Annotated in this window: 52 protein-coding genes and 2 tRNA genes (2 of these 54 only partly in view); 23 read left to right on the plus strand and 31 right to left on the minus strand. The window is 71.9% G+C overall.

Going from position 1 to position 56,063, the window contains the following annotated elements:
* On the plus strand, positions 1–401 hold the end of the coding sequence (locus AC5PYY_RS08825; RefSeq protein WP_493899349.1) for an nSTAND1 domain-containing NTPase. 4,771 nt of this gene lie to the left of the window's left edge; only the last 401 of its 5,172 coding nucleotides appear in the window; its start codon lies off the left edge, out of view; the stop codon is at positions 399–401.
* A 332-nt stretch (positions 402–733) separates the two neighbouring features.
* Here AC5PYY_RS08825 and AC5PYY_RS08830 read toward each other — a convergent pair whose 3' ends face one another.
* Positions 734–913: a hypothetical protein gene (locus AC5PYY_RS08830; RefSeq protein WP_493896451.1), complete on the minus strand. Its 180-nt coding sequence runs from the start codon at positions 911–913 to the stop codon at positions 734–736.
* 25 nt (positions 914–938) lie between these two features.
* Positions 939–1,163 (minus strand): hypothetical protein, encoded by a 225-nt coding sequence (locus AC5PYY_RS08835; protein WP_493896452.1) that lies wholly within the window; start codon positions 1,161–1,163, stop codon positions 939–941.
* Positions 1,164–1,870: 707 nt separating this feature from the next.
* Between AC5PYY_RS08835 and AC5PYY_RS08840 the strand changes: the two genes are divergently transcribed.
* Positions 1,871–3,181, plus strand: coding sequence for a hemolysin family protein (locus AC5PYY_RS08840; RefSeq protein WP_493896453.1), 1,311 nt, complete (start codon positions 1,871–1,873; stop codon positions 3,179–3,181).
* Positions 3,182–3,294: 113 nt separating this feature from the next.
* Here AC5PYY_RS08840 and AC5PYY_RS08845 read toward each other — a convergent pair whose 3' ends face one another.
* From AC5PYY_RS08845 to AC5PYY_RS08885, 9 genes are all read right to left on the minus strand, one after another.
* Complete coding sequence (locus tag AC5PYY_RS08845; RefSeq protein WP_493899350.1) at positions 3,295–3,984, minus strand: aspartate/glutamate racemase family protein; 690 nt, start codon at positions 3,982–3,984, stop codon at positions 3,295–3,297.
* Between the two features lie 89 nt (positions 3,985–4,073).
* Positions 4,074–4,940, minus strand: a complete 867-nt coding sequence (locus AC5PYY_RS08850; RefSeq protein WP_493896454.1) for a hypothetical protein — start codon at positions 4,938–4,940, stop codon at positions 4,074–4,076.
* A complete protein-coding gene (locus tag AC5PYY_RS08855) occupies positions 4,937–5,467 on the minus strand; it encodes a SigE family RNA polymerase sigma factor (protein ID WP_493896455.1) in 531 nt (176 codons plus the stop codon). Before AC5PYY_RS08855 ends, AC5PYY_RS08850 begins: the two co-directional genes overlap by 4 nt.
* 461 nt (positions 5,468–5,928) lie before the next feature.
* Positions 5,929–7,665 carry a glycoside hydrolase family 13 protein gene (locus AC5PYY_RS08860; RefSeq protein ID WP_493896456.1) on the minus strand — a complete coding sequence of 579 codons (1,737 nt, stop codon included), beginning with the start codon at positions 7,663–7,665 and terminating at the stop codon, positions 5,929–5,931.
* Positions 7,666–7,892: 227 nt separating this feature from the next.
* Complete coding sequence (locus AC5PYY_RS08865) at positions 7,893–8,315, minus strand: globin (protein WP_493896457.1); 423 nt, start codon at positions 8,313–8,315, stop codon at positions 7,893–7,895.
* Positions 8,316–8,344: 29 nt separating this feature from the next.
* Entirely contained in the window at positions 8,345–10,624 is a 2,280-nt protein-coding gene (locus AC5PYY_RS08870) for a hypothetical protein (protein WP_493896458.1), read from the minus strand.
* Between the two features lie 21 nt (positions 10,625–10,645).
* Positions 10,646–12,520, minus strand: coding sequence for a hypothetical protein (locus AC5PYY_RS08875; RefSeq protein WP_493896459.1), 1,875 nt, complete (start codon positions 12,518–12,520; stop codon positions 10,646–10,648).
* The gene (locus tag AC5PYY_RS08880; protein WP_493896460.1) at positions 12,517–13,017 is read right to left on the minus strand and encodes a SigE family RNA polymerase sigma factor; all 501 of its coding nucleotides are present in this window, start codon (positions 13,015–13,017) and stop codon (positions 12,517–12,519) included. The genes AC5PYY_RS08875 and AC5PYY_RS08880 overlap by 4 nt, the downstream gene beginning before the upstream one ends.
* A gap of 90 nt (positions 13,018–13,107) precedes the next feature.
* A complete protein-coding gene (locus AC5PYY_RS08885) occupies positions 13,108–14,013 on the minus strand; it encodes a mechanosensitive ion channel family protein (protein ID WP_493896461.1) in 906 nt (301 codons plus the stop codon).
* A gap of 121 nt (positions 14,014–14,134) precedes the next feature.
* Here AC5PYY_RS08885 and malQ point away from each other — a divergent pair, with 121 nt between their 5' ends.
* Positions 14,135–16,258 (plus strand): 4-alpha-glucanotransferase, encoded by a 2,124-nt coding sequence (gene malQ / locus AC5PYY_RS08890; RefSeq protein ID WP_493896462.1) that lies wholly within the window; start codon positions 14,135–14,137, stop codon positions 16,256–16,258.
* A gap of 171 nt (positions 16,259–16,429) precedes the next feature.
* On the opposite strand, the gene AC5PYY_RS08895 is transcribed toward malQ, so the two are convergent.
* Both AC5PYY_RS08895 and pepN read right to left on the minus strand, forming a co-directional pair.
* Positions 16,430–17,518: a type IV toxin-antitoxin system AbiEi family antitoxin domain-containing protein gene (locus AC5PYY_RS08895; protein WP_493896463.1), complete on the minus strand. Its 1,089-nt coding sequence runs from the start codon at positions 17,516–17,518 to the stop codon at positions 16,430–16,432.
* A gap of 170 nt (positions 17,519–17,688) precedes the next feature.
* Entirely contained in the window at positions 17,689–20,283 is a 2,595-nt protein-coding gene (gene pepN / locus AC5PYY_RS08900) for an aminopeptidase N (protein ID WP_493896464.1), read from the minus strand.
* 73 nt (positions 20,284–20,356) lie between these two features.
* Between pepN and AC5PYY_RS08905 the strand changes: the two genes are divergently transcribed.
* On the plus strand, positions 20,357–21,016 hold the full coding sequence (locus AC5PYY_RS08905; protein ID WP_493896465.1) for a mycothiol-dependent nitroreductase Rv2466c family protein: 660 nt from the start codon (positions 20,357–20,359) through the stop codon (positions 21,014–21,016).
* Positions 21,017–21,042: 26 nt separating this feature from the next.
* Positions 21,043–21,510 (plus strand): ribose-5-phosphate isomerase, encoded by a 468-nt coding sequence (locus AC5PYY_RS08910; RefSeq protein WP_493896466.1) that lies wholly within the window; start codon positions 21,043–21,045, stop codon positions 21,508–21,510.
* Positions 21,511–21,585: 75 nt separating this feature from the next.
* Here AC5PYY_RS08910 and AC5PYY_RS08915 read toward each other — a convergent pair whose 3' ends face one another.
* Positions 21,586–21,792, minus strand: a complete 207-nt coding sequence (locus tag AC5PYY_RS08915; protein WP_493896467.1) for an antitoxin — start codon at positions 21,790–21,792, stop codon at positions 21,586–21,588.
* A gap of 147 nt (positions 21,793–21,939) precedes the next feature.
* Positions 21,940–22,572, minus strand: coding sequence for an SIMPL domain-containing protein (locus tag AC5PYY_RS08920; RefSeq protein WP_493896468.1), 633 nt, complete (start codon positions 22,570–22,572; stop codon positions 21,940–21,942).
* A gap of 37 nt (positions 22,573–22,609) precedes the next feature.
* Between AC5PYY_RS08920 and AC5PYY_RS08925 the strand changes: the two genes are divergently transcribed.
* Both AC5PYY_RS08925 and AC5PYY_RS08930 read left to right on the plus strand, forming a co-directional pair.
* A complete protein-coding gene (locus tag AC5PYY_RS08925; protein WP_493896469.1) occupies positions 22,610–23,653 on the plus strand; it encodes a DNA polymerase IV in 1,044 nt (347 codons plus the stop codon).
* Between the two features lie 22 nt (positions 23,654–23,675).
* Entirely contained in the window at positions 23,676–24,227 is a 552-nt protein-coding gene (locus tag AC5PYY_RS08930; RefSeq protein ID WP_493896470.1) for an NADPH-dependent FMN reductase, read from the plus strand.
* Positions 24,228–24,244: 17 nt separating this feature from the next.
* Here AC5PYY_RS08930 and AC5PYY_RS08935 read toward each other — a convergent pair.
* Positions 24,245–24,318: transfer RNA gene (locus AC5PYY_RS08935), tRNA-Gly, on the minus strand.
* 104 nt (positions 24,319–24,422) lie between these two features.
* On the opposite strand from AC5PYY_RS08935, the gene AC5PYY_RS08940 reads away from it, so the two are divergent.
* A tRNA-Pro gene (locus AC5PYY_RS08940) sits at positions 24,423–24,499 on the plus strand.
* A 93-nt stretch (positions 24,500–24,592) separates the two neighbouring features.
* Positions 24,593–26,005, plus strand: a complete 1,413-nt coding sequence (gene tig, locus AC5PYY_RS08945; RefSeq protein WP_493896471.1) for a trigger factor — start codon at positions 24,593–24,595, stop codon at positions 26,003–26,005.
* A gap of 138 nt (positions 26,006–26,143) precedes the next feature.
* On the opposite strand, the gene AC5PYY_RS08950 is transcribed toward tig, so the two are convergent.
* On the minus strand, positions 26,144–27,079 hold the full coding sequence (locus AC5PYY_RS08950) for a DMT family transporter (RefSeq protein ID WP_493896472.1): 936 nt from the start codon (positions 27,077–27,079) through the stop codon (positions 26,144–26,146).
* Between the two features lie 388 nt (positions 27,080–27,467).
* On the opposite strand from AC5PYY_RS08950, the gene AC5PYY_RS08955 reads away from it, so the two are divergent.
* From AC5PYY_RS08955 to clpX, 3 genes are all read left to right on the plus strand, one after another.
* Entirely contained in the window at positions 27,468–28,076 is a 609-nt protein-coding gene (locus AC5PYY_RS08955) for an ATP-dependent Clp protease proteolytic subunit (RefSeq protein ID WP_493896473.1), read from the plus strand.
* Positions 28,077–28,096: 20 nt separating this feature from the next.
* On the plus strand, positions 28,097–28,771 hold the full coding sequence (locus AC5PYY_RS08960) for an ATP-dependent Clp protease proteolytic subunit (protein ID WP_493896474.1): 675 nt from the start codon (positions 28,097–28,099) through the stop codon (positions 28,769–28,771).
* A gap of 287 nt (positions 28,772–29,058) precedes the next feature.
* The gene (gene clpX / locus AC5PYY_RS08965) at positions 29,059–30,342 is read left to right on the plus strand and encodes an ATP-dependent Clp protease ATP-binding subunit ClpX (protein WP_493896475.1); all 1,284 of its coding nucleotides are present in this window, start codon (positions 29,059–29,061) and stop codon (positions 30,340–30,342) included.
* A gap of 147 nt (positions 30,343–30,489) precedes the next feature.
* Here clpX and AC5PYY_RS08970 read toward each other — a convergent pair whose 3' ends face one another.
* From AC5PYY_RS08970 to valS, 8 genes are read right to left on the minus strand one after another with little or no spacing between them, the layout of a single operon-like run.
* Positions 30,490–30,849 (minus strand): DUF202 domain-containing protein, encoded by a 360-nt coding sequence (locus AC5PYY_RS08970; RefSeq protein WP_493896476.1) that lies wholly within the window; start codon positions 30,847–30,849, stop codon positions 30,490–30,492.
* On the minus strand, positions 30,846–31,244 hold the full coding sequence (locus AC5PYY_RS08975; RefSeq protein WP_493896477.1) for a YidH family protein: 399 nt from the start codon (positions 31,242–31,244) through the stop codon (positions 30,846–30,848). The genes AC5PYY_RS08970 and AC5PYY_RS08975 overlap by 4 nt, the downstream gene beginning before the upstream one ends.
* Positions 31,241–31,795: a hypothetical protein gene (locus AC5PYY_RS08980; protein WP_493896478.1), complete on the minus strand. Its 555-nt coding sequence runs from the start codon at positions 31,793–31,795 to the stop codon at positions 31,241–31,243. The genes AC5PYY_RS08975 and AC5PYY_RS08980 overlap by 4 nt, the downstream gene beginning before the upstream one ends.
* A 1-nt stretch (position 31,796) precedes the next feature.
* Positions 31,797–33,161: a DUF58 domain-containing protein gene (locus AC5PYY_RS08985; protein WP_493896479.1), complete on the minus strand. Its 1,365-nt coding sequence runs from the start codon at positions 33,159–33,161 to the stop codon at positions 31,797–31,799.
* A gap of 9 nt (positions 33,162–33,170) precedes the next feature.
* On the minus strand, positions 33,171–34,208 hold the full coding sequence (locus tag AC5PYY_RS08990) for an AAA family ATPase (RefSeq protein WP_493896480.1): 1,038 nt from the start codon (positions 34,206–34,208) through the stop codon (positions 33,171–33,173).
* Positions 34,205–34,741 (minus strand): hypothetical protein, encoded by a 537-nt coding sequence (locus AC5PYY_RS08995; protein WP_493896481.1) that lies wholly within the window; start codon positions 34,739–34,741, stop codon positions 34,205–34,207. Before AC5PYY_RS08995 ends, AC5PYY_RS08990 begins: the two co-directional genes overlap by 4 nt.
* Entirely contained in the window at positions 34,738–35,505 is a 768-nt protein-coding gene (locus AC5PYY_RS09000; protein WP_493896482.1) for a DUF4129 domain-containing protein, read from the minus strand. Before AC5PYY_RS09000 ends, AC5PYY_RS08995 begins: the two co-directional genes overlap by 4 nt.
* Positions 35,506–35,515: 10 nt before the next feature.
* Complete coding sequence (gene valS, locus AC5PYY_RS09005; RefSeq protein WP_493896483.1) at positions 35,516–38,203, minus strand: valine--tRNA ligase; 2,688 nt, start codon at positions 38,201–38,203, stop codon at positions 35,516–35,518.
* 169 nt (positions 38,204–38,372) lie between these two features.
* On the opposite strand from valS, the gene AC5PYY_RS09010 reads away from it, so the two are divergent.
* On the plus strand, positions 38,373–40,064 hold the full coding sequence (locus AC5PYY_RS09010) for an alanine/glycine:cation symporter family protein (RefSeq protein ID WP_493896484.1): 1,692 nt from the start codon (positions 38,373–38,375) through the stop codon (positions 40,062–40,064).
* A gap of 236 nt (positions 40,065–40,300) precedes the next feature.
* Here AC5PYY_RS09010 and AC5PYY_RS09015 read toward each other — a convergent pair whose 3' ends face one another.
* Positions 40,301–41,239: a DUF559 domain-containing protein gene (locus AC5PYY_RS09015; protein WP_493896485.1), complete on the minus strand. Its 939-nt coding sequence runs from the start codon at positions 41,237–41,239 to the stop codon at positions 40,301–40,303.
* A 495-nt stretch (positions 41,240–41,734) separates the two neighbouring features.
* Here AC5PYY_RS09015 and ileS point away from each other — a divergent pair, with 495 nt between their 5' ends.
* Complete coding sequence (gene ileS, locus AC5PYY_RS09020; protein ID WP_493896486.1) at positions 41,735–45,112, plus strand: isoleucine--tRNA ligase; 3,378 nt, start codon at positions 41,735–41,737, stop codon at positions 45,110–45,112.
* A complete protein-coding gene (locus tag AC5PYY_RS09025; RefSeq protein WP_493896487.1) occupies positions 45,109–46,608 on the plus strand; it encodes a bifunctional folylpolyglutamate synthase/dihydrofolate synthase in 1,500 nt (499 codons plus the stop codon). Before ileS ends, AC5PYY_RS09025 begins: the two co-directional genes overlap by 4 nt.
* A 64-nt stretch (positions 46,609–46,672) precedes the next feature.
* Here the strand turns inward: AC5PYY_RS09025 and AC5PYY_RS09030 are convergent, their stop codons facing one another.
* The 5 genes from AC5PYY_RS09030 to AC5PYY_RS09050 all read right to left on the minus strand — a co-directional run bounded on the left by AC5PYY_RS09030 (position 46,673) and on the right by AC5PYY_RS09050 (position 50,867).
* Entirely contained in the window at positions 46,673–47,659 is a 987-nt protein-coding gene (locus AC5PYY_RS09030; RefSeq protein WP_493899351.1) for a ferredoxin family protein, read from the minus strand.
* 2 nt (positions 47,660–47,661) lie between these two features.
* A complete protein-coding gene (locus tag AC5PYY_RS09035; protein WP_493896488.1) occupies positions 47,662–48,921 on the minus strand; it encodes a cupin domain-containing protein in 1,260 nt (419 codons plus the stop codon).
* 1 nt (position 48,922) lies between these two features.
* Positions 48,923–49,186, minus strand: coding sequence for a hypothetical protein (locus AC5PYY_RS09040; protein WP_493896489.1), 264 nt, complete (start codon positions 49,184–49,186; stop codon positions 48,923–48,925).
* A gap of 176 nt (positions 49,187–49,362) precedes the next feature.
* Positions 49,363–50,238 (minus strand): DUF305 domain-containing protein, encoded by an 876-nt coding sequence (locus tag AC5PYY_RS09045; protein ID WP_493896490.1) that lies wholly within the window; start codon positions 50,236–50,238, stop codon positions 49,363–49,365.
* On the minus strand, positions 50,235–50,867 hold the full coding sequence (locus AC5PYY_RS09050) for a thioredoxin-like domain-containing protein (RefSeq protein WP_493896491.1): 633 nt from the start codon (positions 50,865–50,867) through the stop codon (positions 50,235–50,237). Before AC5PYY_RS09050 ends, AC5PYY_RS09045 begins: the two co-directional genes overlap by 4 nt.
* Before the next feature lie 109 nt (positions 50,868–50,976).
* Between AC5PYY_RS09050 and AC5PYY_RS09055 the strand changes: the two genes are divergently transcribed.
* From AC5PYY_RS09055 to AC5PYY_RS09090, 8 genes are all read left to right on the plus strand, one after another.
* Positions 50,977–51,390 (plus strand): DUF4233 domain-containing protein, encoded by a 414-nt coding sequence (locus AC5PYY_RS09055; RefSeq protein WP_493896492.1) that lies wholly within the window; start codon positions 50,977–50,979, stop codon positions 51,388–51,390.
* 1 nt (position 51,391) lies between these two features.
* A complete protein-coding gene (locus AC5PYY_RS09060; RefSeq protein ID WP_493896493.1) occupies positions 51,392–52,222 on the plus strand; it encodes an undecaprenyl-diphosphate phosphatase in 831 nt (276 codons plus the stop codon).
* Between the two features lie 34 nt (positions 52,223–52,256).
* On the plus strand, positions 52,257–52,691 hold the full coding sequence (ndk, locus tag AC5PYY_RS09065; RefSeq protein WP_493896494.1) for a nucleoside-diphosphate kinase: 435 nt from the start codon (positions 52,257–52,259) through the stop codon (positions 52,689–52,691).
* 87 nt (positions 52,692–52,778) lie between these two features.
* Positions 52,779–52,985 (plus strand): hypothetical protein, encoded by a 207-nt coding sequence (locus AC5PYY_RS09070; protein WP_493896495.1) that lies wholly within the window; start codon positions 52,779–52,781, stop codon positions 52,983–52,985.
* Between the two features lie 99 nt (positions 52,986–53,084).
* On the plus strand, positions 53,085–54,752 hold the full coding sequence (locus AC5PYY_RS09075; RefSeq protein ID WP_493896496.1) for a S8/S53 family peptidase: 1,668 nt from the start codon (positions 53,085–53,087) through the stop codon (positions 54,750–54,752).
* On the plus strand, positions 54,752–55,357 hold the full coding sequence (locus tag AC5PYY_RS09080) for an RNA polymerase sigma factor (protein ID WP_493899352.1): 606 nt from the start codon (positions 54,752–54,754) through the stop codon (positions 55,355–55,357). The genes AC5PYY_RS09075 and AC5PYY_RS09080 overlap by 1 nt, the downstream gene beginning before the upstream one ends.
* Positions 55,354–55,836 carry a carboxypeptidase regulatory-like domain-containing protein gene (locus tag AC5PYY_RS09085; protein WP_493896497.1) on the plus strand — a complete coding sequence of 161 codons (483 nt, stop codon included), beginning with the start codon at positions 55,354–55,356 and terminating at the stop codon, positions 55,834–55,836. The genes AC5PYY_RS09080 and AC5PYY_RS09085 overlap by 4 nt, the downstream gene beginning before the upstream one ends.
* 1 nt (position 55,837) lies before the next feature.
* Positions 55,838–56,063: the 5' portion of a CHAT domain-containing protein gene (locus tag AC5PYY_RS09090; RefSeq protein WP_493896498.1), read on the plus strand. 2,372 nt of this gene lie beyond the right edge of the window; the window shows 226 of its 2,598 coding nt (coding positions 1–226); the start codon lies at positions 55,838–55,840; its stop codon lies beyond the right edge, outside the window.

Raw genomic sequence — 56,063 nt, forward strand, 5'->3', positions numbered from 1 at the left:
CGGCTGGGGAGGTGGCTCTCGCAGACCTGGACGACGGCTCTGTGAAGCGGCTCGAGGACCTCGAGGGCTGGCTGTCGGACGTCGCCCTGTCTCCTGATGGCTCACTCGCGGCGGTGACGATGTACGAAGGGGGCATCCAGCTCATCGACGTGGATTCTGGCGATCAGGTCGGTGCCACTCTCGTCCCGCCCGACATCCCGCTGGGTCAGGCCCCGCCCGGGGTGCGGTGGGACGACGACGGCAAGAGCGTGTGGTACTCCGGTGGCGGCGCGCCGATCCGGATCCACGCCGACCCGTCAGGCTGGCCCGAGCTGGCCTGCAGCATCGTGCACCGGGAGCTGACCGCCGAGGAGTGGGCCCGCTTCGTCGACCCGGACTCGGACCCAGAGCCCCTCTGCTGAGCCGACCGGCCGCACGATTTGCCGTGACTGGCCGCGCGGTATGCGGTGACTGGCCGCGCGGTATGCGGTGACTGGCCGCGCGGTATGCGGTGACTGGCCGCGCGGTATGCGGTGACTGGCCGCGCGGTATGCCGTCGTTCTGCGCAGAACGCGAGTCCGGTGCGCGCATACCGTGCGTCCGGTGCGCGCATACCGTGCGTCCGGTGCGCGCACACCGTGCGTCCGGTGCGCCGGTGGCATGGTGAAGGCCCGCGCCTCCCCGGATGCAACCCCAGGGGGAGGGGCGGGCCTTCAGCTGTCGGCCGGTCACGGGCGACCGCGGTGATCGCTGGTCAGGCCAGCGGCCGCAAGGGGTGGCCAGGACGGGCGATCCGGTCCCGCAGCGCCGCCCACCAGCCGGCAGGCGGGTCTGGGACGGTGCGCCCCCGGTCGCGAGCGGCCAGGCGGGCTGCCAGGTCGCGCTCACGCTCTCGGGCGATGGCGCGTGCCTGCATCACGTTCAGGTTGCTCATGTGACTCTCCTCCTCTCGCCACTCGTCAATGGACCATCGGGCGTTTGTGGCTCCCGCCCGGACGGACGGGAGCGGGACGGGTCGGTGCGGTGCCGCTGCCGAGCTGCACCGCCAGGCCGAGCAGCGGCAGCATCCCGGTGGCGACCTCCGGTCGTCCCAGTGCCGAGCCGACGATCGCCGGCCCGAAGATCAGTACCGGGGCGATGGCCCTGACCACCGTCCCGGGACTCGACGTGGTGCGAAATCCCATGTCTCCTCCTTCGGGAAGGCTCCTGGTGAGGAGCCGTGGTGTCACCGTCCTCCCCGGCCGTTGCAGTTTCGTTGCACTGCAGGTCAGCAGAGGTATGAGCGGTGAATGGATATCCCCGTTGCAGGGGCTCGCGTCCCGGGAGTCGGCCAGGTCTAGCCCCGATCTCGACGGTCGCCGGACGCAGGCGTGATGACGCCGCGACCTGTGGACTCGATCCAGGAGGCCTCGGCCCCGTGAGGGGTCGCGAAGATCACCTGGTCAGGTCGGGACCGTGATGAGAGTGGGGCACACCGACGAGGCGTCGGCACCGTGCCACCAGAGGGGGCACGTGCTGCAGGGCGAGCGCCTGTGGCGCATCGCCGCTCGACGTCAGTCGCTGACGACCTAGAGGCCGATCTCGGCTTCCAGGACCGCGATCGGTCCTTCGCCCCCGGTGGGAGGAGGCATCGCCGACGGAGTCGGAGCATCGAGTGAATGGTGACGCTCTCCGTCGATCGTCAGCAGGAAGAACTCCGGGGCCATCTCGATCTCCTCCCTTCGGCGTGCGGGGACGCCGGATGCGTCCCGAGGTCTCCACCGTCCCAGCCGCCGACGGGCCACCGCAACAGCTTTTTGCCGGGTGTGGTGCGGATGAGCAGTCCCCGCAGGTGACCTGGGTAGTTCGCGCGGCGATCTCCCGGCGCGACCAGGCCGCATACCCTGACCTCATGGACGCCGCCCTGCTCACCAACGTCGCCCTGGTCCTGCTCTTCGTGCTCATCGGCGGCGTCTTCGCGGCGACGGAGATGGCGATCGTGTCGCTGCGACCCTCGCAGGTCGACGACATCGAGCGCTCCGGCCCGCGCGGTGCGAAGATCGCCGAGCTGGTGCGCGACCCCAACACCTTCCTCTCCGCGGTCCAGGTCGGGGTCACCGTCGCCGGGTTCTTCTCCTCGGCGTTCGGAGGAGCGACCATCTCCCCGTCGGTCTCGGCGTGGCTGCAGGGACTCGGTATGCCGGAGTCCGTCGCCGACCCCGTCGCCCTGGTCGCGATGACGCTGGTCATCGCCTACCTGTCCCTCGTGCTCGGCGAGCTGGCGCCCAAACGGCTGGCGATGCAGCGCTCAGCCGGCTTCACCCGGGCGCTCGCGCCGCCGCTCGGCTTGTTCGCGACCCTGCTGCGGCCGGTCATCTGGTTCCTCTCCGCCTCGACCAACCTCGTGGTGCGCCTGATCGGAGGAGACCCCGACGCGACCAGCGAGGAGATGACGATCGAGGAGCTGCGGCGCACGGTGGAGGACAACCGCGACCTGCGCCCCTACAGCCGCGAGATCCTCTCCGACGTCTTCCGGGCCAGCGAGCGCACCCTCGGTGACGTGCTGCGACCCCGGCCGGACGTGGAGTTCCTCCAGGCCGAGGCCAGCATCGCTGCGGTGGTGGAGCCGGTCCGTGCGAGCGGGCACAGCCGCTACCCGGTCACCGGGGAGAGCGTCGACGACATCGTCGGGTTCGTCCACATCCGCGACCTGCTCACGCTGACCGAGACCGAGCGGGAGCAGCGCACCGTGGCCGAGCTGGCACGGGAGATCCTCGCGCTTCCCGTCACCAAGCCGGTGCTCGCCACGCTGTCAACGATGCGCTCGGAGCAGCAGCACCTGGCGCTCGTGGTCGACGAGCACGGCGGCACCGAGGGGATCGTGACCATCGAGGACCTCGTGGAGGAGGTCGTCGGTGAGATCTATGACGAGTACGACACCCACCCCGACCCCGAGGACTCGCTCGTGCACGCCGGCGGCCGGGCGGTGGTCTCCGGGAGCCTCATCGTCGAGGAGCTCGAGGACGCGCTCGAGCTGCAGCTGCCCCGCGGGGGCTACGAGACGGTGGGCGGGCTGGTGCTGGACCGGCTGGGTCGCCTGGCCGAGGAGGGCGACGCGGTCGTGGTGAATGGCATCCGCCTCACCGTGGTCGGGCTCGACGGGCTGCGGATCACCGAGGTCGAGGTGGTGCGCGAGCGCGGCCCGGAGCCCGCTGAGAGCTGACGTCGCCGTTCAGGGGCGGGCGAGACTGCATACCGGTGCGGGTGCTGGCGACACAGGCGTGCGCGGGAGAACGCCTGTGTCACAGCCACACGCACCAGGGGGTGGCGTGAGGTCTAGGCCAGCGCCGCTTCGAGCGCCGCCTCGACGTGCAACCGGGTGGTCGGGAAGAGCGGCACGTCGACGTGCTCGGGGCCGATGAGCAGCTCGATCTCGGTGCAGCCCAGCACGATCCCCTGCGCGCCGCGCTCGGTCAGCCCTGCGATGACGTCCTGGTAGGCCGCGCGCGACTCCTCCCGCACGACCCCCTGGCACAGCTCGTCGTAGATCACCCGGTGCACCACCGCGTGGCCCGGCTCGTCGGGGACGAGCACCTCGATGCCGTGGCTCGCGAGCCGGTCGCGATAGAACGCCTGCTCCATCGTGAAGGCCGTGCCGAGCAGTCCCACCCTGGTCATGCCGGCGCGCTGCACCGCGGCGGCCGTGGCGTCGGCCAGGTGCAGCAGGGGTATGCCGATCGCCGCCTGCACCTGGTCGGCCACCTTGTGCATGGTGTTGGTGCAGATGAGGAGCAGGTCGGCCCCGGCCGCCTCGAGGCCCGCCGCCCGGGCGGCGAGGAAGTCGCCCGCCTCGTCCCACGCGCCGGTGACCTGCAGCTGCTCGACCTCGGCGAAGTCGACCGAGGCGAGGACCAGCCGCGCCGAGTGCAGGCCGCCGAGCCGCTCCCGGACGCCCTCGTTGAGCAGCCGGTAGTACTCCGCGCTCGACTCCCAGCTCATCCCGCCGAGCAGGCCGATCGTCCGCATCTGAGTCGTCTGAGGCGCCATGGCGTGAGCCTATGCACCGGGTGTGCCAGCCTCGCGCACCGGCGCGGGCGACGGCATACCGCGGCGGTTCAGCGCTCCTCGACCGGGACCTCGATCTCGTAGGACCCGACCACCGTGACGCCGTCCGAGTCGTAGAGCGGCACCTCGAGCGGCTCCGTCTCCCGCTCGCCCCAGGCCTCCCACTCGGCGACGGTGCGCGGCTGCTCGCCGGTGCGCTCCTTGAGGGCGGCGCGGTCGAGATAGCCCGTGACGAGGTCGTCGCCCCGGACCTCGAGCAGGTCCGGCTGCCCGAACGGGCTCGCCTTGCCGTAGGTCTGGCCCCGGGCGTTGACCCCGAGCGGGATGCGGTCTATCTCGACCGGCTCGACGAGCATCTCCCACGGCGCGTCGTCGCTGACCTGCACCAGGAAGGGCTGATCCGCGTCCTCGACGGGCAGGTAGTAGCTCAGCGGGTAGGTCCGGTAGGCGGCCTCCTCGAGCTCGCCGAGCTCTCGGCACCAGGCCTCGATGCCCACGTCGGCCCAGAGCACGTTGGCGTCCTCGGAGCACTCCACGAGCAGGCGGTAGGCCTCCGTGCCCGCCGGCCGCTCGACCGCCGAGAGGTCGACCTCCTGCACGCCGGCGCCCTCGATCACCTCGCCCTCGGCGAGCGGTGTGGACCCCAGGATCGTGCCGGGGGAGCGGTTGCTGAACTCCACGCCCGGAGCCGTGGTCTCCGTGCTGCCAGCAGGTCCGAAGGCCTCCTCATCCCCTACGACCTGGGTGAGACCCCATCCGGCCAGGACGATCGCGAGGGCCCCCGCCGCGCTAGCGGTGGCGAGCCGGCGGCGGCGTCGCACCACCCGCCCCTCGATCTGGCCCAGGCGGTCGCCCGCCTCGGGGAGCTGCGGAGGCAGCGCCTTGAGCTGCTGGCTGATCTGCTCGGTGGTCGTCATCGCACCGTCTCCTCTCGCTCGATGGCTGAGCGCAGGGTCGCCAGGCCCTTGGCGGTCTGACTCTTCACGGTGCCCTCCGAGGACCCCATGATCCGCGCGGTCTCGGCGACCGAGAGGTCGTCGAAGTGGCGCAGCACGACGCACTGTCGTTGCCGCACGGGCAGGGAGCGCAGGGCTCGGGCGAGATCCAGCTGCTCGGGTATGCCGTGCTGCGGGTCACCCGCAGCGGCGTCCCCGTGCGCGGGGTCGCCCGAGCGTGCTGCTGCGCTGCTCAGATCGTCGGTCGGTCGCTCGCCGCGCCACCTCCGGGACCACCAGCTGGCGTTGGTCCGCACCATGATCCTGCGGACGTAGGCCTCGGGCTGCTCGTCCTGGATGCGCCGCCAGTGCGGCCAGGCCCGGGACAGCGCCGTCTGCAGCAGGTCCTCGGCGGTGTGCGGGTCGCCGGTCAGCATCCACGCGGTGCGCAGCAGGGCCGGTGACCGCGTGGTCACGAACTCGCGGAAACCCAGGGGTTCACGCGTCATCGCCCATCCTTTCGCTCGGGGGCTCTGACAGGTGAACCGGCTGGCCCCCCGGATCGGTTGCCTCGGCCGGAGCACAACGTGCCCCACGGTTGCGGGGACCCTCACGGTGCTGGAGAACTCCTCCATCACTCGCAGGCCCCCACGGAAGTCGGAGGGGCCCACGGTTCTCGGACACCCCCACGCATGTCGCGCTGCCCCACGGTTCTTGGACACCCCCACGGCTGCGGTCGTGGGGGTGTCCGGTATGCCTGGGGCTGTCCTGCAACCGTGGGGCCAAGCGGGAGATCTGTCCGTCAGGAGGCGTGGGGCTGACGCGTGACCGCGGGGCTGACGCGTGACCGTGGGGCTGACGCGTGACCGTGGGGCTGACGTACGGGCGTGGGACCGGCGCGTGGCCGTGGGGCTGGCACGCCAGCGTGGGGCCCTCAGGGCTGGGCGAGCCCGGAGCCTCGGTCAGCGGGTCAGCCGAGCCAGACGGTGGTGTCCTGGGTGAGGAGTTGCCGCCCCTGGTCGTCCCGGTGGAGCCGGCCGCTGCAGACGAGCACCTCCGCCTCCTCGGATGCCGGCAGCACGACCGGGTCCGCACCGAAGTTGGTGACGACCGTGATGGGCCGGTCTTCCTCGTCTCCCCGCGCGTTCCGGAAGGCGACGACGTCGGGACCGAGCGGCATACCGCCGAGCTCGGTGACCCACTCCAGACCCCCGACACCGAGGTCGTGCTCGCGGCGCAACCGGAGCAGCGTGCGGTAGAGCTCGAGGGTCGAGCCCGCAACACCCTGCTGCCGATCCGCAGCCAGCGAGCCGTAGAGGAGCGGCTGGGGCAGCCACGGCTCGGCGTCCGCGCGCGTGCCGAAGCCGAAGAACGGCTCATCAGCCACCCACGGCATCGGGATGCGGCAGCCGTCGCGCCCCGTCTCCTCGCCCTGGGTGCGGTGGAAGGCCGGGTCCTGCCGCACCGCGTCGGGCACGGCGGTGTGCTCGGGCAGGCCGAGCTCCTCGCCGTTGTAGAGGTAGGCCGAGCCGGGCAGTCCGAGCATCATCGCCGTGGCGGCGCGGGCGCGGCGCAGACCGAGGACGGCGTTGGGCTGCGGGTCATCCGCGGCGATGCCGTTGGGGCGGGGCTGCCCCACCGGCAGGCCCAGCCGGGAGGCGTGCCGCACGACGTCGTGGTTGGACAGCACCCAGGTGGTGGGGGCACCGACCGCGTCGGCCGCCTCCAGCGACGTCTCGATGATGTCCCGCTGCTCCGCGGCGCGCCACGGAGCCTGCAGGTAGTGGAAGTTGAACGCCTGGTGCATCTCGTCCGGGCGCACGTAGTCCATCGTGCGCTCCTGCGTCGGCAGCCAGGCCTCGGCGCACAGGATCTTGTCCTGCGCCGGGTCGCCCTCGGGGTTGGAGGAGTCGAGCACCTCGCGCCAGCCGCGGTAGACCTCGTGCACTCCCGGCTGGTCCCACATCGGGCCCAGGTTGGCGTGCGCCATCGGCTCGCCGCCGTCAGCCATGACGGCCCGCTCCTCCCAGTCCGGGAGCTCAGGGTCCTTGACGAGGGAGTGCGCGACGTCGACGCGGAAGCCGTCGACCCCGCGGTCCAGCCAGAAGCGCAGGATGTCCTTGAACTCCTCGACCACCTCGGGGTTGTCCCAGTTGAGGTCCGGCTGCTTGGTGTCGAAGAGGTGGAGGTACCACTGGCCGGGGGTGCCGTCGGGCTCGGTCACGCGGGTCCAGGCGATGCCGCCGAAGATGCTCTTCCAGTTGTTCGGCGGCTCGCTGCCGTCGCCCCGGCCGTCGCGGAAGATGTAGCGCTCGCGCGCGGGGCTGCCCGGCTCGGCCGCCAGGGCCTCCTCGAACCACGCGTGCTCGTCGCTGGTGTGGTTCGGCACGAGGTCGATGACGACCCGGATGCCGGTGGCGTGCGCCTGCTCGATGAGCGTGTCCGCCGCAGCCAGGTCGCCGAAGACCGGGTCGATGTCGCGGTAGTCCGCGACGTCATACCCCGCATCGGCCATGGGGGAGCGGTAGAACGGGCTGATCCAGATCGCGTCGACCCCGAGGTCGGCGAGGTAGGGCAGCCGGGAGGTGATGCCGGCGAGGTCGCCCACGCCGTCGCCGTCGTGATCGGCGAAGCTGCGCGGGTAGACCTGGTAGATGACGGCGTGGCGCCACCAGGGCGCGTCGTGAGACTCGGGTGCATGGGTCACGAGGGGCAACGGTATGCCGCCGCTCCCCGGTGCGCCGAAATCGCCGCCTCCACCTGGGACCGGACGTACGCTGGGCGCGCATATCGCGCGGCCGGTCAGCGCATTTCGCGCGGCCAGTCGGCGCATTTCGTGCGGCCAGTCGGCGCATATCGCGCGGCCAGTCGGCGCATTTCGCGCGGCCAGTCGGCGCATTTCGCGCGGCCGGTCAGGGCATTTCGCGCGGCCAGTCAGTCCTCGGCGAGGGTGTTGACCATGGCCTGGGCGGCGTGCGCCATGTAGCCGCGCATCTGCTGCTCGTCGAGCGCGTCCATCCGGTCGGCGACGGTGTCGATCGCGGCGTTCATGTGGTGCAGCCAGCGGTCCCGCTGGGCAGGAGTGACGCGAAAAGGCATGTGCCGCATACGAAGTCGCGGATGACCACGCTGTTCGGAGTAGGTCGTGGGGCCACCCCAGTACTGCTCCAGGAACATCCGCAGCCGGACCTCGGCAGGCTCCAGGTCCTCCTCGGGATAGAGGTCGCGCAGCGGCGGGTCCTGCGCGACGCCCTCGTAGAAGGCGTGCACGAGGTCGACGAAGGTCTGGTGCCCGCCCACCCGTTCGTAGACGGTGGTCGGCGCCGCGGCATCGGGGTCGGTCTGCTGCTCGGTCACCTGCCCATCGTGCCAAACGCGGGTGGACCTCAGCGGTGGAGGACCTCGATCTCGAACTCCTCGTAGTCCTCCACCCAGATCGTGAGCTCATCCGGCGCCGGGTACTGGGCGTAGGAGAGGTAGGTCCGGCTCGTCACCGCCTGGTCGGTCCAGCTCGACCACCAGCCGTTCGTCGCCCACAGCTGGTCGGCGGGCTGGCCGTCGACGAGGAACCGGATCCTGCCGATCCCCTCGGTCGTGATGCGGGCCCCGACCTCCCCGGGCGGCAGGTCGACGGTGACGCGGCCCTCGTCGTCGAGGTCGTCCGGTCCGACGACCTCGATCGTCTCGTCGAACGGGCCGGTGTCCCGGAACGGATCGGTCGGTGGGGGAGACGTCCCCGCAGGCCAGGAATCGTCAGGCACCTCGGCGGCCGCGAAGTCGAAGTCTTCGTAGGGGACCTTCTCGTAGGCCACGAGGACGGCGGAGGGCTGGCCACTCGTCGCCGGGGCGGAGGCGACCAGCGGCTCGTCGCCGGGCGGCGTCCCGTCGTTCCACGGCTGGCGCAGCGCCTCGGCGAGCGTGGCGCCGTCAGGCACCCCCCAGACCGGCACGAGCCGCTCGCCCCGGCCCATCAGACCCTCGGACCAGAAAGGGGCCCAGGTGTCGGTCGGTGCCACGAGCAGCACCCAGATGACGTCGGGCCCCACATCGCGCGCGGACTCCAGCTCGCGGAGGTGGCCGTCCTGCGGCAGCTCCCAGGCGCCGGCCAGACGGCGGCCCACGACGAGCTCGGGCACCTCGGCCGCGTCGGCACCGACCGCAGCCACGGCCGCGGTGTCCACGGGACTCGGCGCGGCGTCGGTCACGGCGATCTGGAGGTGGTCGCGGTTGCCGTCGGCGAAGACCTCCACCACCGAGGTGCGCTGCTGCCCCGCCTCGGGCAGCACGCTCTCGGGGATGGCGAAGGTCCGCTCGCTGCCGGGGCCGTAGACCAGCCACTGACCCTGCCGGACGTCCGGGTGCTGATCCTCCCAGGCGGGATTGCCGCCGCCCCAGGGTGCGGCCACATCTCCGTCGTCGGTGACCGGGACACCGTCGACGAGGACGGTCACGGCTCCGGTGCGTCCGGCCCAGACCCGGATGGTGCTCGTGGCGCTCAGCGTGGCCGCGCCGATCAACCGCTCACCCTGGAAGAACGTGTCGAGGGCAGGGGCCTCCTGCTCGATCAGCACGGCGTCGTCGGGTACGACGGGAGCATCGAGGCGACTCCCCTGCGGCAGCGGCGTCCGCACAGCGTTCTCTCGCTCGATGTAGAGGCCGATGACGGCCTCACCCTGCGGCGGAAGATCGCCGGTGACCTCGATCTCCGCCGTCCCGCGCGGCGGCAGGGTGACGATGTGCGACGCGGTGACCGCCGGCCGACCCTCACGGCCCGCGCACGGAAGCGTGATCTGCCGCCCGTCGACGGCGGCGCTCGCCTCCGGTCGCTGCAGGTTGGCATCTTCGGCCGGGGGCATGTCGCACCACAGCACGGCGAAGGTCGCCGCGGCGTCCGTGCGGCTCAGGTCGAGCTCGGTCGGTGCGCCGGCGTCGAGCTGCGCGCTCTCGACGAGCCGCAGCCCCATCGGGTTGTTCGGCGGGTCGCCGTCGGGCCGCAGCTCCCAACCCGCGTCGGTGAGGTCGACGCCGGCCGGTCCTTCGCCGATGCTCACCTGCTCGGCCGCGGGCTCGTCGTGCTGACCCGTGCTCACGGCATACCAGCCCAGGACGAGCACCAGGGCCGCCGTGGCGGCGGCCCACCACCATCGACGTCCGCCGGCCGACGCCCGAGAGGGTGACGGCGCGGCCGCCAGCTCAGGCATGAGCTCGTCGTGGAGCCGCGCTCCGGTGAGCGCGTGCTGGTCGGCGACGGCGGCGATCGCGACCTCGACACCAGGCTCCGAGGGTATGAGGCGTGCCACCTTCTCCGGCGGTCGCCGGACCGCGCGCCCGATCTCGGCGTCGCTCGCCGCAGCGACGACGCGCAGGGCGAGCGCCGCGCGCGCCCGGGCGGGCAGCGCCCGCAGGACGTCGCCGGCGTCGCGGGCGGTGACCGGCACGGTGTCGCGGTTGCGGCGGGGCCGGGAGCGCAGGAAGTGCCGCACGAGATCCTCGCGGAGCCGGGCCTCTCGGGTGTGTGACGAGGCACGACTCAAGGTCAGCACCACGAGCCGGGTCGCGGCGCCGGTGTCACTGGTGAGTGCGGCCGCGAGGCGGTGCAGCCCGGCGCCGTGGGCTGCGATGAGCTCCTCGGCGCCGGAACGATGGTCCGCCGGCGTCCCTGCCATGTCCATAGTCTCGCAAAGGAGTCAGCGGTCCGCCGGGGCGAGCACCTCGAGCGTCAGGCTGCCGCCGTCGTAGCCTTCGACCCGGATCTGCAGCTCGTCGCCGGGCTCGACCCGGCGTTCGAGGAAGGCCGCCACGAGCTGGGTCGTCTCCTGGTCGCTCCACGCGGTCCACCAGCCGTCGTCGCGACGCACGGACATCAGGCGCGAGGTCGTGTCGAGGGAGGAGCCGTCCGCACCGTCCGCGGTGACGCGCAGCCGCCCCACGCCGGTCGAGGTGGCCCGCAGGAGGCTGGCGCCCTCAGGCACCTGCAGACGGGCCCGACCCTCGTCATCGAGGTCGTCCAGGGTGAGGGTGGCGACGACCTCGGGCTCGGCCCGGAGCACCGCTTCGGCGGAAAGAAGCTCGGAGACCGGGCGCGCGCCTTTGTGCTCGAACTCCTCGTAGGACACGGGCACGTAGGCGGCGACCACGCCGGACGATCCGTCGTCCTGCGCCGGGAGCCCGACCCGCACCCGGCTCGTGGCGGTGAGCTCGGTGCCGTCCTGCTGCAGGGCGACGCCCACCAGCGCGTTCTCGGGATCGCCGCATCCGCGCTCGAGCCGGTCGTCGGCGTCGACCGTGATCGTCGCCATCCCGCCCGCACCTGGCTCGACACCGGGACAGGCCGCCAGCCAGGTCACCGCCTCGCCGTGGACCTCCTCAGGCAGCTCGAGCTCGGCCACGGTGCCGTCCGCGGGCAGCTGCCAGGCGGCGAGCCGCCGCATCCCGCCGAACCACTCGTCGACCCCGTCCGGCACGGCGCCGGAGTCCAACGGCGCGACGGCGGCCTCCGCCGGGGCCAGCCCGGCGACGTCGGTGACCCGGACCTGCCACGGCTGACCGTGGGCGGTGCCGGCCGAGATCCGGACCGGTTCGCGGCGGGCCGTGAGCTCCGCAGGCAGGGGGATGCTGAGGCGCTGGCCTGCCGTGAAGGCGCTGAAGGCGCCGTCCCGCAGCGCGGGGTCGGCCGACGCCCACGCCTGCGGGTCGTCGCCGTCGTCAGTCAGCAGCTCGCCGTCGACCCACACCTGCATCCGCCCCGGCACCGAGGTCCACAGCTCGACCGTGCTGTCCTCGCCGGGGGCGGCCACGACGGTGCTCGCGACCATGAGCGCGCCCTCACCCGTGGTCACCGGCTGGGGGCTCAGCGGCGAGTCCTGAGTCAGGCTCACCTCGCCGTCACCCACCTGCGGAGCGGTGGGAAGGGGCTCGGGCCAGCCGGGGAAGGGGTAGTCCGACACCGTCGACTCCTCGTAGATGCCGAGCACCGCCTCCGCCCCTTCCGGCAGGTCGCCCTCCCAGGACGCCGCCCAGGCCTCGCCCGTCGGCGGCAGGGCTGCCGGGTCGACCTCCGCGGCGTCCGGCGTCCTCTCGGCGGGGAGGCAGGCGGCGGTCACGTCGACGTCGTCCAGCACCAGCACGGGCGGCTGGATGGCCGGGTCGTCGATGGCCGGGCCGGTCTCGCACCAGAGCACGGCATACCGCTGGGTGCCGCTCGGGGGGGAGGGCAGGCTCACCGGCCCGGCCGAGGCCAGCTCCACCGTCTCCAGGAGGCGCAGGCCGTCGGCATACTCCGGGGGCTGGCCGTCCGCGAGCTCCCAGGTGGTGCTGGCGACGCCGCGGTCTCCGTCCCGGGCCGGGTCGGTCGCGGTCGGCTCGGGCCAGGCCTGGGTGGCGACGACGGCCGCCACGGCGGCAGCCGCGACACCGGCGGCGGCGATCCAGCCGGTCCGGGCGCGCCGGGCCCGTCGCTCCGCGCGGAGCGCGTCCAGCAGGTCGGCGGGTGCGGGCGGCGGGTGCTCGTCGGCCATCACCCGCAGCGTGGCGCGCAGATCCTCGGTCGTGGGAGCCATCATCGACCCCTCCCTTCGCTGGCGACGTCGTCGTCCAGGTGGGTGCTGATGCGCAGCGCCCGCATCGCGCGGGCGTGGTGCGACTTCACGGTGCCGGGCGAGATGCCCATCGTGGTCGCGGTGTCCTCGACGGTGAGGTCGTGGAAGTAGCGCAGCACCACCACGGCCCGTTGCTGCGCCGGCAGCTCCCCGACCGCCTGGGCGAGGTCGAGCTGCGCCTCGGGCGGGACGTCGTCGCCCGCCGCCTGCTCAGGGAGCTGCTCGGTCGGCACCTCGCCGTGCCAGCGCCGTCGCCGGTCGGTGAGGAACTCGCGGAGCAGGATCGTGCGGACATAGCCCGCCGGGTTGTCCGTCACTCGGTCCCAGCGGCGCCAGGCCCGGAGCAGGGCCTCCTGCAGCAGGTCGTGCGCGGCGTGCGGATCCCGGGTGAGCAGCACCGCGGTGCGGTGCAGCCCGGCGTTGTGGGCGAGCACGAACTCGCGGAACGGTTCGGTCGTCATGCGGGCACCTCCTACCCTGTCAGACGACCCAGGTGGCCCGGACGGTTGTCATCGGACGGGCGATCTGCGCTGATCCCGGTCGAGCGCCGCTCAGGCCTGCGCGTCGCCGAAGGGGGTGATGCGGGGTCCGCGGACGCCCTCGTGGTCGAAGCGCTCCTTGGCGCGCTCCCGGATGACCCGGGGCACGCCCCACTGCTCGCCGGGGCGGCACTTGGCGAACATCCGCAGCGTCATCGTGCCCCCCGAGACCGACTCCACCCCGGCGACGCTCGGCTCCTCGAGGAGCTTGTCGCTCAGCTCGGGATCGGCATACACCTCCGTAGCGATCTCGCGGAGCATCGGTATGACGCGCGCCGGGTCCTCGTCGTAGGCGACCGGGATGTCGATGGTCGCCATCGCCCAGCCCTGGCTCTTGTTGCCGATGCGCAGGATCTCGCCGTTGCGGACGAACCAGACGACTCCGCTGGGGTCGCGCAGCCGGGTCACCCGCAGCGTCACCTCCTCGACGGTGCCGGTCGCCTCGCCGGTGTCGACGAGGTCGCCGACGCCGTACTGGTCCTCGATGATCATGAAGATCCCGGACAGGAAGTCCTTGACCAGCGACTGGGCGCCGAAGCCGATGGCGACGCCGCCGATGCCGGCCGAGGTGAGCAGCGGGGCCAGCGGCAACCCGAGCTCGGCCATGACCATGAGCAGCGCCACGATGGCGATGACGAAGGTGGCGATGCTGCGCAGCAGCGACCCCATCGTCAGGGCACGCTGTCGGCGCCGCTCCTCCCGCACCCCGGTGGCATTGTCGAACATCCGCTCCAGGGAGGAGCGCTCGTGCTCGTCGGCCTTGGCGACGGCGTTGTTGACCACGCCGCGGATGGCGCGGTGCGCGGCCCACCGGGCCACGACGGCGAGCAACACGATGAGGGCGAGGCGCAGCGGCGTCCCCACCAACCACTCCGTGGTCGAACCCCAGCTGTCGAAGGGCCAGTCGATACTCGTCATGCCGTCATTGTCCAAGGTGCGCGGGGGCACGGACCGCACGCCCCGCGCGCCTGGTGCCCCGCACGGTGCGGGGCCTGAGAGACTGGGCGCAGACATCCGATCCGTGAGAGGTAACCCCGCAGTGACCGAGAGCACATCCCGCCTGGACGACCTAGCGGCCGCCTACGGCATCGCCACCGAGTTCTGGGACTGGCAGGGCCGGCACGCGCAGGTGCCCGCCGAGACGGTGGTGGCGGTCCTGGCTGCCCTCGGGGTCGACGTCAGCGGCGACTTCGTGGAGCGGGAGCTGGCGCGGGTGCAGGAGCGACCCTGGACCCAGGTGCTGCCCCCCATCACCGTGGTGACGCAGGGCAGCGAGGTCGAGGTCCCCGTCCACCTGACGTCCGGGACCCAGGCGCAGGTGCGCCTGGTCCTCGAGGACGGCACCACCCACGAGGTGCAGACCCGGGGCAAGGCGCAGACGCGCACCGTCGGCGACGCGGAGCTGAAGCGGCACCTGCTCGACCTGCCGACCGACCTGCCGCTGGGGTGGCACACCGTCGAGGTCGCCGCAGCCACACAGCGCTGGAGCATGCCGCTGGTCGTCACGCCGGCCGTGCTGGACCTGCCGGAGTCGCTGCGCGAGGACGGCACCCAGGCGTGGGGCCTGATGACCCAGCTCTACGCCATGCGCTCGGCCGCCTCGTGGGGCACCGGCGACCTCGCCGACCTCGGCGACGCCGGGGCCTGGGCCGCCGGCCTCGGCGCCGACTTCGTGCTGGTCAACCCGCTGCACGCGGCGGAGCCGACCGGTGAGATGGAGCCCTCGCCCTACCTGCCCACGAGCCGCCGGTTCGTCAACCCGATCTACATCCGGGTCGAGGACGTCCCGGAGGTCGCCTATCTCTCGGCCGCCGAGCGGCAGCTCATCGAGTGGCACGCCGACGACGCCCAGCGTTACCTCGGGCTGGACATGCTGGAGCGCGACGCGGTCTGGTATGCCAAGGAGGCGGCGCTGCGGATGATCTTCCGGCAGCGGCGCTCGCTGCGGCGCAGCCGCGCGTTCCACGCCTACGTCGAGCGGGAGGGCCGCGGCCTCGTCGACTACGCGACCTGGTGCGCGCTGTGCCAGGTCCACGGGACCAACTGGCGCGAGTGGCCGACCGAGCTGCAGCAGCCGCAGAGCCGGGCGGTCGAGTCCTTCCGCGAGAACCACGCCGAGGAGGTCGAGTTCCACTGCTGGTTGCAGTGGGTCGTGGACGACCAGCTCGGCCGGGTGCAGCGGGACCTGCTCGACACGGGGATGTCGCTCGGCGTCATCTCCGACCTGGCCGTGGGGGTGCACCCGGGCGGAGCGGACGCCTGGGGGCTCGGCGACGCGCTCGCGCGCGGCGTGACCGTGGGGGCGCCGGCCGACCAGTACAACCAGCTCGGCCAGGACTGGTCGCAACCACCGTGGCGCCCGGACAAGCTCGCCGAGCTGGGCTACGCGCCATACCGCGACATGGTGCGCGCCGCGCTGCGCGACAGCGGCGGCCTGCGCGTGGACCACGTGATCGGGCTGTTCCGGCTGTGGTGGATCCCGCAGGGCGCCAAGCCCTTCCAGGGCACCTACGTGCGCTACGACCACGAGGCGATGGTCGGCATCCTGCTGCTGGAGGCGCACCGGGCCGGCGCGGTCGTCATCGGTGAGGACCTCGGCACCGTCGAGCCGTGGGTGCGCGACTACCTCAAGGAGCGCGGTGTCATGGGCACCTCGATCCTGTGGTTCGAGCGCGACTGGGACGGCGACGGCGGGCTGCTGGACCCCGAGGCCTACCGCGAGCTGTGCCTGGCGACGGTCACGACGCACGACCTGCCGCCGACCGCGGGCTACCTCGAAGGGGTCCACATCGAGCTGCGCTCGCGGCTCGGGCTGCTCGACCGGTCGCTGGAGGAGGAGCTCGCCGAGGACCGCGCCTCCCAGGGCGAGGTGCTGGCCGACCTGCGCGAGCGCGGTCTGCTCCGCGAGGGCGCCGGGGTGCCCGATCAGGTCGAGGCTCTGCACTCCTTCCTCACGCAGACGCCGGCCAAGCTGCTCGGCGTGAGCATCAGCGACCTGGCCGGCGACAAGCGGGTCATCAACCAGCCGGGCACCGACGAGGAGTACCCCAACTGGCGGGTCCCGCTCGCCGGCCCCGAGGGCCGCCCGGTGCTCCTGGAGGAGCTCTTCACCTGGCGCACCGCCCGCCGCCTCGCCCGGACCGTCAACGACGGCCTCGCCTGACCCGCACCGGACGCGCGCTCGTCCCGCACCGGACGCGCGGTAGTCCCGCACCGGACGCGCGGTAGTCCCGCACCGGACGTGCGGTAGTCCCGCACCGGACGCGCGTTAGTCGCGCACCGGACGTGCGGTAGTCCCGCACCGGACGTGCGGTAGTCCCGCACCGGACGCGCGTTAGTCGCGGTGGCGAGCGGCTCTGCGCATCTGGCGGGTCACGAAGATCTGCTCGAGATCCACCGACGGGGTTTCCGCCTCGAAGGGGATCCTCCTTCGTTCTCCCTGCCACACTGCATACCCCCTGATGGGTGTGGGCGGCGGCCCACCTTGGCGCTTCACGCGACCCGCGATCCCCTCGGCATCGTGCATGATCTCGTCCGTCGTCCAGCGCACGCCGCGCAGACCGATGTTCGTCAGAGCGGTATGCCGTGTCTCCTCGCTGGCGAGGCGGTGGCGCACAGACTCCTCTGCTGGGACGGTCGGGGACATATCGAGGAAGTACTTGCCCAGGCCGTCGGCCTCGAGGAAGGTGCCGCTTCCGGACAGGAGTCCGTCCACCCTGGCGAGGAAACGGTCGTGGTCATCGAAGATGTCGACCTGAGCCAGCGGCAGGGACACGCCCTGCTCGTAGAGGGAGATGAAAGAGAAGGACTCCAGCCAGGTCTCGCGGCGAGGGTCGCTCAGTGCCACCGCAGCGAGCGCCTTAGGCCGCCCAAGCCAACGTTTGTGCAGGTGAAGCTCGCGGAGGAGCGAGGGGCGGGTCACGAGCTCTCGGCGGAGCGCATCGTCGATGAGCGCTGTTCCGTGAGCGAGGCGCCTGGTGCGCGCAGCGTCGGCGATGGTCCGCAGCGGAGTCGTGGTGCGCAGACCTTCCACCTCGGTCACCGGGATCCTGACGGAGTCGCTGTGGTGGAGGGTGACTCCGGGTTCGCGGCGGGAGCGCTGAACGGACTCCACAGCCGTGATCTCGACCGGTGCCATTGGCGAGATGCTGATAGCCAATCCGTGGAGCAGGGCGGCGCTGCTGTGGCTGGCCACGTGCCCGGGGAATCGACTGAGTTGGTGCCGCAGCCGGAGCAGGTGGTCTGCCTGGGTCCGCTCCCACTCCTCCTGATCAGGACGCACCGGCGTCAGGGGTGCGTACTGCCCCCGCGACAGCCGGACGACCTCGCCGAGATGCACCCATTCGTCGAGCTGGCGTCGACTGATTCCGAGTTCGCGGCAGAGTTGGGGAGTGAACGGCGTCGGGAGGGTGCTGGGATCCACGCTCCCACGGTGGGGCGTCGCGAGAGCACGAACCAGGTCATGGCCGAAAGATGTGGACGACGGAGACGCTGGCCGGATGGATGTGGATGCGGACGCTCACGTCGACTGGCATGTACCTATTGCGCGTCCGGTGAGTGACGAACGCGCGTCCGGTGCAGAAGTGGGGGCGGTCAGGTGGCGCTGGTGGCGCTGGTGGCGTCGGCGGTCTGGGCGCGCAGGGCGCGGGCCACGGCGTCGCGGTTCTCCGCGATGGTGCGGCGCAGGCTGTTGGAGGCGTCCGGGTGCGCCGAGAGCCACGACTCGCTGGCCTCCAGCAGGGCCGGTGTGGCTAGCGCCAGCGGATAGAAGCCCACGGCGAGCGACTCGGCGATGTGGTGCGTCCGCTCGTCCCAGACCTGGGCGATGACGTCGTGGTAGCGGTCCAGATACGGCTCCAGGAGCTCCTCGTCGTGGACCCGGCCGAAGCCCAGCGCCATCGCCGCGAGCACCGAGTTGGAGAGCCCCGCGGTCTCCACCGCGTCCACCCAGGCCTGCTCCTTCGCCTCCGGCGTGGGCCGCGCGGCGAGCGCCCGGGCGGCCTTCTCGTGGCCCGTCGCGGTGTTGTCGCGCTCCCGCTCGGCGGCGATCTCCTCCTCGCCGACCGCGCCGGCGGTCGCGAGCGCGGTGAGCAGGGTCCAGCGCATGTCCTGGTCGACGGTCAGCCCGTCCAGTGTGCGCTCACCGGAGAGCAGCCCCCGCACCGCCGCGACGTCGTCGGACGACTGCGCGAAGGACACCCACGCGGTCACCAGCTGCAGCTGCGCGTCGCTGCCCGCCTCGGCCTGCTCGGCGCACCGGCGCAACCCGGAGGTGAGCTGGGCGACGACGGCGTCCCGGTGCGCGGGCGCCGTGTAGGTGAGCGCGGCCGCGCTCACCTGCTGGATGAGCACCCGCAGCAGGGTCGAGTCCGTCTCACCGGGCAGGGCGTCGAGCACGAGGGTGACGTAGTCGCTCGCCGGCATCTCGCCGTCCCGCGTCATGTCCCAGGCCGCGCCGAGCACCAGCGCCCGCGGCAGCGACTCCTCGAAGTCCCGGATGTGCCCCAACGCGGTGGTCAGCGACCGCTCGTCCAGCCGGATCTTGGCATACGCCAGGTCGTCGTCGTTGACCAGCAGCAGGTCCGGCATGGCCGTCCCCACCAGCTGCGGCACCTCGGTCCGCTCCCCGTCGACGTCGAGCTCGACGCGCTCGACCCGGCGCAGCGCCCCGTCGGTCATCGAGTATGCGCCCACCGCCAGCCGGTGCGGCCGCTGCGTCGGGTGCTCGGCCGGCGTCGTCTGGAGGATCGCGAGCGAGGTGATCGTGCCGTCCTCGGCGACCTCGATCTCCGGGCGCAACGTGTTGACGCCCGCCGTCTCCAGCCAGACCTCGCTCCACGACGACAGCTCACGGCCGCTGGTCGCCTCCAGCTCCACGAGCAGGTCGCGCAGGGTCGTGTTGCCCCACGCGTGCTTGGCGAAGTAGGCCCGCAGCCCGTCCCGGAACGGCTCGCGACCGACATACGCGACGAGCTGCTTGAGCACGGACGCACCCTTGGCGTAGGTGATGCCGTCGAAGTTCACCTCGACCGCCGCGAGGTCGACCATGTCGGCGGCGACCGGGTGGGTCGAGGACAGCTGGTCCTGCTTGTAGGCCCAGGCCTTCTCCGCGGTCCCGAAGGTGGTCCACGCATCCGCCCACTGCGTCGCCTCGGCCTGCGCCGTGGTGGAGGCCCACTCGGCGAACGACTCGTTGAGCCACAGGTCGTCCCACCAGGTCATCGTCACCAGGTCGCCGAACCACATGTGCGCCAGCTCGTGCAGGATCGTCAGCGCGCGTCGCTCGACGATCGCCTCGGTGACCTTGGACCGGAAGACGTAGTTCTCGACGATGGTGACGCACCCGGCGTTCTCCATCGCGCCCATGTTGTACTCCGGCGTGAAGATCTGGTCGTACTTCGTGAAGGGGTAGGCGCAGTCGAACTCCTCCTCGAAGAACGCGAACCCCTTCTTCGTCACGTCGAGGATGTTGTCGGCGTCGAGGTATGCCGTGAGGCTCTTGCGGCAGAACACGCCCAGGGGGACGTCGCCGCCGCGGGTGCTCACCTCGTCGCGCACCACGTCGTAGGGGCCGGCGACGAGCGCGGTGATGTAGGAGGAGATCCGCGCGGTCGCGGGGAAGGCCCAGGTCGCGATCTGGTCGGCCGGCACCCCGTCGGCGTTGCGCGCGTCCGCAGCCGCCGTCGGCTCCGGCGTCGGCTCGTTGGAGATGACCTGCCAGTGCGCCGGTGCGGTGACGGCGAAGGCGAAGGTGGCCTTGAGGTCGGGCTGCTCGAAGACGGGATACATCCGGCGGCTGTCCGGCACCTCGAACTGCGTGTAGAGGTAGACCTCGCCGTCGGCCGGGTCGACGAACCGGTGCAGCCCCTCACCGGTGTTCATGTAGGCGCCGGTCGCCTCGACGGTCAGCTCGTTGCGCCCGGCCAGCTCGGGCAGCTGGATGCGGGAGTCGGCCCAGACCTGCGCCACGTCGAGCTCGGTGCCGTTGAGCACGACCCGCTCGACCGAGGGGCCCACGAAGTCGATCCAGGTGGACTCGCCGGGACGCTCGCAGCTGAAGACCACGGTGCTGCTCGTGGCGAAGGTCTCCGGACCGCAGGTGAGGTCGAGGACGACGTCGTAGGACTCGGTCTGGATGAGCGCGGAGCGCGCGGCGGCCTCGTCACGGGTCAGGTTGGTGCCGGGCATGCAGGTTTCTCCTCATCGAGCGGGGGGCTGGGGCCGGGGCGAGCTCCAGGGTATGCCGTGTCACGATGGTCGCATGACGCATCACGAGTCCTCGGTCCAGCCCGGCGCAGGGTCGACCACCCACGCCGAGATGTTCTTCGACCCTGCCTGCCCCTGGGCCTGGATGACTTCGCGCTGGCTCATGGAGGCTGCCCAGGTGCGCGACCTGGAGATCACCTGGTCGGTGATGAGTCTGGCCGTGCTCAACGAGGGCCGTGACCTCGACCCCGGCTACCGCGAGATGCTCGACCGCGCCTGGGGCCCGGTGCGCACCATCATCGCCGCCACGGACGACCTCCCCGCGGACGAGGCCAACGAGCTGCGCAAGAAGATGTACGACGCCTACGGCCAGCGCATCCACCTCGAGGGCCGGGGGACCGACGAGGCCGAGGCCATCACCCGTGAGGTCGTCGAGGAGCTGGGCCTGGACCCGGCGCTCGCCGAGGCCGGTGCCAGCGAGGAACGCGACGAGGCGCTGCGCGCCAGCCATCAGCGGGCGATCGACCTCGTGGGCGACGACGTCGGCACGCCCGTCGTGTCGGTCGAGGACGTCGCCTTCTTCGGCCCGGTCGTCACGCCGGCTCCCAAGGGCGAGGCGGCCGGGAAGCTCTGGGACGGCTGCCTGCTCGTCGCGGGTACCCCGGGTTTCTACGAGATCAAGCGGACCCGCACCGTGGGCCCGGACTTCAGCTGAGCCGCCGAGGGCGAGGAGAGCACGACATGCGCGTTCACATCGGCGGCGACCACGCCGCCTACGAGATGCAGCGGGACCTCGTCTCCTGGCTGGCCGAGCAGGGCCACGACGTCGTCGACCACGGCCCGGTCGACTATGACGCGCAGGACGACTACCCCGTCTTCGTGCTCCGCGCCGCCGAGGCAGTGGCCGCCGACCCCGAGTCCCTGGGCGTCGTCCTGGGTGGCTCGGGAAACGGGGAGCAGATGGCGGCCAACAAGGTCGCGGGCATCCGCGCGGCGCTCGCCTACAACCCCGAGCTGGCGCGCCTGACGCGCGAGCACAATGACGCGCAGGTGGTCTCGCTCGGGGCGCGGATGCATACCCTCGAGGAGGGGCGCGCCATCGTCGCCGCCTTCCTGGAGACGGCCTTCTCCGGTGAGGAGCGGCACCAGCGGCGCATCGACATGATGCTGGCCTACGAGGCCGACGGCACGGTCCCGCCGCTGTCCTGACACCGCACGATGCGCTGACAGCAGGACCCCCGCCCGGGTGATCCGGGCGGGGGTCCTGTCGGTGTCACGGGGGACTCAGGCGTTGTCGTCCTCGTTGCTCTCGCCCTCGACGCCGCCGAGCTGGTCGGCCCGGTCGTTGGCGAAGTCCTGCGCCTTGTCGACGTGCTCGGAGTGCTTGCCGCCGGTCTTCTCGTCGACGAAGTCGCCGCCCTGCTCGATGCCCTGGTCGACCTTGTCCTCGTGCTGACCGGCCAGGTCCTTGGCCTTGTCCATGAAGCCCATCTGTGGATAGTCCTCTCGTTGGGGCGGACGCTCCGGTGCGAAGCGCCCATCTCGCGGCTCCACTGCACCACACTCGTGCGGCGGTGTCGACCGCAGGGACGGTGCGGACTCGCCGCGGCGGCGCCCCCCGTGGTGGCTCCGCGCGCCTCAGCCGCGCAACCGCCAGGTGACCTCGACGGTCGCCACGACCTCGTGGTCGTCGGCGTCGACCGGTGGGCCTGCCGCCGAGGTCATCGCCATCCGGGTGACCGGTCCGGGGCGGTCCGGGGTGGTCTCGCGGATCCGCAGGGCTGGTCCCAGCGCCCGGTCCACGAGCGCGGCGTAGTGCTCGGCCCGTGCCCGGGCGTCGGCGACCGCGGCCTCGCGGGCGCGCTCGTGCAAGGGCGCGATGTCGGTCACCTCCGGGCGCAGCTGCTCGACCGAGAGGGCGTCGCCGACCTGCGCCGCCAGGTGCGCGATGAGGTGACCCGCGGCCGCCGGGTCGGCGCTGCGCACCCGCAGCGACTGGTATGCCGTGTGCCCCGCCGCGCCGCCGCGCGTCGTGCGCGCGTGGAGACCGAGCCCGTGGGTGCGCACCCGCTGGTCCGGCAGCGCGGCGGTCGCCGCCTCGGAGGCACGGGTGAGGGCGTCGAGCGAATCGGTGACGGTGCGGCCGTGGCCCTCGAGCCGCAGGTCGATGACCAGGGCATCGGGCGCGGCGCCAGCCCTGCCCGTTCCGGTCACCACGATGCTGTCGGCACCGGCCGCGGCCTGCCGCCCCATCTCGTCCTCGTCGCTCATGCGGGACAGCGTAGGGCTCGGCGGTGACAATGGTCTCGTGAGCCGCAGGTGGGTGCTCCACGTCGACATGGACCAGTTCCTCGCGGCGGTCGAGCTGCTGCGCCGGCCCGAGCTGGTCGGCCGTCCCGTCGTGGTCGGGGGCCGGGGTGACCCGACCGAGCGCGCCGTGGTGTCGACCGCGAGCTACGAGGCACGGGAGTTCGGGGTCCGCTCCGGTATGCCGTTGCGCGTCGCCGCGCGTCGGTGCCCCGAGGCGGTCTTCCTGCCGGTGGACTTCCCGGTCTACGAGGCCGCCTCGGAGCAGGTCATGGAGACGTTGCGGGCGGTCCCGGGGGCGGTGGTGCAGGTGCTGGGCTGGGACGAGGCCTTCGTCGGGGTGGAGACCGACGACGTCTCGGCCACCGCGGTGGAGGTCCAGGCTGCGGTCCTGGAGGCCACGGCCCTGCACTGCTCGGTGGGGATCGGCGACACCCTCGTGCGCGCCAAGACCGCGACCGACTTCGGCAAGCCCCGCGGCACCTACCAGCTCACCGAGGAGACGTGGCTGGAGGTGATGGGTCCCCGATCGACGACCGCGTTGTGGGGGGTCGGCACGCGCATCGCCACCCGCCTGGAGTCGCTCGGCATCACGACGGTCACCGAGCTCGCGCACGCCGACGACACGGTGCTGCAGGGGGAGTTCGGCCCGACCAGCGGCCCGCGGCTGGCCGAGCTGGGGCGCGGTGGGGGCGCCGCCTGGCCCGACGACACGCCATGGGTCCCGCGTGCGCGGGGGCGGGAGACGACATACCAGGAGGATCTGGTGGGACCCTATGAGGTCCGAGAAGCGTTGCGAGAGCTGGCGATCCGGGTGATGGAGGACATCCGCGAGGAAGGGCGGCCGGTGCAGCGGGTCTTCCTCAAGGTGCGCTTCGCGCCGTTCTTCACCTTCACGCGTGGACGCAAGCTGCCGGAGCCGACCACCGACCCGGAGGTGCTGGCGCGCACGGCCTTCGCACTCTACGAACGGCTGGAGGACGATCGGCCGGTGCGGCTGCTGGGCGTGCGGGGGGAGCTGGTGCCCCCACCGGGCGGATACTGACGCGGCGTGATCGGATGGGGTCATGAAGATTGGCATCATCATCGGGTCCCTCCGCGAGGGCCGCAAGGGCGAGAGCGTCGGACGCTGGGTGGCCGAGCAGGCCGCGGCGCGCGCGAGCGACACCGAGTTCGAGGTCATCGACCTCAAGACCTTCGGCGTGCCCCTCCTAGAGTGGGAGAAGGTGCCCGGCGGCGCGAAGAAGCAGTATCCGCACGAGTCGGTGCTGGCCTGGAGTGCCGCGATCGACGCCTGTGACGGCTTCGTGCTGGTGACGCCGGAGTACAACCACTCCGTCCCGGGCGGTTTCAAGAACGCGACGGACTGGCTCTACCCGGAGTGGCAGGGCAAGGCGGCCGGGATGGTCGGCTACGGATCTGAGGGCGGGGTCCGGGCGATCGAGCACTGGCGGCTGATCCTGGCCAACTACAGCATGGTCGTCGTGCGCCAGCAGGTCTCGCTGTCGACCTTCGCGGAGTTCGACGGCGCCCGGGTGACCCCCAACGACCGGCGCCCGGACGAGCTGTCGACGTTGCTGGATCAGGTCGAGGAGGCCGCGCGCCGCCAGCAGTCCTGACCGGCGCGGTGCCCTCGTGGAGCGGGTGACGGGAATCGAACCCGCGTAGCCAGTTTGGAAGACTGGGGCTCTACCATTGAGCTACACCCGCGCGGCCCGTGGAGCATCCTCGCGAGGGATCGCGATGTCCTCCCCGGTGGGCCGATCACGTAGTCTAAACCCTTGCCTGTCACGCGATCTCACGTGGCCGCGAGACGGGGTATGGCGCAGCTTGGTAGCGCGTCCGCTTTGGGAGCGGAAGGCCGCCGGTTCGAATCCGGCTACCCCGACCACCTAGCATGGTGACGATTCGCGTGTGCGCCCGCGGCCAGACCGCGAGCCCGCGAGCACGACATACCCCCGACATGACAAACGGAGCACCAGCAGTGAAGAGCGCTGTCGAGACCCTGACCCCGACCCGGGTCAAGCTGACCGTCGAGGTCCCCGCCGCCGACCTCCAGCCCCGCCTGGACGCCGCCTACAAGAACATCGGCGCGAACGTCCAGATCCCGGGCTTCCGGAAGGGCAAGGTGCCGCAGCGGATCATCGACCAGCGCTTCGGCCGCGGCGCCGTGGTCCAGGAGGCCGTCAACGACGCGCTTCCCGAGTACTACACGCAGGCCATGCAGGACAACGACCTCACGCCGCTGTCCCAGCCCGAGGTCAACCTCACCTCGCTGCCGATGGAGGAGGGCCAGGACTTCGCGTTCGAGGCCGAGGTCGACATCGTGCCGCAGTTCGAGCTGCCCGACTTCTCCGGCATCGCCGTCGAGGTCGACCCGGCCGCCGCGAGCGATGACGATGTGCAGGCGCGCGTCGACAACCTGCGGGAGCGCTTCGGCAGCCTCAAGCCCATCAAGCGCAAGGCCAAGACCGGTGACCACCTCACCATCGATCTGACCGCGAAGATCGGCGACGAGGAGATCGACAGCGTGACCGGCGTCTCCTACGAGATCGGCTCCGGCACCATGCTGGACGGGCTCGACAAGGCGCTGCGCGGCACCAAGACCGGCGACACGGTGGAGTTCACCTCCCCGCTGGCCGGTGGGGACCGCGCCGGCGAGAAGGCCGATGTCACGGTGACCGTGCAGGCCGCCAAGGAGCGTGAGCTGCCCGAGCTGGACGACGACTTCGCCCAGCTGGCGAGCCAGTTCGACACCATGGACGAGCTCCGGGCGGACCTCGAGCAGCAGGCCGAGCAGGGCGCCCGCTTCGAGCAGGGTGTCGCCGCGCGCGACAAGGTCCTCCAGGCCATGCTTGAGATGGTCGAGATCCCCGTGCCCGACAGCCTCGTCGAGGCCGAGGTGCACCGTCACCTCGAGGGTGAGGACCGGCTCGAGGACGACGAGCACCGTGCTGAGGTCACCGAGTCGACCACCAAGGCCATGCAGACGCAGTTCTTGCTCGACGCGCTGGTCAAGCGGGACGAGGTCGAGGTCGAGCAGGGCGAGCTCATCGAGTACATCATGATGACCGCCCAGCAGTACGGCATGAACCCGCAGGAGTTCGCCCAGCAGATCGACCAGCAGGGTCAGATCCAGGCCATGGTCGCCGAGGTGGGGCGCCGTAAGGCCCTGGCCAACGTCCTGGAGCAGGCGACCGTCACCGACACCGACGGCAACGCGGTCGACCTCGACGCGATCGAGGGTGACGACGACGCCGACGACGAGGCCGCCGAGGAGGTCGCGCCCGGTGACCAGGTGGTCGAGGCTGCCGAGGCCGAGGCCGAGGTCGACGACGACGCCGACGTGGACGCCGACGCCGACGCGGAGGCGGAGGCGCCCGCCGCGAAGGCCTGAGTCACGGCATACCTGAGCTTGGGGCGACCTGAGCGCAGAAGTCGCCCGTCGGCAGCGAAGGATCCGCTGTCGACGGGCGACTTCTGTGCTCAGGTGCGGGACGGGATCCGGCCTGCGGCCCGAGAGGTATGGCGTCGCTCAGGGGAGGGCGTCGACGGCGCGCTGCGGGGCGCGCACGGCGGGCGTCACGGCGCGCTGCTCGTGCAGCGCCAGGGCGACGACGGTGCTGACGACGAGCGCCATGCCCAGCCACTGGGTGGGCTCCGGGCGGCTGCCGAAGGCCACGACGCCGACCAGCGCGGCGGTGAGGGGGAAGGCCAGCTCGGCGAGGGTGGCGCGCGAGGCCGGGGTCCGACCGAGCGCGCGGTAGTAGAGGATCATCGCCGCCAGGCCGGGGAGCAGCGCGAGGGCGAGGATCGACGGGGCGGCCGAGAGGGGGACGGCCAGCGGCGTGCTCGTCAGCCCGGCGATCGCGGCCAGCGTCGCCAGCCCGACCGCGAAGCGCAACGCCGCGAGGTCGACGAAACGGAGCTCCGCGCTCGCGCGGCGCCCCAGGACCGTGCCGCAGGCCCACAGTGTCGCCGCGCCGAGGGCCAGGAGCGCCGCCTGGGCCGAGCTGATGCTCACGGCGAGCGGATCGGCGAAGGTCATGAGCCACGCCCCGACGAGCGCGGGGAGCAGGAAGAGCAGATAGGACCGGCGCAGGCGCTCGCCGAGGAGCAGCGCGGCCAGGGCCAGGGCGATGAGCGGCTGCAGCTTCTGCAGCACCTGGGGCGTGATCGGGTCGCCGAGGCGGAAGGCCGCGGTGAAGAGGGTCGTCGCGAGGGCCGAGCTGCCCGCGCCGATGACGAGGACCGACAGCTGGGTGCCCAGGCTCGCGGCGCGGAGTCGGCGCACGGCCGGCACGAGCCAGGGGAGCAGCAGCAGGGTGAGCAGCACGTGCTCCCAGAAGACGATGGCCAGCGACGGGAGCTCGCGGGCCAGCGGCTCGCGCCACAGCCCGGAGAGCCCCCAGAGCGAGGCGGCCAGGGCGACCAGCCAGGTCCGGTCGGAGCGAGAGATCTGCGCAGCCACGCTCCCCAGCCTCGCAGACCGGCCCCACCGCCCACCCACCCCGTCCGCACCGGACGCGCGTGCCGCTATGCGGACCAGCCGTCCGGTCAGCGGAACGGGCGCTCGGTGTGTCACGAACGGGCGCTCGGTGTGTGACGAACGTGCGCTCGGTGTGTGACGAACGTGCGTCCGGTGCGGGGGAGGGGGAGTGAGTGGGTGGAGGTGAGGGGACCCCGAGTGCGCTCACGGCGAACACAGCGGCCGGTGGGGAGTTTCGGGTCAGGGCCGGACGTTAGGGTCATGGACAAGCGACCGTGCCGCCGACGGCAGTCCCGTGACCGGGAGGGCTCACCCCGAGCCGCCCAGCGGGCATCGACGGCAGACCCTGACGAAGCGAGGGAAGCAGCACATGACCGACGACATCTCGATGGCCGAGCGCCCGGCGGTGGCCGGGCTCGACGACCAGATCTACAACCGGCTGCTCAAGGAGCGGATCATCTTCCTGGGGTCGGAGGTGCGCGACGACAACGCCAACGCCATCTGCGCGCAGCTGCTGCTCCTCGCGGCCGAGGACCCCGAGAAGGACATCTGGCTCTACATCAACTCCCCGGGTGGGTCGGTGACCGCCGGCATGGCGATCTTCGACACCATGCAGTGGATCCCCAACGACGTCGCCACCGTGGCGATGGGCCTCGCGGCGTCGATGGGCCAGTTCCTGCTCTCGGCCGGTGAGCGTGGCAAGCGCTACGCCACGCCGCACGCCCGCGTCATGATGCACCAGCCCTCGGGCGGCATCGGTGGCACGGCGTCCGACATCAAGATCCAGGCCGAGCAGATGCTGCACATCAAGAAGCAGATGGCCGAGCTCATCGCCGACCACACCGGTCAGTCCGTCGAGCAGATCACCAAGGACTCCGACCGGGACCGCTGGTTCACGGCCACCGAGGCCAAGGACTACGGCTTCGTCGACCACGTCTACGAGCGCGCGGGCGACGCCCCGGGCGAGCAGACCTCCTGACCGGCCGCGAGCGAGAAGAGATGACTGACATGACCCACCTGCCCCACGCCGGCGCGACGGGCCGCCTGCACGTCCCGGCCCCCAGCAGCCGTTACATCCTGCCGCAGTTCGAGGAGCGCACCTCCTACGGCACCAAGCGCCAGGACCCCTACACCAAGCTCTTCGAGGACCGCATCATCTTCCTCGGCGTGCAGGTCGACGACGCCTCGGCGGACGACATCATCGCCCAGCTCATCGTGCTGGAGAGCCAGGACCCGGATCGCGACATCCTCATGTACATCAACTCGCCCGGTGGCTCGTTCACCGCGCTGACCGCGATCTACGACACGATGCAGTACATCAAGCCCGATGTGCAGACCTTCGTCATCGGCCAGGCCGCCTCTGCCGCGGCCGTGCTGCTCGCTGCGGGCGCCAAGGGCAAGCGCTTCGCGCTCCCGAACGCCCGGGTGCTCATCCACCAGCCGGCGCTGATGGGCGGCGACTACGGCCAGGCCTCGGACATCGAGATCCAGGCCAACGAGGTGCTCCGGATGCGCACCTGGCTCGAGGAGACCTGGGCCCTGCACTCGGGCAAGACGGTCGACGAGGTGCGCACGGACATCGAGCGCGACAAAATCCTCACCGCCGCCGAGGCCAAGGACTACGGCCTCGTCGACGAGGTCCTCGCCTCCCGCAAGGCCTCGCTCGACGACTGAGGCACGACGCAGCACCGCGCACCCGGCGCGACCACACCGGCGGCCGGCTCCCCACCCGGGGAGCCGGCCGTCCGGCATACCAGGGGGCTTTCCTCACTCCCGGCGAAGCCCGCCCTTCCTGCTCAGGTATGCCGTGTCCCCCGTTGCGCTGTCAGCGGATCACGCGGCCAACACGCGGGCCCCGTGGGTAAAACCGTGCCGAGAGGGGGTCGGGCAAGGTAGCGTCTAGGGGACAGGGCGAGCGCGCCTCGCCCCGACCGATTCCCAGACGCAGGAAGGACGGCCGAGTGGCACGCATGGGTGAGAGCAGCGAGCTGCTGAAGTGCTCTTTCTGCGGGAAGAGCCAGAAGCAGGTCAAGAAGCTGATCGCCGGGCCCGGCGTCTACATCTGCGACGAGTGCATCGACCTGTGCAACGAGATCATCGAGGAGGAGCTGGCCGAGTCGACCGATCTCGGGCTGGGGCAGCTGCCCAAGCCACGGGAGATCTTCGAGTTCCTGCAGTCCTACGTCGTCGGCCAGGACCCGGCCAAGCGGGCCCTCGCAGTGGCGGTCTACAACCACTACAAGCGGATCCAGGCGGGGGACGGCGCCAAGGGGAGCGGCGGCGACGAGTCGGTCGACATCGCCAAGTCCAACATCCTGCTCATCGGCCCGACGGGCTGCGGCAAGACCTATCTCGCCCAGACCCTGGCCAAGATGCTCAACGTCCCGTTCGCCATCGCCGACGCGACGGCGCTGACCGAGGCCGGCTACGTCGGTGAGGACGTCGAGAATATCCTGCTCAAGCTGATCCAGGCCGCCGACTTCGACGTCAAGAAGGCCGAGACCGGGATCATCTACATCGACGAGATCGACAAGATCGCCCGCAAGAGCGAGAACCCCTCGATCACCCGCGACGTCTCGGGGGAGGGCGTGCAGCAGGCGCTGCTGAAGATCCTGGAGGGCACGGTGGCGAGCGTGCCGCCGCAGGGGGGCCGCAAGCACCCGCACCAGGAGTTCATCCAGATCGACACCGGCAACGTCCTCTTCATCGTCGGCGGCGCCTTCGCCGGCATGGAGAAGATCATCGAGTCCCGCACCGGCAAGCAGGGTCTTGGCTTCGGCGCCGAGCTCAAGGCCGCCAAGGACGCCGGGGAGCACTTCGGCGACGTGCTGCCGGAGGACCTCATGAAGTTCGGGCTCATCCCGGAGTTCATCGGGCGGCTGCCGGTCATCACCACCGTCGCCCCGCTCGACCGCGACGCGCTGGTCAATATCCTCACCGAGCCGCGCAACGCGCTCGTGAAGCAGTACCAGAAGATGTTCGAGATCGACGGCGTGGAGCTGGAGTTCGAGCACGAGGCCCTGGAGGCCATCGCCGACCAGGCGCTGCTGCGCGGCACCGGCGCGCGCGGGCTCCGGGCGATCCTCGAGGAGGTCCTCCTTCCGGTGATGTTCGACGTGCCTTCCGATGAGGAGATCGCCAAGGTCGTCATCACCCGCGAGGTCGTGGCGGAGAACGTCAACCCGACGATCGTGCGCCGGGACGTCGCGCCGCGCAAGCGCCAGCAGCGCAAGGAGAGCGCCTGAGTCTCGCCCCCCGCAGGGGTCCAGACCCCGGTGGAGGTATGCCGTGACGCCGGCCAGGAGGTCGGCTGCTCCGCGCGGTCCGCGTCGTCCGGGAGAGCCGCCCACGCCTTCCGCCCCGGCCCAGGTCTGCCCGGGTCGACGTCTGTCTCAGCCCAGCCGGGCGATCCCCACGCCGAGCACGTAGCTCGCCGCCCCGATCCCCACGAGCAGCAGGCTGAGGGTCGCCACCGCGAAGGCGAGGCCGTCTCCGGCCAGCGTGTCCTCCCGCACCAACCGGTCGTGCACGTGCCGGTAGCGCCGCGTCGCCCGCACGTAGGCCCACCCGGCCCCGAACACCCCTCCGGCGCCGAGCAGCACCGCCCCGGTGAAGCCCAGCGTGTCGCCGGAGAAGCGGGCCAGGGCCGCCGCGACGACAGCCAGCGCGAGGCAGGTCCGGCGCCAGGCCAGCAGCGTGCGCTCCGGCTGCAGGCCGGGGTCGTAGTGCTGGGCCTGCGTGGGCGTGCTCATCCGAGCCGGACCAGGAAGCCGACCGCCACCAGCAGGGTCGCGAACACGACGCCGATGGCGATGAACGGTCCGATCGCGAGCGAGGGCAGCGTGCGCCCGGCCCGGATCGCGCGCTCGACGCGCAGCCAGCCCACCCACGACTGCAGGGCCGCGAGCACGCCCAGCACGATGAAGACCGTGGCCGCCGCCAGCCGGTAGCCGGGGTCGATCGGCACGTCGAGCGCCTCGAGCGCCACCCCGGCCGCGAGGAAGGCCAGCGACGTGCGGATCCAGGCCAGGAAGGTCCGCTCGTTGGCCAGGCTAAAGCGTGGATCGGGGTCGGTGCCGAGGGCGTAGACGAAGCGCGGGAAGCGCTGGTCGCCGCCCGGCTCCTCGCCGTCCTGCTGCTCTGTCATGACACACCTCCGTCGGCCCGCCACCGCTGCCGCAGCACGACATATCCCACCAGGCCCGCAGCCAGCAGCGCCAGCGCCGCGATCGCCGGCAGCGGTCCGTCGAGCGACGGCGCCCCGGCGAGCACCCCGGCCAGCCCCCACACGAGCAGGGTGAGGGCGGCGACGACGGCGGTGCGGACGGCATACCGGAGGACGACGGCGCGCGGGAGAGTCGCCTGCGGCGGCACCGACGCGGCGAGCGCGGCGCTGGCGTGGACGAGCAGCAGGCTCCAGGCCGCCGGGAGCAGCGCCCAGTGCCACGTCGCGTCGACCCCGGCCCACCAGGCGGCGACCGACCAGAGGATGAAGACGGCCGGCATCGCACCGTTGGGCTGATAGACCACCAGGGCCCCGAGCACCACCGTGCCCACCCAGGCGACCGGGCCCGCGGCGTCGGCGGCGACGAGCGAGAGCGCGAAGAGCACCGCGCCCGCCAGGGCGACGAGCCGGACCCGTTGGTGGCTCGGGCTGGCGGAGCGGAGGTTGAGCCAGTGCTCGGTGAGCTCGCCCATCTCAGACCCCCACCCGGCGGCCGCGGTGGGCCAGCTCGCGGAGCACGACGTCGAGGCTCCCCGGCCCCAGCCAGGGCACCACGGCGACGCCCTGGGCCTGGATCGCCCGGATCTCCCGGTCGCGCTCGAGCAGCCTGATCCGCCAGGCGGTGCGCGCGAGCGCATCCCGGTCGGCGCGGGGTATGACGTCGTCCCCGACCTCGACGAGCGCGTCGACCACGACGACGGAGAGTCCGCGGGCGGCGAGCATCGCCGCCTGGGTGAGCGCGTCGGGGGAGACGAGGGCGGAGATCATCACCACGAGGGTCCCGTCGCGGACCCCGAGGTGGACGCGCCGCGGGTCCGTCTCGTCGTCGACGGCGGGCACGACCCGGCTGAGGGTGTCGAGGATGCGCACCCCGTGCCGCGTGCCGGTGCCGATCGGGACGGTGAGCGGGGTGCGGGCCGAGAGCACCCGCAGGCTCACCCGGTCTCCTTGCTGCAGGAAGTGCTCGCTCACCGCGGCGGCCGCCCGGACGCTCCGGTCCAGCGAGCTGGCCCCGCCCTTCACGCCGCCGGAGCGGCCGAGGTCGTAGTGCGCGTCGACGAGGACGGCGACGTGGGTGTCCTGGTCGGCATAGCTCGAGGTGACGTGCAGCTCGCCGGTGCGGCTGGAGCGGGGCCAGTGGATGCGCCGCAGCCGGTCACCGACCTGGAAGGGCCGCAGCGACGCGAACTCGCTGCCCTCGCCCGGCCGCGACGACCGGTGCATGCCGACCAGCCCTCGTGGGTGCGGGGCGGGCGCGGAGGAGTCGAAGGCCGCCGGCTGGGGCAGCACCCGCAGCCCCTGGGCGTCCAGCGACAGCGGTCCCCAGCGGTAGGCCCCCCACGCGCTGGCCGCCCCGACCTGCATCGGGCCGATCCGGCGGGTGCCCCACCGGGTCGCGCGGATGCCGACGAGCAGCCGGCGGCGGCCGTCGATGAGCGGGCCCTCGACGTCGACCACCGAGGCGGTCCGTTGGGTCACCTGGTCGTCGGCGTCGAGCACCTGCTTGGCCCGCTCCCGCAGGACCGCCTTGACGAAGGGGGCGGGGGAGAGTGCGGCGGCCAGCACCTCCGCTCCGTCGACCGGCTCGATGTCGGCCACGGCCAACGCCTGCTCGCCCTCGCGGATCTGGGCGTGGGAGAGCGCGAAGCGCGGGTCCGGCAGCTCCTGAGGACGGGTGACCAGGCTCCATCCCAGGACGATCGCCAGCGGGGCGGCCAGCACGAGCAGGTCGGGTCGCCGGAAGAGCAGGGCGACGGGCGCCACGAAGAGGATCAGGGCCATGCAGCGGGCCAGGGCGTGCGTGGGCCGCCACGCGTCGAGCTTCTCGATCGCCGCCATGGGCGCCGGTCAGGCCGAGGCCGAGGGCCGCTGCGCGTCCTCGTCCGTGGTCGAGGCCCCGGTGCGGGAGCCGGGGACGGGCACCTGGCCCAGGGCGGCGGTGACGACGGATGACCCGCCCGTGTCCGACATCCACAGCTCGGGCTTGATCGAGATGCGGTGGTCGAGCACGGCGTGGGCGACCGCCTTGACGTCCTCGGGGGTGATGTAGTCGCGGCCGTGCACCACGGCATACGCCCGGGCGGTGAGCATGAGCGCGAGCGAGCCGCGCGGGGAGGAGCCGACGAGGACCGCCTTGTGCCGACGGGTCGCCGCCGCGAGCTCGACGCAGTAGCGGGAGATGTCGTCCTCGACCGGGACCGTCTCGATCGCGGCCTGCATCGCGGCCAGGCCCTCGGCGTCGGTGACGGGCGGCAGCTGCTGGTCCTCGGTCTGCCGGGCGACCCGCCGACGCAGGACGTCCCACTCCTCCTCGGGGGAGGGATAGCCGAAGGAGACCCGCATGAGGAAGCGGTCGAGCTGGGCCTCGGGGAGCGGGTAGGTGCCTTCGTACTCCACCGGGTTGGCGGTCGCGAGCACGTGGAAGGGCTGCGGCAGGGCGAAGGTCTGGCCCTCGACGGTGACCTGGTGCTCCTGCATCGCCTCCAGCAGCGCCGACTGGGTCTTGGGCGGGGTGCGGTTGATCTCGTCGGCGAGCAGCAACCCGGTGAACAGCGGTCCGGGGCGGAAGGCGAACTCCGTCTGCTTCTGGTCGAAGACGAAGGACCCGGTGAGGTCGGAGGGGAGCAGGTCGGGGGTGAACTGCGCCCGGGTGAAGTCCAGCCCCAGCGTCTGGGCGAAGGAGCGTGCGGCGAGCGTCTTGCCCAGCCCGGGGTAGTCCTCCAGCAGCACGTGCCCGCGCGCCAGCACCGCCGTGAGCACCAGCGTCAGGGCATCGCGCTTGCCGACGACGGCCTGCTCGACCCGGTCGAGCACCTCCGCGGCCCGGCGGGAGACGTCCTCGGTCGTGAGGGCCACGGTGCTGGTGTTGGTGCTGGTCTGGCTCACAGCTTCTCGACTCCTTCGATGGCGGTATGCAGTGCGCTCTTGCTGCGCTTGCGCGCGTCGGTGGGTGGGGCGGCGAGGTAGCGCCACAGCTGGGGGTCCATGACGCGCTGGGCGTCCTCGGGATGGGTCTCCAGGTCGATGTCGTGCAGGGCGCGCAGCCGCTCGGCGGCCAGCTCGCGGATGACGGGGTAGATGTCGTCGCCGCGGTCGTCCCGCTCCAGGGCGTCGCGCAGGTCGCGGCGCAGCCGCACCAGCCGGTAGTCCATGACGTCCGGGGGAACGGCTTCCTGCCGGGGCGTCGAGACCCAGTAGGCCTGGTCGACGTCCTCGCCGAGGCGGGCGACGGCATACAGGGTCAGCGTGGCGACCGTGCCACCGAGGAGCACCACGAGCACGGCAGGGAGGAGGCCGTAGGGCAACGAGCCGATGAACCACAGCCCGGCCCCCAGGCCCAGCGTGATGATGGTCGCGGGCACCAGGCTGCGCCGCAGGTCGCGCGGGAGCCGGGCGAGCGGACCGCTGCCGGGGGTCACCGGCCGCCCTCCCCGCCCGCGGTGCGTGCGTCGTCCGCGAGCCGCTGCGCCTCGGCGGCGCGCTCGGCCTCGGCGGCCCGGATCTGCTCGTCGAGCACGCGTTGGCGCAGGTCCTCGTGGATCCGCTCCAGCGCGGCGATCGCCTGGTCCCGCTGCTCCTCGGTGACCGGGTGGCGGGAGAAGCGCGCCTCGCGGTAGGCCGCGGACAGCGACCCGATGGCGTCGGGATCGACCTGCCAGCGGCCCAGCACCCGGGTGGTGAGCTCGGCGGCGGTCTCGGACGGGTCGTCGCGCAGGCCCGAGCGGCGGGCCGCCTCCTCCAGCGCGACCCAGCACGCCACGACCGCGTTGCGCGGGTCCGACTCCGAGAGCGCGCGGTAGCGCACGTCGTCACCGCTGGCCTCGAGCAGGGCGACGAGCTCCTCGTCGTCCTCCGGGGTGAGCGCGAGCGGCTCGCGCCGCTTCCGGCCCAGCAGCAGCTTGATCACCATGAGGATGACCGTGACGACGATGAAGAGGAAGCCGATGAGCAGCCAGTCGACCGCCGGCTCGGCTCGCCCTTCGGGCTCGGCGCCCGCGCTCGGCGGCGCCTCGGCGTCGCGGGTGATCTCGATGGGGTCCATCGAGACCGGGGGAGCGCCCCAGGTGCCCTGCGGCGGCCCGACGAGCGTGCTGCCGCTGCTGGAGCCCCAGAGCAGCAGGGCCAGAGCCCCGATGGCAGCGCAGAGCGCGACGACCACCGTCGGTGTCAGACCCCTGCGCATGAGGGTCAGCCTAGGCGGGTGCCTCCGCCAGGGCGACGTCCTGGACCTCCAGCGCGTCGCCAACGGAGAAGGTCAGCTCACCGGTGACCTTGCCCGCGGCGCGCAGGTCGGGCAGCGCCGCGCGCACCCGCTCCAGCTCCTGCTCCGGCGCGGTGACGGTGGCCTCGCTGATCGGGGTGCGCATCTTGACCTTGGCCTCCGACTTGGCGCGGCGCAAGCCGGCCAGGGCCTGGCCCACGGTGCCGAGCAGGCCCGGGTCGCCCCCCTCGGCCGCGGCCGACAGCTCGGCCGTCACCGGCCAGGGCTGGGTATGCACCGAGCTGCCCTCCTCGTGCCACCACGACCAGACCTCCTCGGCCGCGAAGGACAGCACCGGGGCGAGCAACCGCAGCTGCACCGAGAGCGCCAGCCGCAGCGCGGCCCGGGCCGAGACCGTCTCGGCGGTCGGGTCGGTGGTGGGCCCGTCGGCGCTGAACTCCCCGCCGTAGGCCCGCTCCTTGACCAGCTCGAGGTAGTCGTCGCAGAAGGTCCAGAAGAAGGACTCCGTGACGTCGAGCGCGGTGGAGTAGTCCCAGCCCTCGTAGGCCGTCGTCGCCCGGGAGACGACCTCGGTCAGCGAGGCCAGCATCGCGCGGTCCAGCGGCTCGGTGACCAGCGCGGGCTCGTCGCTGCCCTCGGGCAGCTCGCCGAAGCCGAGCACGAACGTGCTCGCGTTGAGCAGCTTGATGGCCAGCCGGCGCCCGACCTTGACCTGGCCCGGGTCGTCGACGGTGTCGACGCCCGGCCGTGCGGCCGCGGCCCAGTAGCGGACCGCGTCGGTGCCGTGCTGCTCTAGCATCCCCAGCGGGGTGGTGGCGTTGCCCTTGGACTTGCTCATCTTCTTGCGGTCCGGGTCGAGGATCCAGCCGTTGAGGTAGGCATCGGTCCAGGGCACGGAGCCGTGCTCGTGGTGGGCGCGGACCATCGTCGCGAAGAGCCAGGTCCGGATGATGTCGTGGCCCTGCGGGCGCATGTCGAAGGGGAAGATCGCCTCGAAGAGCTCGGCGTCCGAACCCTCGCCGTCGCCACCCTGCGTCGGCCAGCCGCCGGCGATCTGCGGCGACAGCGAGCTGGTGGCCCAGGTGTCCATGACGTCGGTGTCGGCGGTGAAGCCGCCCGGCTGGTCCCGCTGGTCCTCGGTGAAGCCGTCGGGCGCGTCGCTCACCGGGTCGACCGGCAGGCGCGACTCGTCCGGCACCAGCACGGTGTCGTGGTCGACCTCACCGTGGGCGTCCACGGCATACCAGACCGGGAAGGGGACGCCGAAGAAGCGCTGGCGGCTGATGAGCCAGTCGCCGTTGAGGCCCTCGACCCAGTTCGTGTAGCGGCTGCGCATGAAGGCGGGGTGGAAGTCCACCTCCTCGCCGCGGGCGATGAGGTCGGCGCGCAGCTGCTCGTCACGGCCGCCGTTGCGGATGAACCACTGACGGCTGGTGACGATCTCCAGGGGCTTCTCGCCCCGCTCGTAGAAGTTGGCCTTGCGCTGCGTCGTCGTCGGCTCGCCGTCCAGGTCGCCGCTCTCGCGCAGCGCCTGCACCACGGCCTCACGGGCGGAGTGGACGGTCTTGCCGGCGAGCTGCTCGGCATAGAGCGACTCGCCGGGGCCGCCGGCGATCCACTCCGGGGTGTCGGCCTGCAGCCGACCGGAGCGGGTGATGACCGACCGGGTGGGCAGCGACAGCTCACGCCACCACTGCACGTCGGTCATGTCGCCGAAGGTGCAGCACATCGCGATGCCGGCGCCCTTGTCCATCTCGGCGAGGGGGTGGGCGAGCACCGGCACCTCGACCCCGAACAGCGGCGAGGTGACCGTGGTGCCGAAGAGCTCGGCATACCGCTCGTCGTCCGGGTGCGCGATGAGCGCGACCACCGAGCAGATCAGCTCCGGGCGGGTCGTCTCGATGTGCACCGGGGTGCCGTCGGGGCGGTGGTAGGCGACGCGGTGATAAGCGCCCGGATAGTCGCGCGCCTCGAGCTCGGCCTGGGCGACCGCGGTCTGGAAGGTGATGTCCCACAGGCCCGGGGCCTCGGACTGGTATGCCTCACCGCGCGCGAGGTTGCGCAGGAAGGCCTGCTGGGCGACGGCGCGGGAGCGGTCCTCGATGGTGCGGTACTGCGTGTTCCAGTCTATGGCGAGCCCGAGGCGGCGGAAGACCTCCTCGAAGGCCTGCTCGTCGAGCAGGGTCAGCTCCTCGCAGAGCTCGATGAAGGTGGCCCGCCCGACCGGCACCTGGTCGGCGGCCTTGAGCGCCTTGCCCTCACCGCCGCGCTGGGGCGGGGTGAAGTCCGGGTCGTAGGGCAGCGTCGCATCACCGCGGACGCCGTAGTAGTTCTGCACCCGCTTCTCGGTCGGCAGGCCGTTGTCGTCCCAGCCGATGGGATAGAAGACGTGCTTGCCGGTCATCCGGTGGTAGCGCGCGAGGCAGTCGGCCTGGGTGTAGCCGAAGACGTGGCCCAGGTGCAGGGTCCCCGACGCCGTCGGCGGCGGGGTGTCGACCGCGAAGATCTGCTCGCGCGGACCGGCCAGCGCCGCCTCCCGGTCGAAGGCGTAGACGTCGGTGTCCTTCCATACCGCGACCCACTTCTCCTCGAGTCCGTCGACGGACGGGCGCTCCGGCAGCTGGGCCGGGCGCGGGGGAGCGAGGTCGCGTGAGGTCATGCCCGGTATTCTCACAGACTGCGGAGTATGCCTTCACCGTGGTTTGTCGGCGCGGGGCCGGCGTCCTCAACGATGACGTGGCGGCAGGTGTTCCCCAGTCGTGTCACGTTTTGGTCACGATCGGGGTATGTCGTTGACCAGTCCGGTCTTGTAGCACACCGTGTGACGCATGTTGCGATCTATTCCCCTGTCCATGGCCGAGGCGGTCGAGGATCCCCAGTGGGTCCAGAACCTCGAGTCCGGAGTCGACTCGGCCTTCGAGGCCATCACCTATTGGTCCGGCGTGATCATCTTCTTCACCATCCCAGGCATCCCGATGCCGTTCGTGATCATGTGGCTGCTGGCGGCAGCGGTCATCATCTCGATCTACTTCGGCTTCATCCAGTTCCGCGGCATGAAGGTCGCCTGGGAGACCGTCCGCGGGAAGTACTCCTCGGCCGACGACCCCGGCGAGATCCCGCACTACCAGGCCCTGACCTCCGCGGTGTCCGGGACCGTGGGCCTCGGCAACATCGCCGGTGTCGGCGCGGCCGTAACCCTCGGCGGTCCGGGCGCGACCTTCTGGATGGTGCTCGCCGGACTCTTCGGCATGGCGACGAAGTTCGCCGAGTGCACGCTGGGCGTGAAGTACCGCGAGATCCGTGCTGACGGAACGGTCTCCGGCGGTCCGTTCAAGTACCTCCCCGTGGCCTTCAGCAAGTTCCCCAAGTTCCTGTCGGTCGGCCTCACCGGGCTGTTCGCCGTGGCGATCCTGCTGTTCGGCGTCGGTGGCGGCAACATGTTCCAGGCCAACCAGACGTACTCCCAGGCGCTCGAGGTCACGGGTGGTGAGGACAGCTTCATGGCCTCCACGTCCGCGGCGCTCATCTTCGGTCTGGTGCTCGCAGCCGTCATCGGCGCCGTCATCATCGGCGGGATGAAGTCGATCGGCCGCGTGACCTCGACCCTGGTGCCGCTCATGGGTGGTATCTACGTCCTGGCCTGCCTGGTCGTGATCCTGTTCAATATTGCGAACATCCCGGCCGCTATCGGCGAGATCCTGGGTGGTGCCTTTACCGCCGAGGGGGTCACCGGTGGCTTCGTCGGAGCGTTGGTCGTCGGCCTGACCCGGTCGGCCTTCTCCAACGAAGCCGGTCTCGGGTCCGCCCCGATCGCGCACTCGACCGTCAAGACGCGGCGGCCGGTCTCCGAAGGCTTCGTCGCAATGTTCGAGCCCTTCATCGACACCGTGCTGATCTGCACCATGACCGCGCTGACCATCATCTTCGCAGACACGCAGTTCTACGCCGACGAGCGCCTCAAGACCTTCGATGGCTCTGACACCTACGAGGAGGGCTACGCGCCGTCCGGGGTCGCGATCACGTCGGCGTCCTTCGAGGAGCACATCAGCTGGTTCCCCTACGTCCTGGCGATCGCCGTCGCGCTGTTCGCAGTGTCGACGCTCATCACCTGGTCCTACTACGGCCAGCGCGCCTGGAACTACCTCTTCGGCGACACCAGGACCTCGACGCTGATCTACCGTGTCGTCTTCCTGACCTTCACCGTCGCGGGCTGCATCCTGACCTTCGGTCAGGTGCTGACCTTCGCGGACAACTTCCTGTTCGTCTGCGCCTTCGTCAACCTGCTCGGCGTCTACATGCTGCTGCCGGTCATCAAGCGCGAGATGAACGAGTACCTCGCCGACCGCCAGAGCGGCAAGCTCGCCGAGCTCGGCAAGCTGGACGCGGACAAGGAGATCGCGGTGGCGGACCTCGCCGAGGGCAACCAGGTCCGTGACGCCTCCGGCAAGAACGCCCTCGCCGACCCGGACGACGACGGCTTCGGCGCGGGTGGCGCCACCGTGCCGCGCGACCGCCGCTGACGGCATACCGCAACGGCTCGAGGGCCGGGAGCAGCCACGTGCTGCTCCCGGCCCTCGGTCGTCCCGGCGACCCGCGCGAGTCGGACGGTTCAGCTACGCACGGCCCAGCCCCTGCCCGCAGCCGCCCCCGGTCCCGCCGCCACGCCCGTCCCCACCGGCTCAGCTACGCACGTGCGTAGCTGAGCCGTTTCGGGTCGGCGCGCCGTCGGCACGGGCTCCTCGTGGCGCGGTGCGGTTCACGAGGATCGGCGCCAGGGCTGCTCGGGGAAGTGCTCCGCGACGCTGGCCGGCGCCCACGCGGGCAGCGGCTTGTCGTAGCCCCGCTCGGCCAGGACGCCCGCGATGCGCCGGACCGTCGCCCACGGGGTGGCGTGGATGTCGGGGCTGCGCACGATGACGACCCGCCATCCCCGACCGTCCAGCCATTCGCGGCGATCGATGTCGTGCCCCCACTGCCTGGGGTCCTCGGCGTGGTGCCTGCCGTCGTACTCGATGGCCACGCGCAAGTCGGGATAGCTCAGGTCCAACCGGTACCGGGTGAGCCCGTCGTCATCCACCAGACTCAGCTGGACACGAGGCTCGGGAAAGCCGGATAGCACCAGCAGCAGGCGCAGTCTCGTCTCCATCGGGGACTCCGCACCCTTCCGCACGAGGGAGGCCGCCCGCCGGGCAAGCCGGGTGCCGGACCGCTGCGCCGCAGCCACGAGCTCGTCAGGGCGAACGCGGCGTCGGTGCACCAGGGAGTCGCCCAGCACCACCAGGTCGACCAGATCCAGATGCTCGGCGAGGTCGAGAAAGGTCTGCACCGGCGTGGTGACGCGGATGCCGCGGTGGGTCTTCGTCTGCATCGCGGTGTTGACGTGCCACTGCAGGCCCTGCCGCCGCCGCCGATCCTCCGGGCTTCGGGCGCTCAGATGGACCAGGGGTGACTCCGGCACCGCCGCGCCGTAGATCTGCGCGGCGGTGGTGTGGCTGATCACGCCGCCAGGTGCGACCAGCAGGGCTGCCTGTGCCATCAGGCGGGCGTCCAGGTCGACCGTCGCGAGGATCCGTACGCTCCCGAACAACCGCCGGAACCTCGGCCCGTCCAGGGCGTGCTTGCTCAGACCCGCGGCCAGTCCAGCCTGGCGCAGGAAGGGTCGCGAGAGATCGAGATCCGAGTCTGGTGAGCTCATGACTGCTCACGGTGCCCCAGGAGCGGTGGGTCCGACAGAACTTATCCACAGGGTCCTGTCTTCGTCCCACCGGCCCGCCCACCCCGCCGCCACGCCCACCCCGCCGCCACGCCCGCCCCGCCGCCACACTCGTCCCGTCGCCACGCTCGTCCCCACCGGCTCAGCTACGCACGTGCGTAGCTGAGCCGGTTCGGGTCGGCGTGTCGTCGCCCGCGGCGGCGGGTAGCATGGGGGCACAGGCGCTCGAGCCGTCATCAGCGGTGAGCCTGCGGCAGAACGGCCACCGCACGCCAGCGGATGTGCTCACTAGACCCGCACGGGTAGGCCCGTCACAGCTCACACGGAGCGGCGCGCCGCGCCCCGGTCAGCACGCACCGACCGGGAGCGACGCGTAAACGAGGTGGTACCGCGGTGCCGGCCGGGCTGCATACCCGGGCAGTGTCGTCCTCGTCGTTGGACACGAGTTGATGACGCCGATCAGGAGCCGCCCACCCCATGGCCTACCCCCAGACCAGCGCCGGAGCCGACGCGCTGACCTCCTCTCCGCGCTTCCCGGAGATCGAGCAGGCCGTGCTGGCCTACTGGCGCGAGCACGGCACCTTCGCCAAGAGCGTCGAGCAGCGCGACGCCGGCGAGGACGGCGCCAACGAGTACGTCTTCTACGACGGCCCGCCCTTCGCCAACGGACTCCCGCACTACGGCCACCTGCTCACCGGCTACGTCAAGGACGTCGTGCCGCGCTACCAGACGATGCGCGGGCGCCGGGTCGAGCGGCGCTTCGGCTGGGACACCCACGGGCTGCCCGCCGAGCTCGAGGCGATGGACCAGCTCGGCATCAAGACCAAGGACGATATCCTCGGTCTCGGGATCGAGGCGTTCAACGCCAAGTGCCGCGAGTCGGTGCTGAAGTACACCGACGAGTGGCAGGACTACGTCACCCGGCAGGCGCGCTGGGTCGACTTCGAGCACGACTACAAGACGCTCAACGTCGACTACATGGAGTCGGTGCTCTGGGCCTTCAAGAGCCTCTACGACAAGGGGCTGGTTTACGAGGGCTTCCGCGTGCTGCCCTACTGCTGGAACGACCAGACGCCGCTGTCCAACCACGAGCTGCGGATGGACGACGAGGTCTACCAGGTGCGCCAGGACCCGGCGGTGACCGTCGGCGCCCGCCTGCTGCCGAGCAGCAACGACGGGGTGCCGGACGACGATCTGCTCACCGGCGCGCTCGCGCTCGTCTGGACGACCACCCCGTGGACCCTCCCGGCGAACCTCGCGATCATGGTCGGCGAGGACATCGAGTATGTCGTGGTGAGGGCCCCGCTGCCGGGCGCCGGTGAGAATGAGGCGCCGCAGCGCTACCTCATCGCGAAGGAGCGGCTCGCGGCCTACGCGAACGAGCTGGGGGAGGACCCGGAGGTCCTGGCGACCTACACCGGCGCCGAGCTGGCCGGGCGCTCCTACGTGCCGCCGTTCAGCTACTACCAGGGCTGGGAGCGGGCGCACCGCCTCGTCGTCGCCGAGTTCGTCACCACGACCGACGGCACCGGCCTGGTGCACACCGCGGGCGCCTTCGGTGAGGACGACAAGGTGGTCACCGACCGCGAGGGCATCGAGCCGGTGATGCCGGTCGGCGCCGACGGTGCCTTCCTGCACCCCGTGGACGAATACGCCGGGATGCTCGTCTTCGACGCCAACGCCCCGATCCAGGACCACCTGCAGGCGGCGACGCGCCACCAGCTCGGCGACGGGCCTACCGGATCCGAGGCGCGGGAGCAGGGCAGCGTCACCGAGGGCACCGTGCTGCTGCGCCGGGAGAGCTACGCGCACTCCTACCCGCACTGCTGGCGCTGCAAGCAACCGCTCATCTACAAGGCGGTGTCGTCGTGGTTCGTCGAGGTGACGGCCTTCAAGGACGACATGCTGCGCACCAACGAGCAGATCACCTGGGTGCCGGAGCACATCAAGCACGGGCAGTTCGGCAAGTGGCTGGAGAACGCCCGCGACTGGTCGATCTCGCGCAACCGCTTCTGGGGCAGCCCGATCCCGGTGTGGCGCAGCGACGACCCGGCCTACCCGCGGATCGACGTCTACGGCTCCCTGGAGCAGATCGAGGCCGACTTCGGCGAGCTCCCGCGCGACCGGGAGGGAAACGTCGACCTGCACCGGCCGTTCGTGGACGAGCTGACCCGGCCCAACCCCGACGACCCGAGCGGGAAGAGCACCATGCGCCGGGTCGAGGACGTGCTCGACGTGTGGTTCGACTCCGGGTCGATGAGCTACGCCCAGGTGCACTACCCGTTCGAGAACGCCGACTGGTTCGAGCACCACTTCCCGGCGGACTTCATCGTCGAATACATCGGCCAGACCCGCGGCTGGTTCTACACGCTGCACATCCTCGCGACCGCGCTCTTCGACCGGCCGGCCTTCTCGACCTGCCTCTCCCACGGGATCGTGCTGGGCAGCGACGGGCAGAAGATGAGCAAGTCGCTCAAGAACTACCCCGATGTGCGCGACGTCTTCGACCGCGACGGCGCCGACGCGATGCGCTGGTTCCTCATGAGCAGCCCGATCCTGCGCGGCGGCAACCTCATCGTCACCGAGCAGGGGATCCGCGACGGCGTGCGCCAGACGATGATCCCGCTGTGGAACGCGTGGTACTTCTTCGGCCTCTACGCCAACGCCGCAGGCTACGAGGCGCGCTGGTCGACCGCGTCCGAGCACCAGCTCGACCGCTATGTGCTCGCCAAGACGCGGGAGTTCGTCGAGGCGGCGCAGGCGGCCTACGACGGCAACGAGATCGCGGTCGCCGCCGAGGTGATCCGCGACTTCGTCGACGTGCTGACCAACTGGTACATCCGGCGCTCGCGGGAGAGGTTCTGGGCCGAGGACGAGGCTGCGTTCGACACCCTCTACACCGTGCTCGAGAGCACCTGCCGCGTCGCCGCGCCGCTGCTCCCGCTGCTCACCGAGGAGGTATGGCGTGGGCTCACCGGTGGCGAGTCGGTGCACCTCACCGACTGGCCGGAGGTCGGCGACCTGCCGGAGGATCCGGAGCTGGTCGCCGCCATGGACACCGTGCGGGAGGTCTGCTCGACCGCCCTGGGCCTGCGCAAGGCGCAAGGGCTGCGGGTCCGGCTGCCGCTGCCCCGGCTCACGGTGGTGCTTCCGGACTGGCAGACCCTGGTGCCTGACAACCGTGCACGCGGCAGGATGGTGACCGACGCCATCATGGAGGAGGTCAACGTCCGCCAGTTCACGGTGCTGGACGCCAACAACCCGGACGCGCTCTCGGACCTCCAGGTCGAGCAGCGGCTCACCGTCAACGCCCGCGCAGCGGGCCCCCGCCTAGGCAAGCAGGTGCAGGCCGCCATCAAGGGTTCCAAGTCGGGCGACTGGGCGGTGGCCGAGGACGGCACGGTCACCAGCGGCGGCATCGCCCTGGAGGAGGGCGAGTTCACCCTGGAGACGGTCGTGGGCGGGTCCGCCGACGACGCCTCGTCGACGGTCACGGCGACGCTCTGCGGGCGGGGCGGCGGCTTCGTCGTGCTGGACACCGAGGTGACGCCGGAGCTGGCCAAGGAAGGGCTCGCCCGCGACCTGGTGCGCGCCGTGCAGGGCGCCCGCAAGGACGCCGGGCTCGACATCAGCGACCGGATCAGCCTCACCGTGGTGGGTGACGACGACGTGTGGGAGGCCGCGATGAGCCACCAGCAGCTCGTCATGAGCGAGACGCTCGCGGTGCAGTTCGGTGCGGCAGGCGCCGGGCAGGCGCTCCCGGACCAGAACGGTGCGCACCGGTCGAGCGCGACGCTCGACGGCGGACGTACCGTCGAGCTCATGATCAGCACGCTCGCGACGGAGGCACGATGAGCGACACGACGTCCGGCGACGGATTCTTCGTCGGCGACGACGGCAGCACCGAGCTCCCGCTCGACCCGGGCAGCGCCCTGCCCCCCGCCGACGTGACGTCGGTGGCTGGGCGGGGATCTGCGGCCACCGACGCGACGCCTCCGGAGGTGCTCGCGCGCTATGCCGAGGTGAGCGAGGCGATCCTCGCGCGCACCCCGGAGCACATGCCGGAGCCGACCCTGCACCGGGTGGCGCGGGTGATGGAGCTCATGGGAGACCCGCAGCGTGGCTTCCGGATGGTCCACCTCACCGGGACCAACGGCAAGACCTCGACCGCGCGCATCGTCGAGCGGCTGCTGCGCGAGATGGGCCTGCGCACCGGTCGCTTCACCAGCCCGCACCTGCACGACATGCGGGAGCGGATCAGCACCGACGGCGAGCCGGTGTCGGTCGAGGCCTTCCTCGCTGCCTACGACGACGTGCTGCCCTTCGTCGAGATGGTCGATGCCGAGAGCCTGGCCGCCGCCGACGAGGCGGACCGGGTGCGGATGACCTACTTCGAGGTGCTGGTATGCGTGGCGTATGCCGCCTTCGCCGACACCCCGGTCGACGTCGCCGTGGTCGAGGTCGGCCTCGGCGGGGTGTGGGACGCCACGTCGGTGGCCGACGGCGACGTCGCGGTCGTGACGCCGGTGGCGCTGGACCACACCCGGCTGCTCGGCGGCACGTTGGAGGAGATCGCGACCGAGAAGGCCGGGATCATCAAGGACGACGCGATCGCGGTCGTCGGCGTCCAGGAGCCGGAGGTCGTGCAGGTCCTCAGCGACCGGGCCGACGCGGTCGGGGCGCAGCTCAAGGCCGAGGGCGTGAGCTTCGGCGTGCTGGAGCGCGAGGTCGGGGTCGGTGGGCAGCAGCTGTCGGTGCGGGGTCTGGCGCGGGACTACACCGACCTCTTCCTGCCGCTGTTCGGCGAGCACCAGGCGCACAACGCGGCGATCGGGATCGCCGCGGTCGAGGCCTTCGTCGGCGGTGGGGAGCAGCCCCTCACCGACGAGGTGGTGCGCGGTGGGCTGGCCGACGTCAGCTCGCCCGGGCGGCTGGAGATCGTCCGGCGCTCGCCGACCGTCCTCGTCGACGCGGCGCACAATCCGGCGGGCGCGGCGGCGCTGGTCGAGGCCTTGCGGGAGTCCTTCACGTTCACCCGGCTCGTCGGGCTGCTCGCGGTGCTCGAGGACAAGGATGCCGAGCAGATGATCCAGGCCCTGGAGCCGGTGCTCGACCACGTCGTGGTGAGCCGCACGACCTCGCCGCGGGCGATCCGGCCGCAGCGCCTGGGCGAGCTGGTGGCGGAGTACGTCGGCGAGGACCGCGTCACCGTCGTCCCGGACCTGCCCGACGCCCTGGACACGGCGGCCGGCCTGGCCGACGAGGGCGGGGTCGGCGGCGCGGTGCTGGCGACCGGCTCGATCACCACCGCCGCCGAGGTCCGGATGCTCCTGGGCGTCACCACCACCTGACCGGCAGCCTCCTCTGCCCACTCCGGCAGCCCGGGGTCGTCCGCCCCAGGAGTATGCCGTGACCTCAGGCGCGCAGTGGACGCCAGGTCACGACCTCAGGCACCCGGACGGTCCCGAGGCCGGGCGCGCGACAGGTGAGCTGTTCGGCCGCGGTGACTCGCTCGACGATCACGGCGCGCCACCCGCCATACCCCTGCACGTCCACGTCCAGCTCCCAACGGGCCACGACCGAGTCCTCGCTCGTGTCCTCACCACGGTCGTCGCGCTGCCCAGCCTGAGCCGCCGCCCGCCAGTCACCCCCGACGGGCACCGCCACCGGCGGTCCACTGGCCCGCGCCCCTCCCCATGGCACCGACCAGCGCTCCATGGCCGCACTCACCCCCGCCTGCTCGATCCGGTCCGCGCCGATGCTGCCGCGCAGGTGCTCGACCGCCGGTGCGCCGTCGCGATGTCGCCGCACGACGTCCGCCGCCCCGTCGGCGTCCACTCCTCCGTAGCAGGCGCCGTCCGGCAGGACGATGACGTTGGCCGCGAAGCGGTCGCCCCCGGTGTGCGAGCACTCCCACGTCTGCTCCGGCCAGTGCCGAGCCAGGGCGGCCGCGACGGGTCGACCGCGCACCGCGCAGCAGACGTCCTTGCGGCCATGGGTGCACACCAGCAGCAACGGCTCGTCGAGCGGAGCGGGTGCGGCTGTCGGCTCTCCCGAGGCCTGCTGCTCGACCGCGTCGACGACGCCGAGGAGCTCCGCGCCCGAGGCCCAGGTGCCGCGCACCACCCTGGCGCCGACCGCCGCACCCGGGTCGACGGCATACCACCTCCACGGGCCGCGTCGACGCGTCAGCTCACCCGGTCGCCGGATCAGGAGCACGCGCGCCGACGCTGCGGTGGCGCGTTGCACCAGGTGGTCGCGGACATCGGCCGGCAGTGAGGTATGCGCGTTCGGGCCCCACCCGCCTCCGGTCTCGACCAGGACCAACCGCGGCTGCGGGGGCGCGGTGCCCGTCATGACGTCCCCGCGCCCGCGCGCTGCGTCGGAGCAGCGGGTCCGCATCGTCACCGGGAGGCGTCTAGTGCCGACACGGTCGCGATCCCACGCCGCACCAGCCCGCGGGCGAGGTCGAGCGTCTCGGCGTCGTCCAGCCCGGCAGCGTGGCCGAGCGCCCGCGCCGTGACCGGCGCTCCGTCGAGCAGGAGCTCCAGCGCTGGTCGGTATGCCCTCGGCAGGCTCAGCCCCGCGACCCGGGACCGCAGGGTGACGCGTCCGTCGGCCTCGGAGAGTGTCGGCACCAGGTGGCGCCGCAGCACCAGCTCGGTGTCGGGAGCCAGCGCGTCGGCTGCGGCGAGCTGGCGCAACGGGCGCACCGGCGCTGGCCGCTCGGCGGTGAGCCGGGTGCGGTGCAGCGCCTGCGCGACCGCAGCGGCCGGCATCTCCTGCACGGCGCGCACGAGGGCCTCCCGCACCACCTCGACATCATCCGCGATCGCCCCGGGGTCGTCGATCTGCGTGCCGAGGGGCAGGCTCTGCCGGACCTGGTCCGCGTCACCCAGGCCCCGGGATGCCAGGTCGAGCAGTTGCGTAGCCAGGTGATGCCGCGTCCAGGCGTGCACGCCGATGGTGAGGTGGGCGCTGATCTCGCCCTGCGCCCGGGCCGAGTGGATCCAGCCGCGGGGCAGATAGAGGCAGTCGCCGGGCCGGAGGGTGGTCTCGAGGAACGGCTCCTCGTCCGCGCGCGCCCGCACCTGCTCGGTCCGGTCGGTCCAGGGTTGAGTGCGCAGCGGCTGGTCCAGCACGGGCTCGCGCAGCGACCAGCGTTTGGTGCCGTGCACCTGCAGCACGAAGACGTCGTGCACGTCGTAGTGGTCGTCGAACCCCTGGTTGGCCGCCGGAGTGATGTAGGCGTTGACCTGCACCGGGCTGCCGAGGTCGGCCGCGAGGTCGGCGGCGAAGTCCCGGATCGGCCCCCAGGTGCGGTGCAACCCCTGAAGCACCAGGGTCGCGCCGTCGTCGAAGAGGCGCAGCAACCTGCTGTCGTCCACCTGGTCCGGCATCGCGGCGCCAGTGCCACCGCTCGCGGTGAACGCCGATTCCGGCAGCGTCGAGCCGTCCTTGGCGACGCGCAGGAACGGTGTCCGGAGGCCGCGATCCGAGACGAGTTCGTCGACGGCATCGAGGGAGAAGAGGTCGTCGAAGACGTCGCCGCCGCGGTCCTCGACCCCGGCCAGGTATGCCGTGCGCCCCCAGTGCTCCGCCCCGAAGTCCCCTGTCGCCGAGGCCCCCACCAGCCGGGTGAGGGCCGGTCTCCCGGCCCTCACCTCAGACGTGTCGGCTTCTATCACTGAGCGGAACCGTCGGCTCCGCCGTCGCCACCGGGGCCGGCGTGGCCGTCTGCTCCTCCGTCGGCTCCGCCGTCGCCACCGGGGCCGGCGTGGCCGTCTGCTCCTCCGTCGGCTCCGCCGTCGCCGCCAGGGCCGGCGTGGCCGTCTGCTCCTCCGTCGGCTCCGCCGTCGCCGCCGGGGCCGGCGTGGCCATCGGCTCCTCCGTCGGCTCCGCCGTCGCCGCCAGGGCCGGCGTGGCCATCGGCTCCACCGTCGGTGCCGGCCGTGCCCTCCTCAGCCTCCGGTACGTCCTGGAAAGGGTCGTTGTCCTGAGTGCTCATCCCGTCCACCTGTCTTGGTTGGTGCCTCCGAGCCGCGAAGCCCGCGACCCTGGTTCCGAGCATCGTGTGCGATGCCTGCGACCGCAACCTGGAGGAGCTAGTCCTGCGCGGCGAGCCAGGCGTCGAGGTCCTCGCGGGCCTCGGCATCGCGCTCGACGAGCATGTCGCGCATGAGCTGGATCTCCCCGGTCTGCGCGTTGACCATCCGCTGGGCCGCCGCGACGACCTCGGGCTGCGTGGCGTCAGCCAGCGCCGCCTCGGCCATGTCCACGCCTGCCAGGTGGTGGGTCGTCATGAGCTGCAGGAAGAGCACCTCGGCCTCCTGGCCGGAGGCGTCCGTGAGGGCCTGGATCTCCGTGGGCGTCGCCATACCAGGCATCGAGACTCCGGCCGGCAGGTCCATCTGGCCCCCCATGTCCGACTCACCCTCCATGTCGCCACCCTCGCCCGCGGTGCTCCCGGCCATGTCGTGACCGGCCATCGAGTCCTCCGTGGCCCCGTCGCCCCGTGCCATGGCGTCCATGCCCATGTCGGCCATCGGCATCCACTCCATGGGCTCCCCGGCCCGGGCCCGCGGCAGTCCCCAGTCGTCCAGCCAGGTGGCCATCATCCCGCGCTCGAAGGCCTGGTTGTTGCCGATGTCCACCGCCAGCCGCCGGGTCGCCTCGTCCTCGGTGCGCTGCATGACCAGCATCGACATCTCGACCGCCTGGGCGTGGTGCTCGCTCATGTCGCGGGCGAACCCGGCGTCCACCCCGTCGTCCGGGGGCGAGGGCCTACCGAAGGAGAGCCACCCCAGGAGCACCCCCAGGCACAGCGCGGCGACCGTCACCACGGCGAGGGCGGGGGCGCCGAAGGACCGCCAGCGTTCCCGCGCCGGAGAGGTCCCCCGGTCTGCCACCGATCCCTCGTCCTGATTCACCGGCGCCTCCCGCGCGTCATTCTCGGGGGAGTCCCCGGGCGTCCCGGTCATGGCCGCTGCACCTGGTCCTGGGTCACGCCGTTGCTGCACAGCGCGCCAGGCTCCGGGGTGTCCTCACCCTGGCGGTACTCCCGGATGAACGCCGTCAACGTCCGCTCGTCGGCCGTGTCCAGCATCATCTGGTGCGACCACGAGGTCGCGACCACCGGCGACTCCTGGTCCGCGTCCGGGCTGACCAGCATGTATTCGTCCTGGCCCAGCTCCTCCAGGACCGCGACCTGGTCGGCCGGGAGGTCAGGCTGGTAGGTCAGCCACACGGTCCCATGCTCCAGCGAGTGCACCGCGTGCTCGTTGGGCACTTCCTCGTTGTAGACGCCGCAGTCCCACCAGGCCGGGTGATGGGGACCGCCGACGGGCGGGTTCTCCGCGTAGTCGATCGGCTCCGTGGAATGCTCGCCCCCGGTGTAGTCGAAGTCCTCGACCCCGGACAGGTCGACCGTCGTTGGCGAGTCCCGCACGATCGCCAGGACCACCGCGCCCACGACCGCGGCGATGACCACCGCTGCCGTCCCCCAGATGAGGACGCCGCGCCGCCGCTCGGCGGCAGCCCCCGCCTTCTGGATCTTGGCCGCCTTCGCGGCGCGGTCGGTGGCCGCAGGGCTGCGGTCAGGTCTCGGCATCGGGGTGCTCCTGGTGCGGGACGGTCGTCGTCGGGACACGCTCAGGGTATGCCGTGTCGCTGGCGGGTTGCTGAGAAGCCTCCCAGGGTCGGTCTGGGAGGATGAGCGGGTGATCCCTGGCACCCTCACCCGACGTCTGTGTGCCACGACCCTGGTGGCCCAGGCGATGTCGGTCTTCTTCGGCGCGCTCGTCGCGTGGCGCCTGGGGCAGACGAACGACGACCCGCGGGCCACGACATACCTCTGGGGCGGTGTCGCCATCGCCGTGCTGTGCGTCGTCGCCGCCGGCGCGCTGCGCGGACGCGCAGGGATCGTGCTGGGCTGGCTCGCCCAGCTGCTCACGCTCGCCACGGGTCTGGTGCTGCCGGCGATGCTGCTCGTCGCCGGGATCTTCGGCGGCCTGTGGTGGCTCTGCCTCTCCCAGGGCCTGAAGCTGGACCGGCTCACCGCCGAGCGCGCCGCGGTCGAGGGTGAGCAGGCGGATACCCACTCCGACGTGGACGACGAGCAGGACGGCAGCTGACGTGGACTTCCTCACCGCGATCGTTCTGGGGATCGTCCAGGGTCTGACCGAGTTCCTCCCCATCTCCTCCAGCGCCCACGTCTCCATCGTCGGTCGGCTGCTGGGGCAGTCTGACCCGGGCGCCGCGTTCACCGCCATCACCCAGCTGGGCACCGAGGCCGCGGTGCTCATCTACTTCCGCCACGACATCGTGCGCATCGTCCGTGCCTGGTTCGCCGCGCTCGCCGGGCGGATCCCGCGCACCGACCCGGACGCCGTTCTCGGCTGGTGGGTCATCCTCGGCACCTTCCCCATCGGCATCCTCGGCCTGCTGCTGCAGGACTGGATCGAGACCGACCTGCGCAGCCTGTGGCTGACCGCGACGATGCTGCTCGTCTTCGCCTTCGTCGTCCTCGCCGCCGAGCGGGTGGGCACCCAACGGCGCGAGCTCTCGCAGCTCACCTGGAAGCACGGGCTCGCCTTCGGCTTCTGGCAGGCGCTCGCGCTCGTCCCCGGCGTCTCCCGCAGCGGCGGCACCATCGCCGGCGGCCTGTTCATGGGCTACACCCGGGAGGCGGCGGCGCGCTACTCCTTCCTGCTCGCGATCCCGGCCGTCCTCGCCTCCGGCGGCCTGCAGGTGTCCAAGGTGGTCACCGGCGACGCCATCGGCTCCGGCGCCGCGTGGGGGCCCATCTGGGTCGCCACCGCGCTCGCCTTCCTCGTCGGGTATGCCGTGATCGCCTGGTTCATGCGCTATATCACCACGCACACCTTCACGCCGTTCATGATCTACCGGATCGTGCTCGCCCTCGCGCTCTTCGCCCTCCTGGGCACCGGCGTGCTGCAGCCCTGACGGCCGCCCCGGCGACACCGCATACCCTGGAGCCGTGACCGACACGCAGACCGACCGCTCGCTCGTCCTCGTCAAGCCCGACGGCTACCGCCGGGGCCTGTCCGGGGAGGTGCTCCGCCGGATCGAGGCCAAGGGCTACACCCTGGCCGCGCTCGCCGTCGTGACCCCGACCCGCGAGCAGCTCGCCGAGCACTACGCCGAGCACGAGGGCAAGCCGTTCTACGAGCCGCTGCTGGAGTTCATGTCCTCCGGCCCGGTGACCGCGGCCATCATCGAGGGGCACGGCTGCATCCCGGGCTTCCGGGCGCTCGCCGGGGCGACCGACCCGACCGCCGCCGCCCCGGGCACCATCCGCGGCGACCACGGCCGCGACTGGGGCCTCAAGGTCCAGCACAACATCGTGCACGGCTCCGACAGCCCCGAGTCCGCCGAGCGAGAGATCGGCATCTGGTTCCCCGAGCACACCTGAGCCGCCCGGTCGGACCCGCCGGACGGCGCACGGCCAGCCGGATGAGGGTCGGCTCGCTCCACGCGCGACCCAGGCAGGTCCACCTCGATGACTGCGCGCAGCCGCGGCCGGTCGGCGTCGGCCCGCTCGATCCGGCCGCAGGTACTCCCGCACCAGCCGTCGGGACGTGAGCCGCCCGCGGTCCAGCTGCTGCTGCAGCTCGGCCACGCCGAGCGTGACGGTGCCGCGGGCCTCGTCCTGCGGCGCGGCCACCCTCGCGCAGGCACCGACCCCTCGCCTCTCCCGCCCGGGTGAGGTCACGATCTGATGTATCTGTCGGCGCAGGGGGTGCTCTGAGTGGTACCTGACCCCTAGGCTGGTCCCGCAGGGGCGAGCTGTGCGAGGAGGCCCTGAATGCCGCACCACGACGACTTCGTCCTCGTCCTGCCCCCGGAGATCCTGCGTCGCTACGACGCGCGTCTCCTCGATCCGGAGACCGCGCCGCGGCCGCGCGACGGTTCCGTGCCCTCTCCCACGGCATACCTCAACGGGCGGCTGCTCGTGCGCGGGCTGCTGGGGGTGTCGGCGCCGGACCGGATCGCGCGGCTCGAGGGCGCGCTGCGCGAGGCCGGTCTGCCCGTGCGTCTCCTCCCGGACGCGCGGGAGGAGTCCTTCTCCCGGTGGCTGAGCGGCGTGCTGGACGGCGAGGGCTCGGGGCGCGTCACGCCACAGGACGCACCGCGCGGTGCGATGGACCAGGGGTGGGAGGCTCGGATCACCCAGCTGGAGGCCAAGGCGCAGATCGGCCGGCTCTCCCTCGCCGAGCTCGACCGCGCCTCCCAGACCCGGGTCCACGTGCGGACGGACGAGGGCGCCGAGGGTGCGCCCGACCCGTGGGAGCTGCTGCTCGTGGCGCGCGAGGCCGGCGTGGACGTCGTGGACCTCGAGCACCTCGTCATCCCCGGCGGCGGCAACGGGATGTACTGGGGTGGCCAGGGCAACGGGATGTACTGGGGTGGCCAGGGCAACGGGATGTACTGGGGTGGCCAGAGCACCGGCCACACGGTGGTGGTGGCCGGGCGGACACCGGTCAGCGTGCCGCTGCCGGACCCCGCCGCGCACCTGCCGGAGAAGCGAGCCACGCGGCGGCCCGTGGTCGTCGTCCCGGACACCGGGATCGGCGCACACCCGTGGTTCGGTGCCTCGTCCGGCGTGGAGCAGCTGGACATGCTGCTCGACGCCGACCTGAGGCGGGCCCCCGGCGAGGTCGATCCGGAAGGGAGCGGGGTGCGGCAGGACCTCAGCGGCGTGCTGGACGCGCTCTCGGGGCACGGCACCTTCATCGCGGGCATCATCCGTCAGCAGGCTCCCGCTGCGCGCGTGGTCGGGCTGCCCGTGCTGGACAGCGCCGGGATCGCGGCTGAGGGCGATGTGCAGCATCTGCTGCGTCAGTTGCTCGTGGGGCACGAGCAGGCGCGGCAGGAGGGCTGGACCGACTTCGGCGCGAAGGGCGGCGTGATCGACGTGCTCAACCTGTCGCTGGGCTTCTACCACCAGGACGGCGAGCGGGAGGAGCACAGCGTGCGCGAGCTGATGCGCAGCTTCGCGGCCTCAGGGGTGCTCGTGGTCGCCGCGGCGGGCAACCAGGGCACCCGCACTCCGCTCTATCCCGCCGGGTGGGGGGCCAAGGCCGGGGTGACCCCCGGTGGTGACGAGCCGCCCCTGGTCGCGGTCGGTGCGCACAACCCGGACCGGAGCAGTGTGGCGCTCTTCAGCAACTCCGGCCCGTGGGTGACGACGCACCGGCCGGGCGTCAACGTCGTCAGCACCCTGCCCGAGACCCTGAACGGCTCCGGGGGCCCGGCCTGGTCCACCCGGGTGGACGGTCACCACCGCAGCACCGCCGACCCGGACGATCTCTCAGGAGGGTTCGGGGTATGGAGTGGCACGAGTTTTGCCGCCCCCTGGCTGGCCGGGGAGCTGGCCGCCCGACTGGATCCGGAGGACCTCGACGACACGGGGACCGAGGCCATGTGCCGCCGCGCCCGTGCGGCGCTCGGCGCCACCCTGGGGTGGACGTGATGCTCACCGACGACAGCGAGGAGACGGCGGCCCAGCGAGAGGTGTCGCTCGGCGACCGTGCCGGGGAGTGCTTCGCCCGCTACCGGCAGGGGCAGACCGAGGCGCTCGGACAGCTGGTTGACCTCGCCTCCCCGGTGCTGTGGCAGGTGGCCCGGGCCCACGGGTGCGACCGGGAGAGCGCCCAGGACGTCGTCCAGGACGTCTGGCTGCGCCTCGTGGACCACGCCGCCGACATCCGGGAGACGGGCGCGGTGCTCGGGTGGCTGGTCGTCTCGGTCAAGCGCGACAGCTGGCGGGTGGCCCGGCGCTCCCGCCGCACGGTGCACGACGAGTCCGGCACCGTGGACCCCGGGGAGACGACGGTCGGCCCCGAGGCCCTGGCCATCCTCACCGAGCGCCAGGAGGCGCTCTGGCGAGCCGTCGGCGGGCTCTCGGACCGCTGCCGTCAGCTGCTGCGGATCGTGGCCTTCTGCGACCGCCCGGACTACGACGAGGTGTCGGCGGCCCTGGGCATGCCGCGCGGCAGCATCGGCCCCACCCGGGGCCGGTGCCTGGACAAGCTCCGGCGTGCTCTCGCCGACGACCCGAGGTGGGTGGGTGCATGAACGACGACAGCACAGCAGGAGCACTCGCCCCGCTGGACGAGACCGACGCCGCGCTGCTGCGTGAGCTGCGCGAGACGGTCGACCGCCTCGACCCCTGCCCGGCCGGCCTGATGGATGACGTGAAGTTCGCGCTGACCGTGCAGGCGCTGCAAGCCGAGGTCGCCGAGCTCACGCAGGAGCCGGCTGCCCTGGTGCGCGGCGAGGACGACGACCCCGACCAGACCGCCACCATGACGTTCAGCACCGACAGCGTCAGCATCATGCTCACTGTCACGCCGGGTCGTGGCGGCGCGCGCGTCGACGGGTGGTTGACCTGCGACAGCGCCGACGTGGAGCTGCTCCGGCCGGACGGCAGCGGTGAGCGCACCGATGTCGAGGACGGGCGGTTCGTCTTCGTCGACGTGGCGGCCGGACCGACGCGCCTGGTCGTCCACCCGCCGCTCGCCCGCCCCGTCGTGACCCCGACGTTCGCCCTCTGACGTGTCCGGGGCGGAGTCGGATCGGGCCCGCGCCTCACCGGTCGCCGAGCTCTTCGACCGGGGGCGCAGCGCCAACGTCGGTGGTCGTCCCGCCGATGGAGAGCGGTTGCTGCGTCGGGCCCTGCGCCTGCTCTCCGCCCTCCCGGAGGACCGGCCGGTGCCCGGCTTCCGGTCGCTGGGTGGGGGCGACGCCGGGGTGCCCGAGGCACAGGCCCGGCTGCTGCTGT

Source organism: Serinicoccus sp. JS2-9 (assembly GCF_059025165.1).

What these genes read in the sequence shown, in the direction of transcription:
- AC5PYY_RS08830 (WP_493896451.1), bottom strand. Translation starts at nt 913, where the DNA reads ATGAGCAACCTGAACGTGATGCAGGCACGCGCCATCGCCCGAGAGCGT.
- AC5PYY_RS08835 (WP_493896452.1), bottom strand. Translation starts at nt 1,163, where the DNA reads ATGGGATTTCGCACCACGTCGAGTCCCGGGACGGTGGTCAGGGCCATC.
- AC5PYY_RS08840 (WP_493896453.1), top strand. Translation starts at nt 1,871, where the DNA reads ATGGACGCCGCCCTGCTCACCAACGTCGCCCTGGTCCTGCTCTTCGTG.
- AC5PYY_RS08845 (WP_493899350.1), bottom strand. Translation starts at nt 3,984, where the DNA reads ATGCGGACGATCGGCCTGCTCGGCGGGATGAGCTGGGAGTCGAGCGCG.
- AC5PYY_RS08850 (WP_493896454.1), bottom strand. Translation starts at nt 4,940, where the DNA reads ATGACGACCACCGAGCAGATCAGCCAGCAGCTCAAGGCGCTGCCTCCG.
- AC5PYY_RS08855 (WP_493896455.1), bottom strand. Translation starts at nt 5,467, where the DNA reads ATGACGCGTGAACCCCTGGGTTTCCGCGAGTTCGTGACCACGCGGTCA.
- AC5PYY_RS08870 (WP_493896458.1), bottom strand. Translation starts at nt 10,624, where the DNA reads ATGGCAGGGACGCCGGCGGACCATCGTTCCGGCGCCGAGGAGCTCATC.
- AC5PYY_RS08875 (WP_493896459.1), bottom strand. Translation starts at nt 12,520, where the DNA reads ATGATGGCTCCCACGACCGAGGATCTGCGCGCCACGCTGCGGGTGATG.
- AC5PYY_RS08880 (WP_493896460.1), bottom strand. Translation starts at nt 13,017, where the DNA reads ATGACGACCGAACCGTTCCGCGAGTTCGTGCTCGCCCACAACGCCGGG.
- AC5PYY_RS08885 (WP_493896461.1), bottom strand. Translation starts at nt 14,013, where the DNA reads ATGACGAGTATCGACTGGCCCTTCGACAGCTGGGGTTCGACCACGGAG.
- pepN (WP_493896464.1), bottom strand. Translation starts at nt 20,283, where the DNA reads ATGCCCGGCACCAACCTGACCCGTGACGAGGCCGCCGCGCGCTCCGCG.
- AC5PYY_RS08905 (WP_493896465.1), top strand. Translation starts at nt 20,357, where the DNA reads ATGACGCATCACGAGTCCTCGGTCCAGCCCGGCGCAGGGTCGACCACC.
- AC5PYY_RS08910 (WP_493896466.1), top strand. Translation starts at nt 21,043, where the DNA reads ATGCGCGTTCACATCGGCGGCGACCACGCCGCCTACGAGATGCAGCGG.
- AC5PYY_RS08915 (WP_493896467.1), bottom strand. Translation starts at nt 21,792, where the DNA reads ATGGGCTTCATGGACAAGGCCAAGGACCTGGCCGGTCAGCACGAGGAC.
- AC5PYY_RS08920 (WP_493896468.1), bottom strand. Translation starts at nt 22,572, where the DNA reads ATGAGCGACGAGGACGAGATGGGGCGGCAGGCCGCGGCCGGTGCCGAC.
- AC5PYY_RS08930 (WP_493896470.1), top strand. Translation starts at nt 23,676, where the DNA reads ATGAAGATTGGCATCATCATCGGGTCCCTCCGCGAGGGCCGCAAGGGC.
- AC5PYY_RS08955 (WP_493896473.1), top strand. Translation starts at nt 27,468, where the DNA reads ATGACCGACGACATCTCGATGGCCGAGCGCCCGGCGGTGGCCGGGCTC.
- AC5PYY_RS08960 (WP_493896474.1), top strand. Translation starts at nt 28,097, where the DNA reads ATGACTGACATGACCCACCTGCCCCACGCCGGCGCGACGGGCCGCCTG.
- AC5PYY_RS08970 (WP_493896476.1), bottom strand. Translation starts at nt 30,849, where the DNA reads ATGAGCACGCCCACGCAGGCCCAGCACTACGACCCCGGCCTGCAGCCG.
- AC5PYY_RS08975 (WP_493896477.1), bottom strand. Translation starts at nt 31,244, where the DNA reads ATGACAGAGCAGCAGGACGGCGAGGAGCCGGGCGGCGACCAGCGCTTC.
- AC5PYY_RS08980 (WP_493896478.1), bottom strand. Translation starts at nt 31,795, where the DNA reads ATGGGCGAGCTCACCGAGCACTGGCTCAACCTCCGCTCCGCCAGCCCG.
- AC5PYY_RS08985 (WP_493896479.1), bottom strand. Translation starts at nt 33,161, where the DNA reads ATGGCGGCGATCGAGAAGCTCGACGCGTGGCGGCCCACGCACGCCCTG.
- AC5PYY_RS09000 (WP_493896482.1), bottom strand. Translation starts at nt 35,505, where the DNA reads ATGCGCAGGGGTCTGACACCGACGGTGGTCGTCGCGCTCTGCGCTGCC.
- valS (WP_493896483.1), bottom strand. Translation starts at nt 38,203, where the DNA reads ATGACCTCACGCGACCTCGCTCCCCCGCGCCCGGCCCAGCTGCCGGAG.
- AC5PYY_RS09010 (WP_493896484.1), top strand. Translation starts at nt 38,373, where the DNA reads ATGTTGCGATCTATTCCCCTGTCCATGGCCGAGGCGGTCGAGGATCCC.
- AC5PYY_RS09015 (WP_493896485.1), bottom strand. Translation starts at nt 41,239, where the DNA reads ATGAGCTCACCAGACTCGGATCTCGATCTCTCGCGACCCTTCCTGCGC.
- ileS (WP_493896486.1), top strand. Translation starts at nt 41,735, where the DNA reads ATGGCCTACCCCCAGACCAGCGCCGGAGCCGACGCGCTGACCTCCTCT.
- AC5PYY_RS09025 (WP_493896487.1), top strand. Translation starts at nt 45,109, where the DNA reads ATGAGCGACACGACGTCCGGCGACGGATTCTTCGTCGGCGACGACGGC.
- AC5PYY_RS09030 (WP_493899351.1), bottom strand. Translation starts at nt 47,659, where the DNA reads ATGCGGACCCGCTGCTCCGACGCAGCGCGCGGGCGCGGGGACGTCATG.
- AC5PYY_RS09040 (WP_493896489.1), bottom strand. Translation starts at nt 49,186, where the DNA reads ATGGCCACGCCGGCCCTGGCGGCGACGGCGGAGCCGACGGAGGAGCCG.
- AC5PYY_RS09045 (WP_493896490.1), bottom strand. Translation starts at nt 50,238, where the DNA reads ATGACCGGGACGCCCGGGGACTCCCCCGAGAATGACGCGCGGGAGGCG.
- AC5PYY_RS09050 (WP_493896491.1), bottom strand. Translation starts at nt 50,867, where the DNA reads ATGCCGAGACCTGACCGCAGCCCTGCGGCCACCGACCGCGCCGCGAAG.
- AC5PYY_RS09070 (WP_493896495.1), top strand. Translation starts at nt 52,779, where the DNA reads ATGACTGCGCGCAGCCGCGGCCGGTCGGCGTCGGCCCGCTCGATCCGG.
- AC5PYY_RS09075 (WP_493896496.1), top strand. Translation starts at nt 53,085, where the DNA reads ATGCCGCACCACGACGACTTCGTCCTCGTCCTGCCCCCGGAGATCCTG.
- AC5PYY_RS09080 (WP_493899352.1), top strand. Translation starts at nt 54,752, where the DNA reads ATGCTCACCGACGACAGCGAGGAGACGGCGGCCCAGCGAGAGGTGTCG.
- AC5PYY_RS09085 (WP_493896497.1), top strand. Translation starts at nt 55,354, where the DNA reads ATGAACGACGACAGCACAGCAGGAGCACTCGCCCCGCTGGACGAGACC.